Origin of the sequence: Enterococcus gilvus ATCC BAA-350 (genome assembly GCF_000407545.1) — a bacterium.
Lineage (GTDB): Bacteria > Bacillota > Bacilli > Lactobacillales > Enterococcaceae > Enterococcus_A > Enterococcus_A gilvus.
Window position 1 is genome coordinate 1 of the sequence record NZ_ASWH01000003.1, and the last position, 57,671, is coordinate 57,671.

Annotated in this window: 60 protein-coding genes and 3 pseudogenes (1 of these 63 running past the window's edge); 7 read left to right on the plus strand and 56 right to left on the minus strand. The window is 38.0% G+C overall.

What is annotated here, in order from left to right; all coding sequences use genetic code 11:
• The 6 genes from I592_RS21300 to I592_RS19590 all read right to left on the minus strand — a co-directional run.
• Nucleotides 1-5,732 (minus strand): InlB B-repeat-containing protein (locus tag I592_RS21300; RefSeq protein ID WP_016250204.1); only part of this gene is annotated, 5,732 nt, incomplete at its 3' end.
• A 216-nt stretch (nucleotides 5,733-5,948) separates the two neighbouring features.
• Complete coding sequence (locus tag I592_RS19575; RefSeq protein ID WP_010782424.1) at nucleotides 5,949-6,659, minus strand: helix-turn-helix domain-containing protein; 711 nt, start codon at nucleotides 6,657-6,659, stop codon at nucleotides 5,949-5,951.
• A gap of 208 nt (nucleotides 6,660-6,867) precedes the next feature.
• Complete coding sequence (locus I592_RS19580) at nucleotides 6,868-7,989, minus strand: tyrosine-type recombinase/integrase (protein WP_010782423.1); 1,122 nt, start codon at nucleotides 7,987-7,989, stop codon at nucleotides 6,868-6,870.
• 652 nt (nucleotides 7,990-8,641) lie between these two features.
• The gene (locus tag I592_RS21155; RefSeq protein ID WP_244265228.1) at nucleotides 8,642-9,139 is read right to left on the minus strand and encodes an IS3 family transposase; all 498 of its coding nucleotides are present in this window, start codon (nucleotides 9,137-9,139) and stop codon (nucleotides 8,642-8,644) included.
• Between the two features lie 11 nt (nucleotides 9,140-9,150).
• Nucleotides 9,151-9,465: a hypothetical protein gene (locus I592_RS21800; RefSeq protein ID WP_155857522.1), complete on the minus strand. Its 315-nt coding sequence runs from the start codon at nucleotides 9,463-9,465 to the stop codon at nucleotides 9,151-9,153.
• Between the two features lie 114 nt (nucleotides 9,466-9,579).
• Nucleotides 9,580-9,789, minus strand: a complete 210-nt coding sequence (locus I592_RS19590) for a transposase (protein WP_010782420.1) — start codon at nucleotides 9,787-9,789, stop codon at nucleotides 9,580-9,582.
• A 290-nt stretch (nucleotides 9,790-10,079) separates the two neighbouring features.
• Here I592_RS19590 and I592_RS19595 point away from each other — a divergent pair.
• Nucleotides 10,080-10,704, plus strand: a pseudogene (locus tag I592_RS19595) (IS6 family transposase).
• A 227-nt stretch (nucleotides 10,705-10,931) separates the two neighbouring features.
• Here I592_RS19595 and I592_RS21165 read toward each other — a convergent pair.
• The 4 genes from I592_RS21165 to I592_RS19610 form a co-directional block, all read right to left on the minus strand.
• Nucleotides 10,932-11,291 (minus strand): transposase family protein, encoded by a 360-nt coding sequence (locus I592_RS21165; RefSeq protein ID WP_010782419.1) that lies wholly within the window; start codon nucleotides 11,289-11,291, stop codon nucleotides 10,932-10,934.
• Nucleotides 11,292-11,450: 159 nt separating this feature from the next.
• The gene (gene pbp4 / locus I592_RS19600) at nucleotides 11,451-13,463 is read right to left on the minus strand and encodes a penicillin-binding protein PBP4(5) (protein WP_010782418.1); all 2,013 of its coding nucleotides are present in this window, start codon (nucleotides 13,461-13,463) and stop codon (nucleotides 11,451-11,453) included.
• A 60-nt stretch (nucleotides 13,464-13,523) separates the two neighbouring features.
• On the minus strand, nucleotides 13,524-15,281 hold the full coding sequence (locus I592_RS19605; RefSeq protein WP_010782417.1) for a BlaR1 family beta-lactam sensor/signal transducer: 1,758 nt from the start codon (nucleotides 15,279-15,281) through the stop codon (nucleotides 13,524-13,526).
• Nucleotides 15,282-15,656 (minus strand): BlaI/MecI/CopY family transcriptional regulator, encoded by a 375-nt coding sequence (locus I592_RS19610; protein WP_010782416.1) that lies wholly within the window; start codon nucleotides 15,654-15,656, stop codon nucleotides 15,282-15,284.
• 187 nt (nucleotides 15,657-15,843) lie between these two features.
• Here I592_RS19610 and I592_RS21870 point away from each other — a divergent pair, with 187 nt between their 5' ends.
• Nucleotides 15,844-16,185: a hypothetical protein gene (locus tag I592_RS21870; protein ID WP_010782415.1), complete on the plus strand. Its 342-nt coding sequence runs from the start codon at nucleotides 15,844-15,846 to the stop codon at nucleotides 16,183-16,185.
• A 23-nt stretch (nucleotides 16,186-16,208) separates the two neighbouring features.
• On the opposite strand, the gene I592_RS19620 is transcribed toward I592_RS21870, so the two are convergent.
• The 6 genes and pseudogenes from I592_RS19620 to I592_RS21180 all read right to left on the minus strand — a co-directional run.
• Entirely contained in the window at nucleotides 16,209-16,673 is a 465-nt protein-coding gene (locus I592_RS19620) for a PTS sugar transporter subunit IIA (protein WP_010782414.1), read from the minus strand.
• A 2-nt stretch (nucleotides 16,674-16,675) separates the two neighbouring features.
• Entirely contained in the window at nucleotides 16,676-17,461 is a 786-nt protein-coding gene (locus tag I592_RS19625) for a ChbG/HpnK family deacetylase (protein ID WP_010782413.1), read from the minus strand.
• A complete protein-coding gene (locus I592_RS19630; protein WP_010782412.1) occupies nucleotides 17,430-18,851 on the minus strand; it encodes a PTS transporter subunit EIIC in 1,422 nt (473 codons plus the stop codon). The genes I592_RS19625 and I592_RS19630 overlap by 32 nt, the downstream gene beginning before the upstream one ends.
• The gene (locus I592_RS19635) at nucleotides 18,844-19,689 is read right to left on the minus strand and encodes a PRD domain-containing protein (RefSeq protein WP_010782411.1); all 846 of its coding nucleotides are present in this window, start codon (nucleotides 19,687-19,689) and stop codon (nucleotides 18,844-18,846) included. Before I592_RS19635 ends, I592_RS19630 begins: the two co-directional genes overlap by 8 nt.
• A gap of 323 nt (nucleotides 19,690-20,012) precedes the next feature.
• Nucleotides 20,013-20,150, minus strand: coding sequence for an aminoglycoside 6-adenylyltransferase (locus I592_RS22345; RefSeq protein ID WP_244265229.1), 138 nt, complete (start codon nucleotides 20,148-20,150; stop codon nucleotides 20,013-20,015).
• Between the two features lie 196 nt (nucleotides 20,151-20,346).
• Nucleotides 20,347-20,484, minus strand: a pseudogene (locus tag I592_RS21180) (IS6 family transposase); the annotation flags it as partial.
• Between the two features lie 295 nt (nucleotides 20,485-20,779).
• Between I592_RS21180 and I592_RS21185 the strand changes: the two are divergent.
• Nucleotides 20,780-20,953: pseudogene (locus I592_RS21185) on the plus strand (ISL3 family transposase); the annotation flags it as partial.
• A 180-nt stretch (nucleotides 20,954-21,133) separates the two neighbouring features.
• Nucleotides 21,134-21,649, plus strand: coding sequence for a VanZ family protein (locus tag I592_RS19640; RefSeq protein WP_010782432.1), 516 nt, complete (start codon nucleotides 21,134-21,136; stop codon nucleotides 21,647-21,649).
• Nucleotides 21,650-21,928: 279 nt separating this feature from the next.
• On the opposite strand, the gene I592_RS19645 is transcribed toward I592_RS19640, so the two are convergent.
• The 6 genes from I592_RS19645 to I592_RS19665 all read right to left on the minus strand — a co-directional run bounded on the left by I592_RS19645 (nucleotide 21,929) and on the right by I592_RS19665 (nucleotide 24,142).
• Nucleotides 21,929-22,237: a hypothetical protein gene (locus tag I592_RS19645; protein WP_010782433.1), complete on the minus strand. Its 309-nt coding sequence runs from the start codon at nucleotides 22,235-22,237 to the stop codon at nucleotides 21,929-21,931.
• A gap of 73 nt (nucleotides 22,238-22,310) precedes the next feature.
• Complete coding sequence (locus I592_RS19650) at nucleotides 22,311-22,751, minus strand: hypothetical protein (RefSeq protein WP_010782434.1); 441 nt, start codon at nucleotides 22,749-22,751, stop codon at nucleotides 22,311-22,313.
• A 134-nt stretch (nucleotides 22,752-22,885) separates the two neighbouring features.
• Nucleotides 22,886-23,149, minus strand: coding sequence for a hypothetical protein (locus tag I592_RS19655; RefSeq protein ID WP_010782435.1), 264 nt, complete (start codon nucleotides 23,147-23,149; stop codon nucleotides 22,886-22,888).
• 56 nt (nucleotides 23,150-23,205) lie between these two features.
• Nucleotides 23,206-23,379, minus strand: a complete 174-nt coding sequence (locus I592_RS21515; RefSeq protein ID WP_010782436.1) for a hypothetical protein — start codon at nucleotides 23,377-23,379, stop codon at nucleotides 23,206-23,208.
• An 18-nt stretch (nucleotides 23,380-23,397) separates the two neighbouring features.
• Nucleotides 23,398-23,868, minus strand: a complete 471-nt coding sequence (locus I592_RS21190) for a DUF2786 domain-containing protein (RefSeq protein WP_044927002.1) — start codon at nucleotides 23,866-23,868, stop codon at nucleotides 23,398-23,400.
• Nucleotides 23,869-23,884: 16 nt separating this feature from the next.
• Complete coding sequence (locus I592_RS19665; protein WP_010782438.1) at nucleotides 23,885-24,142, minus strand: hypothetical protein; 258 nt, start codon at nucleotides 24,140-24,142, stop codon at nucleotides 23,885-23,887.
• A 155-nt stretch (nucleotides 24,143-24,297) separates the two neighbouring features.
• Between I592_RS19665 and I592_RS19670 the strand changes: the two genes are divergently transcribed.
• Together I592_RS19670 and I592_RS19675 are read left to right on the plus strand one after the other, a co-directional pair.
• Nucleotides 24,298-24,747: a GyrI-like domain-containing protein gene (locus I592_RS19670; RefSeq protein WP_010782439.1), complete on the plus strand. Its 450-nt coding sequence runs from the start codon at nucleotides 24,298-24,300 to the stop codon at nucleotides 24,745-24,747.
• Between the two features lie 419 nt (nucleotides 24,748-25,166).
• Complete coding sequence (locus I592_RS19675) at nucleotides 25,167-25,655, plus strand: HXXEE domain-containing protein (protein WP_010782440.1); 489 nt, start codon at nucleotides 25,167-25,169, stop codon at nucleotides 25,653-25,655.
• A gap of 148 nt (nucleotides 25,656-25,803) precedes the next feature.
• On the opposite strand, the gene I592_RS19680 is transcribed toward I592_RS19675, so the two are convergent.
• The 3 genes from I592_RS19680 to I592_RS19690 are packed head-to-tail and all read right to left on the minus strand — an operon-like array spanning nucleotide 25,804 to nucleotide 27,265.
• On the minus strand, nucleotides 25,804-25,995 hold the full coding sequence (locus I592_RS19680; RefSeq protein ID WP_010782441.1) for a hypothetical protein: 192 nt from the start codon (nucleotides 25,993-25,995) through the stop codon (nucleotides 25,804-25,806).
• A 13-nt stretch (nucleotides 25,996-26,008) separates the two neighbouring features.
• On the minus strand, nucleotides 26,009-26,503 hold the full coding sequence (locus I592_RS19685) for a hypothetical protein (protein WP_010782442.1): 495 nt from the start codon (nucleotides 26,501-26,503) through the stop codon (nucleotides 26,009-26,011).
• Nucleotides 26,504-26,518: 15 nt separating this feature from the next.
• Entirely contained in the window at nucleotides 26,519-27,265 is a 747-nt protein-coding gene (locus I592_RS19690) for a DNA/RNA non-specific endonuclease (protein ID WP_010782443.1), read from the minus strand.
• A 477-nt stretch (nucleotides 27,266-27,742) separates the two neighbouring features.
• Between I592_RS19690 and I592_RS21805 the strand changes: the two genes are divergently transcribed.
• Entirely contained in the window at nucleotides 27,743-27,904 is a 162-nt protein-coding gene (locus tag I592_RS21805; RefSeq protein ID WP_155857538.1) for a hypothetical protein, read from the plus strand.
• Between the two features lie 330 nt (nucleotides 27,905-28,234).
• Here the strand turns inward: I592_RS21805 and I592_RS19705 are convergent, their stop codons facing one another.
• The 31 genes from I592_RS19705 to I592_RS22110 form a co-directional block, all read right to left on the minus strand.
• Nucleotides 28,235-28,495, minus strand: a complete 261-nt coding sequence (locus I592_RS19705) for a hypothetical protein (protein ID WP_010782429.1) — start codon at nucleotides 28,493-28,495, stop codon at nucleotides 28,235-28,237.
• A gap of 183 nt (nucleotides 28,496-28,678) precedes the next feature.
• Complete coding sequence (ssb, locus tag I592_RS19710; protein ID WP_010782428.1) at nucleotides 28,679-29,134, minus strand: single-stranded DNA-binding protein; 456 nt, start codon at nucleotides 29,132-29,134, stop codon at nucleotides 28,679-28,681.
• Nucleotides 29,135-30,166: 1,032 nt separating this feature from the next.
• Nucleotides 30,167-31,114, minus strand: coding sequence for an SPFH domain-containing protein (locus tag I592_RS19715; RefSeq protein ID WP_010782323.1), 948 nt, complete (start codon nucleotides 31,112-31,114; stop codon nucleotides 30,167-30,169).
• Between the two features lie 91 nt (nucleotides 31,115-31,205).
• A complete protein-coding gene (locus tag I592_RS19720; RefSeq protein ID WP_208856174.1) occupies nucleotides 31,206-31,835 on the minus strand; it encodes a SprT-like domain-containing protein in 630 nt (209 codons plus the stop codon).
• Nucleotides 31,836-31,840: 5 nt separating this feature from the next.
• Nucleotides 31,841-32,608 carry a replication-relaxation family protein gene (locus I592_RS19725; RefSeq protein ID WP_010782325.1) on the minus strand — a complete coding sequence of 256 codons (768 nt, stop codon included), beginning with the start codon at nucleotides 32,606-32,608 and terminating at the stop codon, nucleotides 31,841-31,843.
• A 540-nt stretch (nucleotides 32,609-33,148) separates the two neighbouring features.
• Entirely contained in the window at nucleotides 33,149-33,556 is a 408-nt protein-coding gene (locus I592_RS20850) for a DUF6568 family protein (RefSeq protein WP_049944396.1), read from the minus strand.
• A complete protein-coding gene (locus I592_RS19735; RefSeq protein ID WP_010782327.1) occupies nucleotides 33,549-35,759 on the minus strand; it encodes a helicase HerA-like domain-containing protein in 2,211 nt (736 codons plus the stop codon). Before I592_RS19735 ends, I592_RS20850 begins: the two co-directional genes overlap by 8 nt.
• Before the next feature lie 18 nt (nucleotides 35,760-35,777).
• The gene (locus tag I592_RS19740) at nucleotides 35,778-38,210 is read right to left on the minus strand and encodes a hypothetical protein (RefSeq protein WP_010782328.1); all 2,433 of its coding nucleotides are present in this window, start codon (nucleotides 38,208-38,210) and stop codon (nucleotides 35,778-35,780) included.
• A 15-nt stretch (nucleotides 38,211-38,225) separates the two neighbouring features.
• Complete coding sequence (locus I592_RS19745) at nucleotides 38,226-40,718, minus strand: ATP-binding protein (RefSeq protein WP_010782329.1); 2,493 nt, start codon at nucleotides 40,716-40,718, stop codon at nucleotides 38,226-38,228.
• Nucleotides 40,719-40,820: 102 nt separating this feature from the next.
• The gene (locus tag I592_RS19750; RefSeq protein ID WP_010782330.1) at nucleotides 40,821-41,228 is read right to left on the minus strand and encodes a TcpE family conjugal transfer membrane protein; all 408 of its coding nucleotides are present in this window, start codon (nucleotides 41,226-41,228) and stop codon (nucleotides 40,821-40,823) included.
• Nucleotides 41,200-41,487 carry a hypothetical protein gene (locus I592_RS19755; protein WP_010782331.1) on the minus strand — a complete coding sequence of 96 codons (288 nt, stop codon included), beginning with the start codon at nucleotides 41,485-41,487 and terminating at the stop codon, nucleotides 41,200-41,202. The genes I592_RS19750 and I592_RS19755 overlap by 29 nt, the downstream gene beginning before the upstream one ends.
• 10 nt (nucleotides 41,488-41,497) lie before the next feature.
• Nucleotides 41,498-42,466, minus strand: a complete 969-nt coding sequence (locus I592_RS19760) for a conjugal transfer protein (RefSeq protein ID WP_167540797.1) — start codon at nucleotides 42,464-42,466, stop codon at nucleotides 41,498-41,500.
• Nucleotides 42,467-42,522: 56 nt separating this feature from the next.
• On the minus strand, nucleotides 42,523-42,834 hold the full coding sequence (locus I592_RS19765) for a hypothetical protein (protein WP_010782333.1): 312 nt from the start codon (nucleotides 42,832-42,834) through the stop codon (nucleotides 42,523-42,525).
• 12 nt (nucleotides 42,835-42,846) lie between these two features.
• Nucleotides 42,847-43,473 (minus strand): hypothetical protein, encoded by a 627-nt coding sequence (locus I592_RS19770; protein WP_010782334.1) that lies wholly within the window; start codon nucleotides 43,471-43,473, stop codon nucleotides 42,847-42,849.
• A gap of 14 nt (nucleotides 43,474-43,487) precedes the next feature.
• Complete coding sequence (locus tag I592_RS19775) at nucleotides 43,488-44,642, minus strand: phage tail tip lysozyme (protein ID WP_010782335.1); 1,155 nt, start codon at nucleotides 44,640-44,642, stop codon at nucleotides 43,488-43,490.
• Nucleotides 44,643-44,654: 12 nt separating this feature from the next.
• The gene (locus I592_RS19780) at nucleotides 44,655-46,229 is read right to left on the minus strand and encodes a hypothetical protein (protein ID WP_010782336.1); all 1,575 of its coding nucleotides are present in this window, start codon (nucleotides 46,227-46,229) and stop codon (nucleotides 44,655-44,657) included.
• 11 nt (nucleotides 46,230-46,240) lie between these two features.
• On the minus strand, nucleotides 46,241-47,404 hold the full coding sequence (locus I592_RS19785; RefSeq protein ID WP_010782337.1) for a hypothetical protein: 1,164 nt from the start codon (nucleotides 47,402-47,404) through the stop codon (nucleotides 46,241-46,243).
• A gap of 3 nt (nucleotides 47,405-47,407) precedes the next feature.
• A complete protein-coding gene (locus I592_RS19790) occupies nucleotides 47,408-47,677 on the minus strand; it encodes a hypothetical protein (protein ID WP_010782338.1) in 270 nt (89 codons plus the stop codon).
• 91 nt (nucleotides 47,678-47,768) lie between these two features.
• Nucleotides 47,769-48,035 carry a hypothetical protein gene (locus I592_RS19795; RefSeq protein WP_010782339.1) on the minus strand — a complete coding sequence of 89 codons (267 nt, stop codon included), beginning with the start codon at nucleotides 48,033-48,035 and terminating at the stop codon, nucleotides 47,769-47,771.
• A gap of 151 nt (nucleotides 48,036-48,186) precedes the next feature.
• Complete coding sequence (locus I592_RS19800; protein ID WP_010782340.1) at nucleotides 48,187-49,596, minus strand: peptidoglycan DD-metalloendopeptidase family protein; 1,410 nt, start codon at nucleotides 49,594-49,596, stop codon at nucleotides 48,187-48,189.
• 13 nt (nucleotides 49,597-49,609) lie between these two features.
• Nucleotides 49,610-49,750, minus strand: coding sequence for a hypothetical protein (locus tag I592_RS21810; RefSeq protein ID WP_155857553.1), 141 nt, complete (start codon nucleotides 49,748-49,750; stop codon nucleotides 49,610-49,612).
• Nucleotides 49,743-50,102 carry an ArsC/Spx/MgsR family protein gene (locus I592_RS19805; protein ID WP_010782342.1) on the minus strand — a complete coding sequence of 120 codons (360 nt, stop codon included), beginning with the start codon at nucleotides 50,100-50,102 and terminating at the stop codon, nucleotides 49,743-49,745. Before I592_RS19805 ends, I592_RS21810 begins: the two co-directional genes overlap by 8 nt.
• A 9-nt stretch (nucleotides 50,103-50,111) precedes the next feature.
• Complete coding sequence (locus I592_RS19810) at nucleotides 50,112-50,318, minus strand: helix-turn-helix domain-containing protein (protein WP_010782343.1); 207 nt, start codon at nucleotides 50,316-50,318, stop codon at nucleotides 50,112-50,114.
• A 15-nt stretch (nucleotides 50,319-50,333) separates the two neighbouring features.
• Complete coding sequence (locus I592_RS19815) at nucleotides 50,334-50,540, minus strand: helix-turn-helix domain-containing protein (RefSeq protein ID WP_010782344.1); 207 nt, start codon at nucleotides 50,538-50,540, stop codon at nucleotides 50,334-50,336.
• A 27-nt stretch (nucleotides 50,541-50,567) separates the two neighbouring features.
• The gene (locus I592_RS19820) at nucleotides 50,568-51,521 is read right to left on the minus strand and encodes a class A sortase (protein ID WP_016250205.1); all 954 of its coding nucleotides are present in this window, start codon (nucleotides 51,519-51,521) and stop codon (nucleotides 50,568-50,570) included.
• Nucleotides 51,522-51,589: 68 nt separating this feature from the next.
• On the minus strand, nucleotides 51,590-54,856 hold the full coding sequence (locus I592_RS19825) for a VaFE repeat-containing surface-anchored protein (RefSeq protein ID WP_016250206.1): 3,267 nt from the start codon (nucleotides 54,854-54,856) through the stop codon (nucleotides 51,590-51,592).
• A 172-nt stretch (nucleotides 54,857-55,028) separates the two neighbouring features.
• Nucleotides 55,029-55,751 (minus strand): hypothetical protein, encoded by a 723-nt coding sequence (locus tag I592_RS19830; protein ID WP_016250207.1) that lies wholly within the window; start codon nucleotides 55,749-55,751, stop codon nucleotides 55,029-55,031.
• Nucleotides 55,752-55,779: 28 nt separating this feature from the next.
• Nucleotides 55,780-56,196 (minus strand): hypothetical protein, encoded by a 417-nt coding sequence (locus I592_RS19835; protein WP_010782317.1) that lies wholly within the window; start codon nucleotides 56,194-56,196, stop codon nucleotides 55,780-55,782.
• A gap of 40 nt (nucleotides 56,197-56,236) precedes the next feature.
• Nucleotides 56,237-56,431: a type II toxin-antitoxin system HicA family toxin gene (locus I592_RS19840; RefSeq protein WP_010782316.1), complete on the minus strand. Its 195-nt coding sequence runs from the start codon at nucleotides 56,429-56,431 to the stop codon at nucleotides 56,237-56,239.
• 131 nt (nucleotides 56,432-56,562) lie between these two features.
• Nucleotides 56,563-57,141 (minus strand): C39 family peptidase, encoded by a 579-nt coding sequence (locus I592_RS22105; RefSeq protein ID WP_244265230.1) that lies wholly within the window; start codon nucleotides 57,139-57,141, stop codon nucleotides 56,563-56,565.
• Nucleotides 57,050-57,671, minus strand: partial view of a hypothetical protein gene (locus tag I592_RS22110; RefSeq protein ID WP_010782314.1) — the 3' portion only. It continues 185 nt past the right edge of the window; the window shows 622 of its 807 coding nt (coding positions 186-807); the start codon falls outside the window, past its right edge; the stop codon is at nucleotides 57,050-57,052. The genes I592_RS22105 and I592_RS22110 overlap by 92 nt, the downstream gene beginning before the upstream one ends.

Genomic DNA, 57,671 nt, shown 5'->3' on the forward strand with positions numbered 1-57,671 from the left:
TACAAGGTGACGGTGTCTCCGGATTTTGTAGTCAAGTTTTTAACGCTTTGTTTATTGTTATAGGTCGTTCCTGTACCATCTGCTTTGGTGTTCCAACCACTAAAGGTGTACCCCGGACGAGCATAGGCATTGGCTGTCAATCCTTGTTCTTTGTCGTAGACAAAGGCTTGGTTACTCATCGTGCCTGTTGCTTCTGTTGCATTCTTATCAAACGCTACTTCATAATCATTCGCTTTCCATTGTGCATAATACGTAGTATTTCCATTTGGCACAACTAACGAATTCGGCATTTTATCTGTTCCTGTTTCAGAAGTGAACCAACCGGTAAAGGCATAGCCTTTACGTGTCGCATCTTTAATTCCTTTAGATAAGTCATACGTTGAGCCCGTCGCCAGATTGGTAATGGTTGTTTGATCTGTTGCTGCAGAGGTATCCCCACCTGCATTTAAATCAAACAGAATATTGTTACTTTCATTCCCTAACCACTGTGCATACAAGGTGACGGTGTCTCCGGATTTTGTAGTCAAGTTTTTAACGCTTTGTTTATCGTTATAGGTCGTTCCTGTACCATCTGCTTTGGTGTTCCAACCACTAAAGGTGTACCCCGGACGAGCATAGGCATTGGCTGTCAATCCTTGTTCTTTGTCATAGACAAAGGCTTGGTTACTCATCGTGCCTGTCGCTTCTGTTGCATTCTTATCAAACGCTACTTCATAATCATTCGCTTTCCATTGTGCATAATAAGTAGTATTTCCATTTGGCACAACTAACGAATTCGGCATTTTATCTGTTCCTGTTGCAGAAGTGAACCAACCGGTAAAGGCATAGCCTTTACGTGTCGCATCTTTAATTCCTTTAGATAAGTCATACGTTGAGCCCGTCGCCAGATTGGTAATGGTTGTTTGATCTGTTGCTGCAGAGGTATCCCCACCTGCATTTAAATCAAACAGAATATTGTTACTTTCATTCCCTAACCACTGTGCATACAAGGTGACGGTGTCTCCGGATTTTGTAGTCAAGTTTTTAACGCTTTGTTTATCGTTATAGGTCGTTCCTGTACCATCTGCTTTGGTGTTCCAACCACTAAAGGTGTACCCCGGACGAGCATAGGCATTGGCTGTCAATCCTTGTTCTTTGTCGTAGACAAAGGCTTGGTTACTCATCGAGCCTGTCGCTTCTGTTGCATTCTTATCAAACGCTACTTCATAACCATTCGCTTTCCATTGCGCATACAAGGTGACAATGTCTCCGGATTTTGTAGTCAAGTTTTTAACGCTTTGTTTATTGTTATAGGTCGTTCCTGTACCATCTGCTTTGGTGTTCCAACCACTAAAGGTGTACCCAGGACGAGCATAGGCATTGGCTGTCAATTCTTGTTCTTTGTCGTAGACAAAAGTTTGGTTGCTCATTGTGCCTGTTGCTTCTGTTGCATTCTTATCAAACGCTACTTCATAATCATTTACTTTCCATTGCGCGTATAGTTTTTGACTCCCACCAGTTTCTACTAGATTCAATATACTTTGTCCGTCTGTATAAGGTGTTCCAGAACCATCTGCTTTGGTGTTCCAGCCACTAAAGGTGTACCCAGGACGAATGTACTTATTTAAAGTTAAACTTGTTTCAGAATCATAAGTAACGATTTGATTGTTCATTGACTCCGTAGCATCTGAAGCATTCTTATCATAGATAATTTGATAAGTGCCTGGTGTCCATACGGCATATAAATTTAGATCAGTTGTATTCAAATTAATTACTTGTTGTGCAGAATACATTGGTTCTGTCGCCTTGGGATCTGTAGACCAACCAGCAAACGCATAATTAGATCTACTTGAAAGCCCCGTCGTGGTATAAGAAGCTACGGAGTAATCTTCACCAAGATAAGCTCCTCCATTTTTTTCTTTAGCTACAACTTTATGTCCATGGAGGACTGAAGAACCATCAACAGCAGCTGTACTATCTACATACCCTTTAACGTCATAGGTTCCTGCCGAACCAACATAATTTGGATGATAGGTTATACTAGATGGCGTTGCTATATAATTTCCATCTTCTGCCCAAATAGCATATAAAATAGTATTTTCATTAAAAGGATACGTTTGACCAGCTACGTACTGAGTACCCGTTCCTAATACATTTTTAGCCCATCCTGCAAACATATATCCTGTTTTTTTAAGTCCTAGTGTAGAGACATCAGAAGAACTTGCTAAAGTTACATTAGATCCTTTAGGACCATTAAAAGATTTTGGAAGAGAACCCGAAGTGTTCCCATTCCCATTATATATAACGTTTATTCCATCTTCTGACTTAATCCATTGGGCATATAAAACTAGACTATCATGATCAACTGTATTGATACTGTCTCCAGCATTATAAGTATTCCCTTTTCCGTCAGCTTGAGTATTCCATCCGTTGAATATATATCCGTTTTTAGCCATATTCCCATTATCTTTTATAGTATAAGATGTTGCATCCGTATCATCATACCGAATATAATCTCCCGAAGTATTCCCGTTTCCTAAATAAATTATTCTGGATTTTAAAGTAGATTCTGTTGGTATCCATTTTGCATATAATTTTAAATTTTGACTAAAATTAAAAATAGATCCAGAAAAGTAATCTTTACCTTTTCCATCAGCCTGAGTATTCCAACCAGCAAATACATAAGTAACTAACTGACCAGATTCAACAATGGCTTTAGTCAAGTCGGCTCCTTGATTGGAACCATCAATTGTTTTTTCTGTATAACGTTGTTCTATCATGTCAGAAGGTGGCGTTCCCCCTGTATTTCCATTACCATCATAAGCTAAAGTGATATCTTTTGCCTCTAAATCCCATATTGCGTAATATACTTCATCAGTAGTAGGTGTGATAGACGCTCCTTTTGATAATACATCCGAATCACCTGCATGAGCATTTTTATTTTTGCTCCACCCGACAAAAATATAATCATTCGTATTGATTGTTCCAGTAGAAGCGTTATTATCTTTATATTGCTTGTTAACCAAAGTGTTTTCATTTGGTAAAGTAGTACTTTTACCTTTTCCAACGTAAAGATCATTTGGAACTAATCCAGAGGTATTTCCATTTCCGTTGAATGAAACGACATATGAATTTTCTGGTATAACGGCTTGTTTTTTCCATTTTGCATAGAAGATTAAATTATCATTTCCTACAATAAATGTTGATCCGGGTGAATAATCTACTTCCTTTCCTTTAGAATCTAACAAATACCATCCGACAAAACTATATCCGGGATACGAGAAGTTTGCTTCAGGTTCTGAAACGGTATAACTAGTTGTATAGTTTCCTTTGATAGATACTGAATCAGGCAAATCTCCTGTGACACCACTTTCTAAAGCAACATACATGATATTTACAGTTCCAGTAGTTCCACTACCACCGCCACTCGGATTTTTTTTCCATGCAGGTTTAAAAACGACATCCTTATCAGGAGACATATTTTGACCTGGTGTATAGATACTGGAACCATCTGTCCAGCCAATAAAAGTATATCCATCTTTAGATAAATTTCCTTTATTTTCTAACAGAGTATAAGATTTGTTATAGGCAACTGTAGTCGTACCTGTATCAGGTACACTCCCACTCGTTGCATCTCCCTTATCATAAGATATTTTGTAATTTATTGCTTCCCATTGTGCAGTTAAAGTCCCTGGATTTTTTGTTGTAGCTAGATTCCCTAGTAAAATTTTATCATTTGGTTGATAGGTTTTGTCGTCTTTACTATAAGTCCATCCAACTAGTTTGTATCCTGTTCGAGTTACTTCGGGCACTACGAAAAGATATTGTTCAGAGGCACTAGTTAATGGATATACATTATTTGATGTTATTCCTGAAGGAAGTTCACCATCGGCACCATTTTTGTTAACTTTTATTTGCGTCCAATATTCTGATAAAGTAGGAGTCCACACCCCATATAGCGTATTAACTCCAGACGATAATGTATACTTATTTCCTGCATAGTAATCTGGAACAGAGGCATTTTTATTTGATGACCATCCCCAAAAAACGTATCCTTCTGAAGGTGCTGTGTTATCTAATGGTATATCAGGCAAAGTGATAGTTGTACCTGATGAATCTGTTACAGCAGCGGGATTACTACCTGATTTGGCTTGTGTTAAAAACTTTAATGTTCCTTGAGTTCCGTTGATTGACCATTGAGCAACTAGTGTAGTGTCTTTTGTAGGCTTATAAGAATCACCTTCATAATAAATGTTGGTTCCGTCTGACCAACCTACAAATGTAGAATTATTTTTTGTTAAGGAACCTTTGCCAGGTATTAAAATTGAATCACCTTTACTTACATTAGTATATTTGTAAGGTGCAGATCCTCCAGTAGCCCCATTGCTATTCAGGGATACAGTCCATTGAGAAACGGGATCATAAGATGTCCAAATTGCAACAAAGTTCCATGATGAAGGGCTCTTGTTTGTTCGCCACCTACCTCCAGGGTAGACATCTACACTATTATCTAATCTCCAATGGCTAAATGTATACACCTTGCCATCTGTACTTGTTCTAGTAGGAATATTTGATGGGACAGTATACCAATTACCGTCTGCAGCAACTCTTGTGTTGCTGGGCATATTAGATACAGAATCTGTGGAGCCAATAGGCAGTCCTTGCTGATAATTAACACTTTGCATAGGTCCCCACTGCGCCACAGCAACAGTTGAATATTTAATTTGTACGGTTGATCCAGCAGCGTAATTAGATCCATTTATTTTCCATGTATTAAATTTATAGCCTCCTCTTACTGGTGTACTCGTTGGAAGAGTTAATGTATAACTTTTGTCTGCGTTAGTCTTGATTCCATTTGTTAGGTCACTATCTGTCGTACTACCACCATTAAGATTAAAAGTTAAAATTGGTTCAGCATCTGCAGGATTTGCAACAATTTTTAAATATAGCGTCATATTATCAGCAGTAAAAGCGTAATTGCTGCCCGGTGAATAGTCTGTCCCCGTTCCATCTGCTTTAGTATTCCATACCCCCGAAATAGTTGTATTAGCTGTTGAAGCTGTTAGCCCTGAAGGTATTTCCGGAATTTTTATGACTGTCCCTAATTTTTCAAATTGACTGTTAGGTGCCGAATTTCCTTTCGCTCCATTCAAATTGAAAGATAGTGTAGAGGCAGTAGCCCACTGAGCATATAGTATTGTATCCTCACTATATGGCCAAGAGGCAACTACTTGTCCAGCAGAGTAACTATCACCGCTCCCATTAGGATCTGTATTCCATCCATCAAAAATTTGTTTTTTTGGATCTGGTGCCGTAAAATTTAATTCTCCAGTACCTGTCCCAACAGCCCCTACAGTGTAAGTTCCATTAAGTGCGATTTGATCATTTTTAACAGTACCAGAGTTTGTTCCACCATTAGCATTGTAAGTGATTTTAGGATTACTTACGGTCTCAGATTGTGATTCTATTGATGAAGATTCGTCTCCGTTTTTAGCAGTATAAGAATCGCCTGTTTCATTAGACTTTTCTTGCTGATCCATATTGGAACTGCTCTCGTTGTGCTCTTTTTCGATATTTTCGGACGAATCTATTTGATTATCTGTCTTCTCTCTCAAATCAGTAGTAAATCTTGTTGTTTCCATTTGATTACTTTCACTATCAGGGGTTTCAGCAAATACAGCTATTGGCTGTAGAACAATACTCATAGTTAAAATAGCCAAAGTACTGAGCATACTGAATTTTGTTTTTTTCATTGTTGTACCATCCTTTCTTCTATATGATTAACCATTTTTATAGTAGAGATTATTAAAACTATTTCCTTTTCTATAAAAATATTTTTATTATAAAACTACGTTTATGTAGTGTCTTTTCTTAAAAATTGATTAATACCATTAAATTTAGAAATCAATATTGCTTCCTTATAGTTGTCTTCTTAAAAGTATTGAGTAACAATATTATTATTTGTTCTACTATTCAATTCGATTTGGACTGAAATACCTTCTGCAAAAAGATTTGCTGAGAAAATATCCAACCCCCCATTCCGTCATAATAGCCTTTTCAATTCCAAAATATTGTTGAATTTTACTATTTAGTTTTCTTATTTTAGAAGACATTTGACTTAGTGTAGAATTATCGCATTTCCTCCAAAGACGATTAGATAGATCATTTCTATTTATAGCTTTTCCCTTTTCCTCTAACAAAATTTGATAGATTCTTCTACAAGTCGGGTCTAACTGTTGGACAAAAAGGTCATTATAAGTAACAGAACTATCAGTATTCCCCTCTTCAATATAAGTAGTTGGCAAATAATGTCCTTCAACGTTTTCTAAAATATCAGCCTGTGTAGCTAAAATTGAATTTTCACATATCACATCAACTATTCCGATTTCATTCAAATACCCCTTTTCCTTAGCCGTAGGAATTTTTTCAACTTTTAGTAAACATGTAACATCACTTTGTCTCTTCAACGTTGAAATCATTCTAATTATCTTTTTTAGCGAAAAGGTATTACTAAATAGTACAATTGAAAAATCGTATGCCATTTCAGGGAATTTTTGTTTCTTTTCCCAATGATTCACAAGCGCAGTCGTCAAAAATGCCTCATACCCTAAACTTCGTAATTGTTTATAGGTTTCTTGTTCATTATCTACGTTGCTTGTTAAGAACAATATTGGCTCCATTCTTATTCCTCCAAATAATATAGATTTATAGAAACAGCTCTGTAAATCGTTCGAGTTAACCAAGAAGGAAAGCTGTTAATAATATGTTAAAATTTAGTCTTAGTAGTTACTTCTCGTTACTTGGTATTGCGTATACTAGGTAACCAGAAATATCCTTTGGCAGTAGGCGGTTTTTCTTATCTTTGACGGCTTTTGACGGGTTATACATTTAGGCAGATAGTTTATTCTCCACACGTTCTTTCTTCAAAATAGTTTCTCTCAAACTAATAATATCTGCATCTGTGTACGTATCCAGCGTCATTTTAGCGGAAGCATGCCCTAACAGGGCACTAATTGCGGTGATGTTCCCTTGTGCTTCCAGACACCTTGTCGCAAACGTATGCCTTAATTGGTGGAAATGAATACCTTCCAATCCACATTTCTTTAACAGTTGGTGGAAATGGTAGGTGAGTAGTCTCGGTTCTTTGGGCCATTGGGTCTCCGAACAAACGAAGGGACCTACTGCTTTTTTATACCCTCTTTTCAACCATTTATATAGATTGGGACTTATAGGAATTTCACGAGCAGAATTGTGCGTCTTGGCAGGAGCCAATAGTAACTCTGATTTTTCATTCCCATTTGGATAGGGAATTCTCTGGTAGGTACTTTTAATTTTAATCAGACGCTTGTTCAAATCTACGTCTTCCCATCTCAGCGCCGCAACCTCTCCAATACGTAAGCCTGATTTCAAAGCTAATAAAACAGGAAGTGCTTTTGTTAGTGACAGCTTCTTAGCTTGTTTCTCTATCTTGACTTCTTCCAGCCTGGAGATAGATTTGATTTTTTGGGGCTGTCTTTTAGGCAAGAGAACGTTCTTACAAGGAAATTTAGCGATCAATTCTTCTTGATACGCTTCATATAAAGGTTGTTTCATTATTTGATAGGTCACGTGAATCGTAGTCGCTTGTAAGGACTGGTCGATCCAAGTAGCAATCATTGTCTGAATGGTTTCTCTTGAAATTTGATTTAATGGTCGTTCTCCGATATAAGGAAAAACATATTTCTTTAATTTATATAGATACGTAGCATAAGTAGATTTTTTTAAGACTATTTTTCTTCTTTCTAACCATTTTAAGCAGTAAGATTGATAGGTCAGAGTACACTCCCCATTTGTTTCGATAATAGATAGATACTTAAATTTCTCTGTATACAAACGTTCTTTCACTTCAGAATAGGTCTTACCGTATACGTAACCATATTGAATGGTTCCATTTTCTTTTCTCCCTTTTTTATATCTTCCCTCCCAGCGGTTATCTTTCCTTTTGTAAATATTTTCTCCTTTTTTTGACATAGCTTTTTCCTCCAATTTTGACGATTTTACTGACGGCTAATAATAATTAGTCTCAAGAATATGTATATAAAGGCGTTTATAATCTTTTTTTGTTAAAATATTACTGAGTATTGATAAAAAAACCAGAACATTGTATACTTAAATCGCGATACAACAACTGGTTACGTGGTATACGCAATACCAAGATTCAGTTGTATTTTAAGCTAGACAATTTTTAAAAAATGCAAATAGTCTAGCTTATGTTTATATATATATATTTGTGAAATAATTAATTTTATTAAAAGTATTCTTGATAAAACAACTACTTCTACAAGTATAGAAGTAGTTATTCTTTTTTTTTTTTGAATATTGTCCTATAATTCGTCAAAAATATTCATCTTTCGACAAAGAGGGATAGATTTTAAACGAGATAGAAAAAACCGACTTCAAAAGTTAGACTGAAAATCTAATTTTTTGAAGTCGATTTTTATTTGTTTAAACTTATCATTGAGTTCATTTTTAAAATAGTATCCACATCTCAATTGACTATTTAACTCCGCAAGAGTTTGAAGAGCTGGAAAAAGAAAATAGCGTAATTGTCTCTATTCAAAATATGTCCAAGATATTGGATGTAGGATAGAAGTTGGATTAGAGTCAATAACTGAGACACTTTTTACGAGAGTTTTTTTATGTTAAGCAGCAAGTATTTTTTCTCAAATGCAACCGGAGACAAATACGTTAAAACACTGCGAATTCTACGGGTGTTATAAAATCCTTGAACGTAACTGAAAATTTGTCGCCTTGCTCCCTCAAAAGTTTGATACGTTGGCCGTTGATACACATGTTCTTTCTTCAATAATACATGGAATGATTCAATTCCTGCGTTATCGTAGGGACAGCCTTCACGGCTGTAGGAATGGGTGATAGTTAATTCTTTCAGTCTTTTTTCGTATTCATTACTTTTATACTGAGAACCTAAATTGGTATGTAAAATCTGCCCATTTACAACGTTTCTATTTGAAACAGCGTCTTCAAGGGCTTTTTCTACAATAGCGGTTGTCATGTGACAATCGAAGTGATAACCAATAATTTTTCTTGAATGAAGATCCATGATGGTTGAAAAATAGCACCATCCATCTTCTAATGTATGAATATCTGTGATATCAGCCACCCATTTTTGATTCAAACCAATAGTAGAAAAACTTGCTTCAATAAATTTTGATAGTTTTTTAAAAGTTTCTTGGCATGCTTATCAGCTTTAAATTTCTTAATGACAATCGATCGGTTTTTTTGGCATTTCATGGATATTTGAATACGTTCTATACTGATCTTCCGATAGTCTGAATAGTTTTGTGCAAGCAGATAACGAATTTTCCCAGCACCGTAGATACGACCACTTTCGTGGTAGATACGGAGAACTCTCCGACCTAATAAAGCTTGTTCTTCTGGAGTGTGTCTGATTGTTTTTCCGATAGTACACAGCTCCAGATATGCCAAGCAAACGACACATTTTTGATACACTATGATGGCCTGATTCGCTTTCGTGACGGATGAATTCAATAAGTTCCATTTCTTTTCCAGCAGGCCGAGTGCTTTTTTTAAGATGAGGAGTTACTCGTCTTTTTCATTTAATTGCTTTCTTAAGGCTTTTGCTTCAGCTGGAGTAAGTCCGCCAGGACTTGTTATAATGGCTCCTTGGACCCATTTCAGTATAGTAGAATATCCAACTTCATATTCTAAAGATAATTGGCGTGCTGATTTACCTTGGTTGTGCAACTCTAAAATTGTTTCTTTAAATTCTTTCGTGTAGCGTTTTGGCATGACGAGACACCTTCCTTTGAGATTAGTTTACCCTCTCTCAAAATCTGTCTCAACTTCCATGCTACATCCACTACACATTGCCTCAACTATCGGAATTTACTAATAAACCTGTAGATTATACGAATTTGTTAAAAAAAATCAATCAGTAGTTATCACAGCATTTGATGATGATATTGCCCCTTACACATATTCTCAGTCATTGGCTCGTCACTTAAACTGTAAACTGATATTAATGCCTGAAGGAAAGCATTTTATTGATAGAGACGGAGTTTTAGAACTTCCGATTGTCTATGATGAGTTGCTATATTTGTTACAACCTCAGTTATAGTGATGTCCAAGAAATCTTGTATGATCGTGGCATTTAGGTTTGTCACACCACGATTTACCGATAGGTTCAAGAGTATGGGAAAATTATTTATCAAATTTGGAAGAAGAAAAGTAGACAATCTTTCTACTAATGGAAGATGGATGAAACCTATATCAAAATTAAAGGAAAGTGGCACTATTTGTACCGTGCGATTGATGCTGACGGACTAACTTTGGATATTTGGTTGCGTAAAAAAAGTGATACACCAGCGCCATATGCCTTTTTAACACGACTAAAGAAGCAATTTTGAGAACCGTCGGTTCTGGTTACCGATAAAGCTCCTTCCATCAATAGCGCTTTTGAAAAGTTACAAAGATCTGATCTATATACGAAGACAGAGCATCGAACAGTAAAATATTTGAACAACTTGACTGAACAAGAACATCGTCCAATTAAATGTCGGAATAAGTTTTATCAAAATCTTCGAACGGCTTCAGCTACGATCAAGGGAATGGAAACGATTCGAGGAATATACAAGAAAAGCCGAAAAGAGGGAACGCTTTTCAGTCTGTACTGAAATTAAAGTGTTACTAGCAATCCCAGCATAAAAGATCGATTAACTAACAAGAGGGTTTTCTATTTCGGTCTTTGCAACAGAACCCTTATCATAAATAGACGTTGCGTATATCTGTCCTTTTCTAATAGCGACATCATCGATTCCAATCGCTTCAATCTCCGGGGATCCCTGAATTCAAGGCGGTCGTATAACCGCTGAATAGTATCATTACTCACTGAAACACCTAGAAGTTCAAGAATCTTACTCACGCATTCGTTTCTAAAAAATGGCAACACCTAAAATGAATGTATTAAGCGCCTCGGTTCGAACTTGAGAGGGACGAAAAAACGATAGCAGTTCCGTAAATACTTGGTAGAAAAACGCCAGATTTAGGCAATAATACTTATATACATCGGCATGAAGAAGCGTCTGCTTTCCATGAATCGGTGTGTCTTGGATCGTTCGTATATACGTTGAATACAGTTTGTGACAAGTAACACCGCAAGCCGGACAAGAACAACTATGACATCTTGACTTGACAAATAGATGAATGATTTCCGCAGTTTCTTCTACATCATAAGTAAAAGGATCGTCATCTAATAAAAAAGAACAGCTTGTAAATTCTTTGTACTTGATCATCCTAAAGACTGCCTTTCTTCCCTAGATTACAGAATAGTCAGCCACAAATACATAACAAATAGCATGAAAAAGCGAGTAATAAACTACTCGCTTTTTCGTGCTATGCCCACACTTGAGAAAGAGCCCAAGAGTCGGACAGATCGTTTTTATACGTACTGTTTAGCTGTAATTCTCCTTTAGATATTTTAACAATTCTAGAACCATTCCCACAGCCGACTTGCTGTCTGGACGGTCTTCTAAAAATTGCAGGACGGAAAATTTTTGGTTCTGACTGTCAAAGGCGTAAAGGAAGCTGTTTTGCAGCCCGCGTTCATCTTGCTTTTCTTTGATTTCTGCGGTTCCTGTTTTTGCCATGAGTGGAATCCCTAAGGACTGCAGACTATTGGCAGTGCCGTTAGGATCTTCAACAACCGCCTGCATGTCTTGATTAATGCGAGCGACCGTTTCAGCAGAGACTACATTATTTTTTGTTTTATTTTCTTGCGACAGCAAAAGTTTTGGATAAACGATCGTTCCATTATTAGGAAAAACTGAGTACGTCGCGATTTGCTGAATCGGATTCAATAGCAGTTGCCCTTGTCCGTAACCGGTATCGGCCAATAAAATATCTGAGCTGAAATTCTTTTCGGTGGATATTTGCGCGGGATTCATTTCAATCGGCAAATCTAACTCTTCTCCGAAAATGAATTTGTTTAATCCTGCACGAAATGTTTTCTCCCCCATTTTTAAAGTTTCTTGAGCCATGTAGATGTTATCGGAATAAATCATCGCCGTCCTTAAATCGACTGGCGAAACATCGGAAACACGAGTTACTTTGTATCCTCCCCAAGAAGCATCCTGCTGCCATTTTAGTCCATTGATCGCTAAAGCCTGGTTCGGATTAATCGTTCCAGCATCCAATCCAATCGCGGCCGTGATCAGCTTGAAGGTTGACCCTGGCGCATAACCGTTTGAATATCTTGCTAAAAATGGCAAAGCTTTGTCTTTCGAAAGTTTGTCGTAATCCGTTTGACTGATTCCATGAACGAAGTTATTGGGATCAAAGCTCGGCGAACTGGCGACAGCCAGCAAATCTCCCGTTTTCGGTTCCGTCACTACACTTGACCCTCGCTCATTACCTAATGATTTATAGGCCAAGTATTGCGCTTGGACATCAATCGTTAATTGGATCTTTTTCCCTTCAACGACATTGATTTTTTGCAGAATTTCCTTTTCTTTCCCTTCGCTGTTCGTTATAGCAATATACCCGCCATCGCGACCTCGCAGTTCTTTATCAAATACTCTTTCCAGTCCAGTCCGACCAATAATACTACCTTCGGATAAATCTTTATTTTTTTTCATATCCTCTGCTGTTACCGCTCCGACATATCCAATAAGATGCGCGGCCGCCTCACCGATTGGATACGTTCTCCCAATATCCGTTTGTACTTCTAATCCATCTGGAGCCTCGAAGTTTTCAGGTACTTTCGTTTCAGTCTTTAATGGAACAAAATACTCTTCCTTGACCCAGCTTTGCTCTAATGACGTATTGATGGATTTTTCAGTCAAACCTAGAGCTTCACTGATTTTTTTGATTTTTTCCTGTTTTTGCTCCCCTTCGCCCAGCGCTTTAGGCACGACCCCCAAGTTAACGATCTCACTATTATTGGCTAGGCCATGTCCATTTCGATCCACAATCTCTCCTCTTGTGGCAGAAAGGTAATGATAAGCCACCTTATCCGTCTGTTTCATTCCAGAAAAAATCAAATTCGGTGCCCATTCGATTAAACTATTGCCTTTTGTTAATGTTCCTTGATAATTTTGCTTAAACGACTTTCCTAAACCTGTATAAAGAATCGCCGTATACGCAAATTGATTCTCCTTTATTGTAAGATTCTTAATTTTTATATCATGAACACGTATACTGCCATAAATATTTTGGTACTTTTCATTTACTTGCTGCTTTGAAAAATCCAGCGATTTTAACGAGTCTTCGGAAAGATATTTTAAAGAATCCTGATATTTTCCTTTCGAAAGGCGATCAACAAAGGCCTTGATCGTTTCCTTCCCTTTTGCCTCCATCCGTTGTTCATTTATCGTGCGGTAGCCGAAAAAGAAAAGACAACCGATAATCAAAATTCCCACAACGATAACGATTCCCTTTCCTCGCTTGTGTTTCTCACTTCGTTTCATTTTTTCTACACCTTCCTATATACTACATCTGTAGTTTTTTTAGTAATAAGAAACTAGAAATCAATAAATTTCTAGCTCTTTTAATATTGCTAATGTTTTTTCAGCCGCTGCCGATCCAGTTGCCTTTACTCCTTGTAAATGACAGGCAAAATAATAGTTCCCCTTATTCGTTTCCATCGACCCAAGGAACCAGCCTGTACTCGTTGTTACACTGTTGCCGGTCCCAGTTTTTCCGTAAAGCGTATATTCTGGCTGTGTTTGTAAATGAATGGCCTGCTTTACAAATGCCACATTATCGGTCGAAAATGATAGCTTTCCTTCCAGCAGCCTTTTAAACAGATTCACTTGTTCAAATGGTGATATTTTCAAGGATGATTCCAGCCAATAATTATCAATTCCTCCTAAAAGATTCATATTTCCATAGTTGATTGAACGAAAGTTTTCTTTTAATTTCGTTTTTCCCAATTCCGAATCAAGCTGCTGGAAATACCAATTAGTGGAATTCGTTAAGGCTGTTTGAAGATTCTGATCATGATTCCAGCTGTCAATTGGATAGTCCGTTCCATCCCAAGCCCGTACATTATTTGTCTGATTAATTTTATGTGCATCAAGTGCGAACAGCGCACTCCAAATTTTATAGGTACTGTCAGGCGAATAGCGTTTGTGCCCTGCCGCTTGATTATAGGTCAGATAGCGATCCTTGCTATCATCATAAATGACCAGCGAATTATTTTCGTTTTGATCAAAAAGTGGATCGTATTTCTGTTCAACCAGCGGTTCTTGTCGCGAAAATTGATCCGTTTCGTCGGTCCTCGCTTGTGGGATTATCAAAAAAATACTGAAAACTAAAGCGATCACCACCATAAATTTAGCAGCCAATTTTTTTGTCGACGAGGGCTGAAAGCTGCTGATGCATTCGATTCTTCTCGTCAGCTCTTTCCGCTTACCGGAAAAACCAAGCAAATATAAATTCTGATTTTTTTGCACATAATCCAGCAATGTCTTTCCATAAAAGAAAACATCCTCTTCATTCAATAAACGCATCACAGACTGATCACAAGAAATTTCTCGGTCGCTTCTTGCTTGTTTGACGAGCAAATAGCTTACTGGATTGAACCAGTTTAGAATCGACAGCCAAAATAAAAAATTATTTTGAACCGTGTCCCTATCTCTCTGATGAACAAGTTCATGTAATAAAATGAAAAATAGCTGTTCATTTGAAGCTTTAGTAATAAAGTTGTTCGGCAATATAATCGTGGGGCGAAAAAAACCAAATGTCGCTGGGCTATCGACTCCATCACTCTGTAGGAGAACCAATCCTTTTCTGCTGTATCCCAAACATTTCTCTGCTTTTGTTAATTGTTTTTGAACTCTTTGATTATCCACTTTTACAGCCGCTCGAACCATTTTACGAAATTTGCTATAAGAATAGATTGCTCGAGCCAGAAAAATCACAACACCGATCGCCCATACAGCTTCCACCGACCATAAAAAAATAGAGCCGAAATCATTTGCTGGAAGTGCATTATCATTCATCCAGCTAGAGGACGTTCCTCCCATGAAATTTTGAGCATTATCCAAATGAAGCGAAGTCGGAAGTGATCGACCTGGCATTACACTTTGCATTCGGTAATAAATAAAATCCCTGAATTCCGTAAGAAGCTGATTGGGGATAAAGAATAAGACGGTCAATCCCGTTAGATTCCAATATTTGCCTTGATAAATTGGTGAAATCTGTTTTCCGAGCAGCCTTCTAAGTATGAATAAAAGAATCAGATACAGGTTGGAAGAAACGATATTCAAAAGAAAATGAGTCATCTATTTTCTCCTTTTATTTAATAATTCCCGCAACTGGTCGATTTCCTTTTCGTCAATCGATTCATCCTCAACAAAATTAGAAACGAAATCACTGACCTTGCCATCAAAAAATTTGTGAATAAATTTTTGGCTTTCCTGCTTCACGAAATATTCTCTTGGTATTAGTGCGTGATAGACGTACACTCTGCCTGATTTTGAATGTTCAACAGCCCCTTTTTGTTCCAAACGAACCAATAGCGTTCGGATCGTATTCGGGCTCCACTCTTCCTCTTTTTCAAATGCTCGGATAATCTCCTTTGAATCAACAGAGGCTCTTTTCCAAACGTATTCCATAATTTTTAGTTCCGCATCGGTAATTTTTATCTCTTTTTTCATCACTGACTCCCTTCAAACTACATTTGTAGTTTAATCGATTCAAAATGATTTGTCTATAAAAGTTTTCTTGATTCCTCTTTCCTCAGTCTGTCTCGGAAAAAATGAAGAAAACTTAAGACTTCTCAACTTCTTTCGGCTCTATGCGTTTACTACTCTTACAAAGAGACAATAAAGTGAGATAACGTAAATGAGCAGAAAAATAAGTATCCTAGCGTTCGTTCCAATAAGTATAGTTCCTTTTATCGGAGTGTATTTTCTTTTTAATCGAACCGATTTCCACCATACTATTTTTGACGGTTTTTATAGTACCTTAGTTCGTTCAAATTCTGTTCCTACTTCTGATGGCACAGAGTACACTCAAACCTATATCGACTGGCCGAACGTCAAAAAAAAACGGGCCGGCCATCCATCATCGACGAAGACAAAAGACATTTTTTCTAACGCTTCTACTGAGGATCTAAAGAAACCAGTGGGTCTCACGATTGCCAATGAAATAGACGGAAAAACGAACAAACCCGCAATCAGATGACCGCGGGTTTGTTTTCTGCTTGTCTACTTCCAAGTAGCAATTTCTTCTCCTTTGATCACTTCAACTCCTGTTAAAAAATCAAACTGAAAATCTTTGGAGTCAGTAATAATCAGCATTACTACATCGTCCAACCCCGCAGAAGAAATAATATTTCGGTCAAAACGTAATAAAGGATCGCCCGTTTTCACCTTTTGCCCTTCAGATACTAGTAGCTCAAGTCCCTCATTTTTGAGATTCACTGTATCCACTCCTACATGAATAAGCATTTCAATGTTTTCCTGAGTCTTCAATCCGATTGCATGTTGCATTTGCGGGTTAGCCACCTCTATTCTTCCATCTATTGGAGAAATGATCAGCCCTTCTTTAGGAATGATTGATATGCCATCGCCCATCATACCAGTTGAAAAGACTTCATCTTTCACCTCAGACAGAGGAACAGCCTTTCCAGTGACAAAGGCTTTTAAACTTTTTTTCTTTTTGAAAAACATGCCTACACTTCCTTATAATTAATCAGTTCAATACCTAATAACTCCAATTCATTTTTGACAGCAGAATCAGTAAGAAATGCCACTTCAGCAGTACGAGGAATCAACAACGAAGAATTTCTTAAAATATAATCGTCTAAATAACCTGGATGGAAAATCATCATGTCAACCCCATCCTCATGAAGATTCGCAAGCAGCTTTTCAAAAGTACGATAAGGATCATAATTCGCCTGCATTGACTCCATTGATAAATAGACTTTCGTACCATTCACATCAATAAATGCGTCCTTTGTCAGAGAATTAGGCTCTTGACCTTGTGGCAATCCAGAATATTTCAACTCATTCTCTAGTGAAAATTGCTCCATCGCCTTGAAATAATTATCACTCGCTACTGCATGTCCCTCAAAATAATCTGGCCTTTTTCCAAATAGTTCTAAAAAGTGTTGATATTGTGCCTCAATCTCCAACATTACTTCTGAAAAGACAACGAAATCTACTGCCGCTTCTCGATACGTTTTGGACGATTTAAAATTACCCTCTTCATCTACTAAAGAGGGTATTTTCTCTGGATCACACAATGGTCTTCCAATACAAATATTCGTGTGCTGACCAACAGCGATTGGTTCGTTCTTTAATAATTCTACACCATGAGCGGTCGCAGACATATTTACCATAACTCCAACACTTTGAATCAAGCCTTCCTTCACAGTTTTTTCTATCCCATAATTAACAGCCTCTGAATAACCAAGGTCATCCGCTCTAAGCAATACCTTCTTCAAGTAATTTGTCATTTTCTTTTGTTTCCTCCTTTGCGCTTAAGACATACGTAACAGTTGCTGAAACGACAAATCCTATTCCGCAAGCAATAAATCCATTAATCATATTTCCATTAGTTCCACCAACAAAAGAGATTAAACAAGCAAAATTTGCTACTGGAATCAACGTATAGGCGGTGACACCTGTTAAGCCTGCATACAACCCACCAGCAAGTCCACCAACCATTAAACCAATAAATGGTTTTCTGTATCGAACACCCAAACCATAGACGCCGGGTTCAGTAACACCTCCGACTAGACACGCAGCTAGAAAACTAAAAGCAAGTGCTTTTTCATTTTTATTTCTCAAACGTAAAAACGAACCCAAACACATTCCTGCAACACACATACTTGAAACAATAGCTGCAGGCGATACTAATGAATCCTGCCCATTTTGCGCAAAAAGTGTAATCATTGTGGAGATCATCAATAGATGCATACCCGTCATTACCAAAAATTGCCACAATGCTGCAATGATTGCCACGGCTAGAAAACCACCAATTGCATCTAAAGATAATAGAAATTTACTGATATATTCTCCAGCCACAAACCCTGCGGGACCTAATACAATTAACGTGATTGGCAGCATAACCACCATGGTCAAAGTTGGTGTAAAAATTGTTCCTAACGTTGACGGAATAATTTTCTTAAAGAATTTTTCCACATATGACATTATCCAGATTGAGAGAATCATTGGTATCACAGTACTTGCATAATTCTGTGTGGCAACCGGAATACCAAGAATATCAAAAGGTGTGCCATCTGCAGCAATCTGAGTAAAAGTCGGATGAAGCAAAACGCCTCCTAAAAACATTCCTAAAACAGGAGTGACTCCAAATTTTTTTCCAGCAGTGTATCCTAAAAAAACAGGAAAGAAATAGAAACCCGCGTCTCCAACAAAAGTCAGTAATGTTGCTAAAGAACTGCCCTCATGAATCCAGTTCAACATTGATGGTCCAAAAACTGCCATGACCATCTTAAACATCGAGGCAGAAATTAGTACTGGAATCAAAGGCGTTAGGCTTCCAGCCAAGTAGTCTAAAATCTTATTTCCTAGACCTTTTAGTGTAAACGGCTCTTTCTCTTTGCTTTCTTCAGTTTCTTCTTGTTCCTTTGCTCTACCTGTTAATTCCAATAAAACACTATATACCTTATTTACAGTCTGTCCGATAATGATTTGATATTGTCCACCTGATTGAACAACTCCTAATACACCAGTTGTTGCTTTTAAGTTATCCTCGTTGATTTTACTTTGATCTTTCAAGTTAAAACGTAGACGAGTCATACAATGAGTCATGTTTGAAATATTTTCTTTGCCGCCAATATTCTCTAAAATGGATTGTGCCAATTCATTAAATTTAGTCATGTTTTTTACTCCTCATATTTTTTTCGTATAAACGGTTCATATGAATCATTAAATAAACCAATTCATCTTCATTCGATTCAATTCCATAAAGTTGTGCAATCAATTTACCAACCTTTTGTGCTAGCTGATAAATTTCCGAATGTTGTTCTTTGATTGAATCCAACATTTCCATTCCCGGACCAATCAATTCTTCTCCACTGCGCATTCGCTTTAAATAATAAAACATATGCATGCAAAAACGATTGTAGTTAAACTCATCGCGATCAATCACAATGTGCAGATCCTGTTCAATCAAGATCGTTGTTTGCTGAATAATTTCTTCGATCAATACTTCTTCTTGCGATATTTTGTACTCTGACTGACTATTAACAAAATGCATCGTAATACTTGTCAGCTCTCCTTTAGGTAATACGATATGGATCTGTTGCTGAATCATTTTGACTGTTTCTTCGGCTAATAGACTTTCTTTTGGGTACATTTGAGCTATCTCATACGAGTATGTCATTCGAACATCTTTATAAGTTGTCAAACGCTGGATCGAAAACTGGATGTGGTCGGCCAAACTAAAAACCAAAGAGGGATTCAATTGTCCATTTAATTCCTTCTGAGCCATGTTGACAATCTCTGCACTCAAATTCAAAATTTCCTCAGGTATTTCTTTCAATAGTCCTTCAAAATATTCACTTAATTTGTAGAACGTCATTGTGATTTTATTCAGATCCGTTAATTCATAAGGAGTTTTAGGGAAGCCTAACCCTTTGCCAAAAGCAATCAAATGGTTTCCATTCCCATCAATCGCTTCCGCAACATTATTATTAATCTTCTTAATAATTTTCATTTACTCCTCCGCCTTTCCAATAAAAAAACTCTTTGAGTACACACTACACCCTCCTTTTTTAAAGAGAATGGTAATGCCTCAAAGAGTAACAATCCATTTTTATTTAAATTTCACTTAAAGAATAGCCGATAAGGAAAACGTTGTCAACTGCTTTTGAATTCTTTTACTATTTATCCAAAATAACAGCATGTTCTTCAACCCATAACTTCATCTCAACCACCAATTCTTCAGGCTAGGCATAGTGATATTGCTCCGCCAGTTTATGCGACATCATTTCATACAGATTAATTGTCTCCTGCAACGCACGCCAACTATCCGCCGCATCAAATTTTCCAAAGACACCATTCGATCGTTTGGAGCAGAACCTGTTTGCATTCAGCCTCTCGCAGTTTGACCGTCCACAACTCCTCGTACACGATTTGCTTGGTAAGATAAATTGCCAAAAACCAAAAAGTATTCACTGTAAAATCAAAATTCTCAACAGTAATGGGCTATGCAACAGTCCTTTCAAAGCGTTCAGGAATCAGCTGCTGAGTAGTTCTAGTTTTATCTAGCAACACTTTCGCCCCGCGGTTCTGTTGCAAAGGTAAAAAATAAATCAACATTTATCAAATTAGTTTTTTTATTAAGCGGGAATCCCTAATAATCCCTTAATCAAAGTAATTTTTCGTATTCCTGAACCCAACGGTAAATGGTTGTATGACAGACCTCAATGCCACGATCATAGAAAATTTCTTGAACTTCACGATAACTGAGGTTATATCGAAGATAATAACCAACAGCCACAATAATCACGTCTTCTTGGTATTATTTTCTTTTAAAATGGTTCATATCTTCGTTCCTCCCGGGTCATTTTAGCTAGATTTTACACTAAAAGGACTTAATTGAAAAACTTTGCAACAAAACCCGCCCGAGATAATTTATACGCTTACTGTTAGTTGTTTATTATTTTTTTTTAATTGATTAAGTACTACAATAAGAATGAGAATAAGTTAAGTTATGTATCTTTTTCAATAATTTAGGAGGTGTTTTTTTTGATTTAAAATTTGCAAGCTGTTTAATTGAAAGAGGATTATTTAAAACTCTATGAAAATTGATCGCAAAGAAGTACTTTGTTTCCGATAATACTGTTGCTCGAATTTTAAGAGAGGCGACAAAGAACTATCAGTCGAATTAAAACTACCTGCCGACCGTTTTATGTATGGATGAATTTAAATCAATGAAATCCATTTCTGGAGCTATGAGCTTTATTTGTGTTGACGGGACACCAATCGCTTGTTCACCCTTTATCGTGTTTCCAAATGCCGAGATCGTCACCGATCGCTTTCATATCGTGCAGCACATAGCCTATATTTTATTCAGATTGGTCTCCACCAACACGACTTGACGAAGAACCTGAAAATAAACTATATTAAAACTAACATCTATTATTAGGAGTGATAAAGTGAAAAACAGTACCGGAATGGGGAAAGTTTTATTTGTTGGATATTTAATTGTCTTAATTTGGATATTATTATTCAAATTTTCACTTTCTTTTAGTGAAGTAGTTGCTCAATTTAATAATCAATCAAGAAGTATCAATTTAATACCTTTTAAAGGTTCTGTAGTATTAAATCAAGGGATTGATTTTTCAGAAATGATAAATAATCTTCTTATTTTTATACCTTTTGGTGGGTTGTTGGGAATCATTGATAAAAATTCTTCTTTCGCAAAAAAAATAATGTACATTTTTTTATTCTCTTTAAGTATTGAAGCTCTTCAGTTTGTTTTTGGATTAGGAGCTACAGATATTACAGATATAATAACTAATACATTAGGAGGGACTGTAGGCCTTTTAATATACAGCTTTTTAAAATTGTTATTTAAAGAAAATAAATTGGATAGAATATTGACTGTGGTAGGTATGATTATATTCACCTGTTGCTTAGTTTTTCTGATTTTTTTAGTAATTGTGAATTAGAAACAGTTATTTATTTGGCTGTTTGCCATAATCGCTAATTTAACTAAGTTAATTGATTTCACCTAAAATCGCGTTTTCAACACTCTTTTTGCTGATCTACCGATACTCAGAAACTCACCAGGATATCCGACGTCGATCACAAAAACGAGTATCAATTTAAATGATTGATAGTACTTTCATAGCTTGCACATTAATATCTAAAGACGCCTTATCGTGCGAGCTGTTGTCTTAGCAAAACAGCGAGAGCAAACCTTCCGTTTGCGGAGATTCATTGCTAGATCATTCTTCATATTCAACTAATGCTGAGACAAATTCAATTTCACTCATAGGAGTAATAGACCAAAGTTGAGTATCCTCATTAAATGTTCTGATCCCCGTATCCTCAAACGATGAACATAGATCCTGTATAATTTCTTCTGCATCTTGTACAGTAACCAATTTCATTTTATCTCTTTTTTGAGTAAAACTATACCTTGTTTCGGTTGTTTCTGTAGAAAGAAATGCCCGCAACTGATTGTCCGCTTTATCAAGAACAGCAATGGTTGTATTTTTGGGTAACTTTGAATTGAAATCAATAACTTTATCCATGAGTAGACCTCCCGCTAATGGTTAGTAGTAGGGCAATGCCCACTTATTTCAAATGCGATATTTTTAGTTCGTATTATCTACGAAATTTCATTTGGGCGGCTAGAAGTTTTTCATGTTCCTTTTCTATGGTTGAAGAAAATATCTTGGCCGGCACATACCCGTTTCGTTCAATTAGGATTGTTTCTATCTTATGCAGCGTCTTAGTAACCTCACGAAGATTATCCTGATCTAGCTTGTCAGATTTCCTATTAGCACTGTGCACTTTGTTGTTTAAATCTCGACGAGCCTTTCTCGCTAACGAAAGATAGTTATAAAGCTCGATCGTTAGACAATTCAACAACTCCTTTGTAGTAACGTACTGGAAGAACCACGGATCTTCTGTCAGTTCTGGTTTGCGTAATAATTCCTTCCTCGATTTGATTAGTTCAGCTTCAGTAAAGAATAAATCGCACTCTGTGCAATAGTACCCCTTATCTGTGCTGGTTAAATTTAAGTTGCAATACTTGCACTTCATAGTCATTCATCCTTTCCTGAATTTGATACTCGCTCTTTCCTCCTGCAGCCGGCGGCCAGGGCAATTTTTGAGTATCACTTTTTTGATACTCGCTTTTGCGATCGACGTCGGAGATCCTGGAGAGTGTTCGATTATCACTTTTCTCCTGATAATCTATCAAGTATAGATTTAACTTCGTTAACTCTGACTTTATTCATTTCTAATTCAAGCGCTTTAGCTACAGGCAGAAATTCTGAATCCGAATTCTCTAGAACCTCATTGCGAGTCTCTTCAGCTAGTATCTCACCTTTAAGCTCTAACTCTATAAGTTCGGCCAATAGGCACTTGATCAATTGCCTGCGTGATTCTGAATTTGAATGAATAATGAAACTTATACTAATTTGTTGATCTCTTTCCAAGAACAAGCTTCCTCTCAAAGTGATATCACTTTTCTTGTATTTATGAAAAAGTGATATCACTTTTTCTTTTGCAATTGCGGTATAGGGAATTTTGCTCTTTCTTTATCGTCAAGCATCCGAACCGCTATCCTGACTACCTCTGCCTCGCTTATATTGTACTCTTCTGACATTCGCTTAACAGCGGCTGACTCTCTATCATAGAATTTGTAAGGATTTCTTGTAACGCCCATTGTGTACCTCCTATTCTACTACGTAATCATTTCTCTTTGTTTATATTTTAGACCATCTTTAAATCCTGCTACTAAGGCTTCATTGTCTTGGACTTTGTGTGAAACATCTTTCCCTTCTACAAACTTCTTTTTCTCTATTGCCTGAATTACTGCTTCTGGAAGTTGCAATGCTAATTCATACCCCTTTGTAGTTACCTGTTCGTTTAAAGCGCTAGATAACCCCCTTAGATAGCCTTCAATGTAATCTTGTTTAAGCTGGCATTTGCGTTTCCACTTTCGTTTAACTTCTGGCCGCCCCTGGTATATTACTTTGTCAACCACTTCCCTTTTGGTTTGCTGTTGCTTGTAATAAAATAGGTCGTCTTCAGTAATTTTGTGCTCTAACATTAATTCCTGAGCCTTTGCCAACGCTGTCATAGACTCTTCGTCGTTGGCGTCATTAGCCAATGCTAGTAACTTTTGAATCTTCTGTTGTCTTTTGTTCTCCAATCCCCATTCCCCCATTTCATAAAGAAATCTCTATTAAGTGCTTTGCTAAATCGTATTCTAGTGCTATTTCATCTGATAAAGGTATTGTAGTTGTGTAAAATTCCTCAGATGTGCTGCACCCTCGGAAAACTCCTCCGACCTCTAAATCATAATCTTCGAAAACTTCAACCCTCATTAAATCAGTCGTTTTAGCTTCCTTTTGAATTTTATTTACAACCTCTTGAATACTCGCCCTCTTGAACGTTTTTACGATCTTTTCAGATTTATTATCCATTGAATACCTCCTCTGTTTCCTCCGCAAGTAGAAATTTTACAAACCTAATCGTATTACTTATTTAAAAATTTTGATGAAAAAAATTTTAAATGAATATAGAATGAATTTAGGGAATGATTGGCCAATCTTCCAATAAAACATTTGGAGGAACATATATGAATTATTTAATTGAATCATTATCATCTAAAACAGTTTTTTTTAAACGTCGAGTAGGTTCTTATGGACCCGAAAACCATGCTTTAATGGACTCTGTAAAGGCTCACTTAAAAAAAGAAAAGCTCTTCTCTGAAAATACAGTTATCTACGGTATTGCATTAGATGATCCTACTAAAATATCGGCAGAACATTGTCGTTATGATGTTGCTGTGGAATCAGATGTTGCCATACCAAATATGAGCTCAAAAGACTTGGATTCAGGTGATTATGCAATTTTCGAAATCGACCATACTAGCAATGCTGTTTCAGCTTTTTGGAATACTTTTGCATCTTTATTAACTCAAGATTCTTATGCGATAGATTTTTCTAGACCTATTTTAGAGAGGTATAGAATTAGTTTAATCAATGCGGGGCGCTGCGAAATGCTAGTACCGATAAAAATGCAATAAGATTTTCTAGAGAACCTTTCGTAGGTTCTCTTTCTACTTGATTGCCCCATCTAGTGGAACTATCCTGTTTTTCATTGACTACTTATTTGGTTAAAAGATAATAAACGAGAGTGGCCACAAAACAAGTCGATAATGCTAAACAGCAGATTAACAAGAATGCCCTTAACCAAATTGGTGATTTCTTCCATGAATATCCAGAAATTGTAAGCATTATCCAAAATGTAAATGCTGAAAATAAAAATTGTTTCATTGATTTCCTCCGTTTACGTAGGATATTATTCTGAGTTAAAAAATAAATAGTTCGTATATTAACTATGTGATTTCTTAAATAAATACTTTCATGTTTAGCTATTTACAAATTGAATATTTGGAGTAGAATTAATTTAATTCATAATTCACATCATTTTGGAGGTTTTTTAATGGCAACTATAATGAAAGTGCTTGTCTTGATATTACCTTTCTCCTTTTTATTGCATTGTTTCGAGGAATTTTATTTTCCAGGAGGATTTATTGATTGGTATCATACATTCAGACCTTCACTATCTAAACAAAAACCGCGATATTATATAAAGGTAAATATAATTGCGTTTCTTATTGTTTCAATAATTTCCATCAGTGTATTTTTCTTAGGAACATCCTACAACTCATTCCTAATTGCCTCTACGTTCCTAGCTGCGAATGCCTTTTTCACACATATTTTAGGTGCTATTCACACTAAGAGATATTCTCCTGGAATGATTACTGGGGCTCTACTTTATATTCCTATCTGTGTTTTGGCATACATTTTTTCATTTTTAAGTGGGACACTACTCATAAGCGATATAATCCCAGACTTAATTCTAGGCTCTCTATATGAACTATGGAATATTTACAAGTACAAAAAAAGAAGTAAGATCATACACAAATGAAAGGCACTTTGTTTCACCGTTAGTCAATTTATTTGACTGACTTTTTTCTGTTATAGCCCCAACTATAGGAGCTATTATTTCAATAATTACCAAGATATATTGTCTGAGAAGCTTCAGCGGCCGCTGGAAGCTTCTCAAACCAATTAGGTTAATACTCAGCAAGCTTTTTTTCGAGTTCTTTATAATCCAATATCGCAATTTGTAAATCATAGTTCGCTAGATCAAATCCTGCTTGCAGTGCTTCTAATTCAGTAGGAACACTTTTTACATGATGATCATGTCCCTTCGAATTAACTCGATATAGATCATAAGATCCGTTGCTTCCCTCTACTCTATACATAAATTTGTCCTCCTTATTTTTCGCCTTTTCCTTGGACCCATTCGATAAATAATTGGATCACCAGTAGTGTTGCGGTTTCATCCATTGACAGGTACAAGGAAATAACATCTTCATCAAACATGCTAGTATTTCTATCAACCAGGTAGTAGATCAAATCTAACGCGTGGCTATGCTGCCATGAGTAAACATGTTTTAAATGCCTTAATAATTCTCCCTGCTCTTCGTCCAACTCTGGTTCATCTACCTTGTATGCCTCAATAAATCGTTTAAGTTTGCCTACTTCAGATCTCCATCGTTTTCTCTCTTCCTCTTCTTCGTGTCGCATTTTCTCTCTTGTATGTCCACCTTCGTAGTAGCAGCTCAACCAATATTCGCACTCTTCTACCATTTCTTTGACAGATTTCAGCTGAGGTTCCTCACTAAAACCGGTTCCGATCGTCATGTGTTCGCAACAAATCGTCATCATGATTCCGTTAAATCGCTTCTTAGCCTTTTCAAATTGTCCCATCTATTCCATTCCCTTCTAATTTGACTCAATTATCGCTCTGCCTGTCGCGTAGTCGATATTTACATTGTCCGCACGATTAAACACGAACACATTAAAACTAATTTGATCATCCTCAATGCTCTGAGCTTCCATTTGTACCCCGCGGCATACTAGCTCTTCTCCAACGAAGTACGGTGTTACTCTATAGCGGACGTAGTTCCCAGTGCTTCTGAGATATTCAGCGACTATATTCTCATACTCCAGCATGGAGCTTTTCTTAGGTCTGTTCATTTGAGCGGTTCCGGTGAGTAAGTTTTTCCAATTTGCGTCTTCCCCTGTTAATTGGAACCCGATTAAATGGCAGCGATCGTAAAGCCACTGATTTTCACTCAATTTCTTTTGATGCCATCCTGAAGGGTAAACGTTGCTGATGTCTCCCCGCTCATAGTTTGGCATCATATTTCTATGCAGCAGTGCATTAGCCGGACCGACTCGATTCAATCCGTCAAGATCACTGAAATCCTGCCAACCATTGGGTGTGATCGCGAGATCATCTTCAGAAAACAACGGTTGATTGTCATTGATTGAAACCACCATATTTTCGCCATCGAACGTGGGTATATCTTCCAGACTTCCTACGTTCTCGAGCTTGGAATTCAGGAACGGTATCTCTATTCCATCAAATAGTCCGGCAAACTGCTGTGAGCAGCCGCCGAAACATCCTAATAACATGATCAAGATTCCTAGAAAGGAAATCCTCTTGCGATAAAATTTTCGTCTCATATTGACCTCCTAGTTTATAAAAAAGAATAGTGAATTTGCTGATAGTGACATCCAAAAATAAAGGATAATAGCTCCAGCAACCAGTAGTACAAACAACACTTTCGCTAAGATTGTCAACCTTTCGATCAGGAAGACAACTAAAACAGTTAACACATACATTGGCACTCTTACCGAATAAGGCAACCGACAAACAACACTTTTCATAAAAATCGCTCCTTTGGTTTTGACCTTTCATCTATTTTTTTGTTTGGTGCTACGAAGTGTTTAGACGAAAGGCTGAATTTTTTGCGTTTTGTTGCGAAGCTTTTACCATCTGTCAGAAATTTTGCAAGGGCGGCGTAGCCGTTCAATTTACCCTTGTTAAATTTCGAAGCGGCTTGTGAGAAACAGGGTGAACAGCGTTTGCGCTGAAGCTTCGACCTGCTTTCGCAACTAGTAAGCGTACAGAATGGTAAAAATGTAGCGCAAAACCAAAAAATGATGATTCGAGGCAATCGTGTAACGATTGCTTCCGCTTTATCTTTTAGGTCACGAGAAGTCGGAGCTATGCTTCGAGTGACTGTCCTTTTGATCGCTTTGGTCTTTTTGTGGCTCCCACAAAAATGGCAAGTTGTCCAAGTGCCGACTTTGCGGACGTAGGAAGCAAACAAAGGACAATTCGACTGCCGAAGGAACGTAGGCACAAAGAATTGAATGGACTAGTTGCCACCAACCAAAGTCAATGAGTTGCGGTTTGAGTCAAGGGCTGCTGCACCGCAGACGAAGCAACTCATTTATTCCTTTGAGGTTTTGATACTCGCTTTTGCAATCGATCGAAAAGATCTTAGCGTGCTTTTGAGTATCACGAAAAAAAGCGAAGAAAAAACAATCCGTATTTTGATTGTCTTTTCTTCGCTTCTTTTTTAATGATTGTATATTTGATACTCATTTTATTCAACTTCAGCCGGCGGCCAGGTCGTTTATTGAGTATCATTTGTTTTCGCCTTTTTCAATACCATCCGCGATCATTAATAGATCGTTCACTCCCCATTCTACCCTTTTCAATTTTCCGATTAAATTTCTGTACTCTTCGATCTCCTGTTGTAGCGATTCACGTGTTTCCTCTAGCTGATCAATTTCTTTCTGAATTGCGGATCTTTCGAATAGCGCGAAATGAACTAAGTTTTCTAATTTTTCATTTCTTCCTTCACCTTTGAATTTTTGAATCGTATCCCATACTTGTGGTTTCATTCTAAAGGTATAGGTTTCCACTCTTTTTGATATTTTCCCAAGCCATGATGTTCTCCTTTCAAGTCTCTAATTAATTGCAGAAACTTACTGTTTAATTTAAATAGATTGATACTCGAAACCTTCCCATATCTCCTGGAACATTTGACGATTTCGAGTATCAAAAAAGCACTTGTGTTTTAAATACTATTCACCGTAATAAGGAATATCCGTATTACTAACATCTTGTCCATTCAAATCTGGATCTTCAGGTAAATTTTCTTGATGCTGAGTTGAATTGTGGCTAGTTTCTTTATGCTTTGTGTCTCTTGACTCGGAAACACTTCTTGACTCCAACATTTGAAAGTCTTCTGCCACTACTTCTGTGATATAAACACGCTGTCCTTGTTGGTTATCATAATTTCTTGTTTGAATGCGACCAGTAGTGCCAATCAGTGCGCCTTTTCTACAATAATTCGCTAACGCTTCAGCTCGTTTTCCCCATATTACACAATTGATAAAATCAGCTTCTTTGTTCCCCGCTTGATTGGTGAATTTGCGGTTTACTGCAAGTGTGTAAGTAGCAACAGCTTTGCCCTGTTGAGTATATCGTAAATCAGGGTCTTTCGTTAATCTTCCTACTAATACAACATTATTAATCATATTTTTTCCTCTTTTCTATTTTAATCGCAATTGTGCCACATGTTCCATGAAATTTTATATTTTGTTTCATCCAAAAATATGATGCTGTTCAATCCGCCTTCTTTTTAATATTTTCATATCTTCATCCTTTCTGGTTTTGACCTTTCATCTATTTTTTTGTTTGGTGCTACGAAGTGTTTAGACGAAAGGCTGAATTTTTTGCGTTTTGTTGCGAAGCTTTTACCATCTGTCAGAAATTTGGCAAGGGCGGCGCAGCCGTTTACTTCACCCTTGTTAAATTTCGAAGCGGCTTGTGAGAAACAGGGTGAACAGCGCTTGCGCTGAAGCTTCGACCTGTTTCGCAACTAGCAAGCGTACATAATGGTAAAAATGTAGCGCAAAACCAAAAAATAATGATTCGAGGCAATCGTGTAACGATTGCTTCCGCTCCGTCTTTTAGGTCATGAGAAGTCGGAGCTATGCTTCGAGTGACCATCGGGTTTGACCTACGTGTTTTAATCTTTTTTCTTCCGAGCGGCGGTGGCGGTTGGAGCAAGGAAGAAACTCGGATATTTTGGCGACAAAAAACCAGCCAAAAGCCTTTCGCAAAAGGTTTCTAACTGGTTTTTATGGTATAATTATAGGGTAGTGAAGTTTGTGACGGTGGCTAATCCTATTAAAAAGGGGTGACGCCTATGTTATTGTTCTTAGGTTTTATCCCTAGAAAGGAATAACCTTGACTGTTTATCAAGCATTAATGTTTGCGGTAGCATTCGCAACATTAATCGTGACGATCAGTAATAAAGACAATAAAAAATAACCGTCTACTTTAGCCAGGGACGATTATTTTTTCGAAAATAATTCAGTTAAATGGTCACCGTCTTAAACGGTGCTACTAAGGGAGGTTGTTGAAGCAACCTCTCTTTTCTCTTGTATTATACCATATTTGAAAAAGAAAACCAATTTCGGGTTTAGTCTGTCGGGCTTTGCCCGCTTTTTTGTGCCGCCCTAAGTGGTGGCGGCGGTCGGAATGTGGGCGGCACAAAAAAGAGCTTACTTATCGGTTTTATTCCACAATTCTTTTGCGACGGGGATGTTTCCAAGCTCCGTCATGTTACTTGGCATAATGACTGTATTCGTATCACTTTCGACAACCTGTTTAAACGCTTCGATTCCAAGATAGGCAATCATCTGTTCGTTGAGTTTACTGTCGGATATTGCTTGGTTGATTTCCTTGATCCGTGCCGTTTCGGCTTCAGTAATTTTGCTGATGCGTGCTGCTTCTGCATCTGCATCGATCTTCGTACGCTCTGCACGTGCAGCAGCGTCGATCTTTGTTTGCTTGGCGCGTGCTTCCGCATCAATCTGCATTTCTGAGGCTTTCGCTTCTGATTCCAAAATAACTGATTGCTTTTTCCCTTCAGCAATCGTGATAGAGGATTGCTTGTCACGACTGGCCGTAATTAATTTGTTCATTGATGTAATAATTTCGTCGGAGACAGAAATTTCCCCGATATTGATACGATCGATGGAAAGTCCATACCCAGCGGTAATATCTTTCACACTTTCAAATAGACTCACGTTAATTTCTTCTGTGCCATTCAATACCTCATTCAGATCCATTTTACCAATAATGCCACGTAGGTTGGATTGACAGTCTTGGATCATCGATACCACGGAATTTTCGTTGTCATAAACAAAGGCTTTCACATCAGTCACGTGGTACTTTATGGCTTCGTCAATCTCGACCATTACGTTGTCTTTGGTAATGACGCTCTGAGGATCAATTTCTAATGGCGTTTGTTTTAACGAAACTTTCGTTCGAACGCTGTACAGAATTGGAATCAGGAAGTGTAAACCTGGGTCTAATGTCTTTACGTATTTCCCAAAGCTTTCAACGACTTTGACTTCTCCTTGATGCACAATAATAACCATGCTAAAAATAATTCTTGCTAAAATAGCAAATAGAACTAAATACAAAACTAAGTTGATAATAAACATACCTCTACTCCCTTTTCATTAATAAATATAGTTTACCATTTTTGAGTCTTCATACTTCAAGCTTTTTGGATTCTTTCCCGTTTTTATTCCATCAAACTTGAACCATGCGTTTGTCACAATCGCCACAAATCAAATTTACTTCCTTTGTTGCACGCACGCTCGTTTCACAACTCAGGCACTGGTACTTCCTAGTGCTTGATGAACTCGTAGTAACGTCTGAATCACCTCCCCTTGTCTGGCGGTGCCAAGAGATTTGTCCTAACCACTTCGTACTTTTCACGAAAGAAAGTAAGTCGTCAGACGGTTCGGTAATACTAAAACCTATCCGTTGGTCGTACGAGATAATCAATCCTCGTTTTTCTGCTTCCTTTTTAAATCTTTTATTGTGATAGGTCCCCCCTCTCGACGTATCCTGAATATTATTTTCCGCACAATATTGATGAACAATTTCATGAATCAACGTCGCTATGACATTTTCAATTGGTCGATGCAACGTTTCTGCTCCTAAATTAATTTCATAGCTCTCTTTACGGTTATCTTTCCAAATTTTTTTCGTCGTAAAGTGCCCATATGCTCGTGGCGTGCTTTGAACGGTAATAACGCTTTTTGAAAGTGCACTTTCAAAATAGTGTTTGTTCACTAAATCGAAAGCTTTCTCAAGCATTCTGATAGGTTCTGAAAGGGTCACATCTCCTGGGAACTCTCCAATTATTTTTTTCATCTGTTTCACCAATTGATGTACGGATCAGTCGTTAATAATTTCGTGAACTCAGGATTGAAATTATCTGCTGACATAATGTGCAGACGGTTGTATACTTGATCGTCAATTTCAAAACTTTGTCTATAGAGTTCTAATTCTTGTTTGATAATTGGGCTAGGTGTGACATATAAAAGATGTTCTTCTTCAAACTTTTTCAACTGCTTAATATATTTGGGGAAGATCCCTTTCATATATCTGTGACGAGATTTTAGTGTCAATTCAATTTCAAAACACCAGTCCACTTCGTATTCTTCCTTTGTCAGAAATCGACAGATAAAATCTGGAACAAAATATTTTTTCCCTTTCGAATTTTCGGTATAGTCCTTCGTCTCAAAAACGATTCTTCGTTCAGATTGAATGTATTTCAACGAAGGCATATCTTTTACTCGCTTAATCACGCTAATGAGGTAGTCGTTGATTTCTAAATGATGCGCTAAATTGTATTCAGGAACTTTCGGCAAGGAGTAGTAACCACCGACACTCTGATACCCCCTTTTAGTGAGAAAATAGTACACTCGATTGCTTTCTTTAAATTTCTCAATCATTTCATCTTTAAATAAACTATCACCTATCTTAGTAACACCATTTTCTTTAATATCTATACTGAAATTGAGTAATTCGATCATCTGATATTTTGAAACGATCCTTAGTTCATGCAAGATGCATAAAAACAAATATTTGCTTGAACTGTTCGTATATTTATTGACATGATAATTGTAGAGAATTGGATTCATTGGTATCATCTTCTTTCAATAAAGGGATAAACTCATGAAATGAGTTTATCTATCCTAGAAAAAGAGAGTTTTTTTCTCTTTTTCCGCTTTGAAGTCCCCCAAGTTTTGTTGGGGGATTTAGGGGGTTGTTGCTCTTTAGCGACAGTCCTCTCAAGATTTGGTGAGAGGGCGCAGGCGCAAGGGTGAGTTGTAAGTTTTCTCTTTCAAATGAGATTGAAAGAGAACGGAAAGAGTTAGTTTAGAGACCCCAAGATTGGGGTAGGGGTTGATCTCTTAATCTCTTAATCATTACCCAGTTTTTTCTTTTATATATTTATCCTTTTTTCTTATTTTTTATCTATTTTGGTTTTTGCTCGGCGCTTGGTGCATAGTTCAAAGATTTAAAATTCCTGACCATTTTCAGTCATAAGTGGGATTTATCCACGTTGACTGAAAATGGTCAGGAATTTTAAAAACGCCGAACGCCTTGTGCACCAAGCGCCGAGCATGCCTTACAAGAAATGCTACTTACCCCTTACTTGCCCCTTACTTACCCCCTACTTATCCCTTACTTACCCCTAAAACGTAGTCAGAATTTAGGTGTTTTATTTTCATTTTCTTGTCAAATTGGATGAAACTTGGCACAGTTTTGACCTCATGTTGCTTTAAAAAGCGTTGCAGTTTTACTTGCTCTTTTTCAGTATTTAGCTCGATGCGATATACATTTTCTTTTAGCTTTCCATCACCTTTAACAAGCCTTTTGTCTGTTTGTTGACACGACGGACAATCATTTCTAGCTAAATAAACGATGAATGTTTGGTGATTTTGAGTGAGTTGTTCGACCTCTTTCATTGACGAATGTGGATAGTAACTGCCACGATTGTTCGTCATAGAATGAGTAGTAAACCAGACGCCAAAGAGCAGACACAACACAGACACTGTAACGACGATTCTCTTTTTTCTAGTCATTGACTGCACCCTTTAGTCCCTCTGTTTTTGGCGGTTTTGTTACTTCTTTTTCGTCAGACGGGAGTGGTTTGCGAATGTAAACGGTACGTGGATATTCGTGTACTTCTGCTGCTGTTCGATAGACCACGAACTCCCCTTTGCGTAAATCACGAATGCGATTAGGATTAAATTTGAAGCGATCCACATTGCGTTTTGTTCCTCTGCCGCCTGTCCAATCGGTTTTTCCTGCGTCCGAATAGCCCGCCTCTTGTTCTGTCATTTCAGTAACATCAATGTCAGAATAGGTCCCGAATGTTTCCGCCCAGTAGCTAACTTCGTCTTTTTCGTTGGTCTTTCCTACAAAGAAAGTGTTGACGTTTCCGACTAATCGCTCTTTCAATTTTTCACCAAGTGCATCAATATCTGCCATCGTTTGTGGTGAGAAGATGGCATACAATCCTGCACCCCGACCTTTGTTTACCATGTCGATAAAGTTTTTGTTTAAGTAAGAAGCTGGTTCATCGAAGATCGCCAAGAATGGCTTGTGTTGATCTTTTTCATACAATTCAGATAAATAATAGTTGATGTCACCAACTAAAAATTGCGCCAACATTGTAATAAATTCACTGTAAATCAAGCCATTTAATGACACATACGTCAGCTCATGATTGGTCATCATGTCGTGCACATCGAGCTTTTCACTTTGTCCTTTGGTGTCAAATAACTTACCAAGTTCACTGTCTAAAAGCATGTTGATGTTGGTCTGTAACGCCTCTGACACTGAATACAAATAGAACGGATTATCTTTGTGTTCGTAGCGAACAAATAGACGCATAAACAACTTTTGTTCGTTTTCTGACATGTCTTCCATGTGCCTTCTTAACAAGAAATAATAATCCTCTAGTGCCATCGTTTTCGGGTCTAAAAGAACAATTTTGGTTTCTTTTTTTGCATTTTCTTCGTCCTTTTTGATCTTCTTTCCTAAGTCTTTTACGCCCTCTTCTAAATCCGTTTCTTTCGCTTTTGCTTTACTTTTTCCTGCACTTACTTCTACCTCTATTTCAAATAATCGTGGATTGTCTACCAGTAATCGTCCAGCAAACAAGTCTAAAACATTTCGCGGAAGGAGATACGTCTGCATAAAAGGTAAGCTTCGTTCGATACCGTGTTCACCTGAAAATTCATCTAATAATTGAACCGTTACTTGCAACAATGCTTTGGAAGCCATCGTGTAATAACTGCTTTCTGTCTCCGCAAGAGACACCAATTTATCACGTACGGAAATATCATTGCCCTTCTTTACAGGGTTGTAACGCATGTCTGCGGTATCAGTAAACGCATGAAACGTTTGGTTGTATTTGTCCGCAATTTCTTTCATTGTGTTGAGCGTGTCCTTTGCGCCTTTGCCGTCAATTAAGATGACGGGGATATTAAATTTGGCGGCGTGTTCAATGATGACTTGAATCAACGTGGTCTTCCCTGAACCCGTTGTTGCAGGTATCAACGCATGCTGATTGAACTCTTCAAAGTCCATCTCGTAAGGATAACCGTATTCATCTGTCCCTAGTAAAAAGACTTTTGCGAGTACTTCTAATTGTTCGTTTTTCAGCGCTATATCTGTCATTTGCGTGACCAATTCATACTTTTTTTCATAGTCATTTGTAAAATTTTGGGACTCTTTGAACTTGTTTTCTTTTCGTTTCTTATAGGCTTTAGAGTTCAAAATCTTTTGTTGCTCGGCTTCTTTTGAGACGACTTTTCTCTTCGCTAAGAATCCCGCATAAGCGATCTGAATACTCCCCATTCCTAGCCCTCCAACAAACAATGCAAGGATAGTTTGCCATGAGAACGTAAGAGCATTCGTAAACCAATTCAAAGGAAATAGGAGGTAACAAGAAAAATATCCTCGTGGGATCACGAGGATAAATAATGCAATATTGATGAGGATAAACACAGAAGATAGTCCGATAAACACCCCATTGTATCGTTTCAAAAAGGATTGATAGTCTATATCTTGTACGTGATCGGCGCGGTCTTTTTTGTCTATATAGCGTGCGATAAGTAAAGGGATCACACCTACAAAAAAGAACGGATAGAGAAAAACTCCGATCATAATTGCTAAGGTCAATAGTTGCTTATACCGACTTTCCTCTTGCTTGGCTTGCTGATTATTGGGAGACTCTTTCTTTTGGAAAAAGCCACCAAACAGTGGCTCATTTTGCATAGTTTCGCATCCTTTCCTTTACCGCTTCCGCCTAATTTTAGCTTTTTTTGTTACGGGTGTTCCTTTGATCGGTGCTTGTCTTTTCAGTGTTCGAGTAACATTTTTTTGAGGCGAAATGGTCTCTTTTGATCCATTTGACGCGTTTTTTTGATTATTCGCTTTAGTCGTTACTTGCCGTTGCGTTACCTCCTGCACTGTGCGCATTTTCTGCTGAACGTGTGGCGAACGACGCTTAATTGCTCCACCATTTGATGACACATTACGTGGTGTTTTACTCGTCATGGTTGCTCTGTTCACCGATTCAATCGGTTGCTTTTGTCCATTAACTGCACGTCTTTTCACGGATGCACCTGCTGCTTGTTGACCTCGAGTGGTGGAGCGTCTAGCATGATTTTTACTTGATTTTAATACGGTATTTACGCTCGGTGTCACTTGATGTTGACCATTATCTGGTGATTGTTTGCTCTTTATTGGTGTGCCCGACGAATTTCCTCGACCAGATAAAGCCGCTCTTCTCTTTGCTGTGTTCGATACGTCGTTCGCTGTTGATCGAGTAGCTGGTTGTGTCCGTTTCGTTGATCGTCCTGAATGGTTGTTACTGTTTTTCACCTCACTATGAGGGGCATTTGGTGCAGTTGTTTGCTGTTTCTCTTTCATCTGTTTATTGGCTTTAGCCATTGCTTCACCTGTTTTTTGTGCGTCGCGATCCAACGTTTTCCGCTCTCGTCTGTTTGCGATTTCCGTTGCTTCTTTCGCTTCATTGTTTTTACTTTGATGATGTAAAGACTCAAGATTCTTTTGTAATTGTTCTCGTTTATTCGGTGCAGTATGTGCAGGTTTTGGTTTCAAGTCTCGACGAATAGCACTTTCTTTTCGTTCTTTCATTTCTTTTGGTTGCTTCAATCGAATATCTCGATTGCCTGCATCTAAAGCTTTTTTACGTTCTGCTTCTTTTTGTTTCTTTCGTTTTTCTTTTTCATCTTTCGCTGTTTGTTTATTTTGTCGTTTGCGATCTTTCGCATTCTCACGCATCATTTTTTGTGTACTAAAAGGACGTGTCGCAAATCCCACCGCATTTTGTAACGTCATTTGACCAGTAAACATACTCCCTAAGAAAGTTCTAAAATAGTAGATTCCCAATGGGGCTAGTAAGTAAACTAATATAGTTAGTAATTTTGCCCATATGTTATCTACGTCACCTGCCAGTTGGAAACCTATGGATAAGAAAGAAGTCACTAAAATACATGCAAATCCCGCCATGGCCTTCATGAATATTGTCATACCAAAAGCTTTACCAAAATTCTTAAAAGGATTCATCGTTGTCATAAAAAGACCAACAATAAGAAGTATCGGTAAAATGGGGAGTAAGAATAGCTGCATAACGGCAAATATAATTCGGATGAAACAAAGTGCAAATAAGACAATGGTTTGTATCGTGTTTACAAGCGCATAAAAGAGGGCAAAGAACGCGTTGTCTAAGTTATGCGTATAACTGACCGTTCTATTTTTCAATTTATCTGCCTCATAATCAGTTACTTTGTCTTGTATCTTATCCCCTAATTCTGTTCCCGCATCATTATCCAGTAAAATATTGATACGGTCATAGTCTTTCCCGCTATACTGTGCTTTCTTGGCACTTATTTTATCCGGGTTCGTTTTTCCATAGTTTAGTAATAGATAGGGTTCATAAACATTGGTATAAAATATTTTTGACGCAAGCGTATCCCCTGCGCTTTTAAGATTTGTGTTTACGTTGTCACTCGCCGTATTCGGTCGATCTTTCAACACGGGATTCACATTTACAATCTGTGTTTCTACGGCTTTATCTATTGAAAATAACGTATTCACCATAGAATTACTTGATTGACCGTCTTTTAAAACCACTAGTCCGGTAAAAATGAGAATCGTCATGCAAAAAACGCCGATAGCGCGTTTAAACCGTTGTTCTCCAAAAAATTTAATCGCCATTACCATTGAAATAAACCCAATACCAATCGTTCCAGCGATACTCAACATATTTTTAGCGAGCATAGACGTAAAACGAATCATTTGAGCTTTGATAGGGGTAATAATATCCATATCAAACATGATTTTCACCATTGCGGTATTTAACTGTCCCTGTATTTTTGTCCAACTCCAAAAGAAGTTCTTTAACACCCCGGTGATTTTCCCTGCTGTTTTCTTGAAGGGGTTTAACCCTTTTTGTTCTTTAGTCATCAGTTCAAAGGAGTTATTCTTATAGCGATCATACAAGGTGGCTGGGTCAGTAGTTGGGCTGCTCTCTTTTACCGTATCTTTTGTTTTCGTGTCTGATTTCATGTCATCATCTGTCGTCGAACTATTATCAATCCGATTGATTTGCCCGTCTACATCTGCATGGACAGATAGCGTTCCTAAAAAGACACAAAAAAATAATAGCAATAGACTTGCTATTACGGACTTTCGTTTCAAAAAATCACCCCTATTCTATTTGTTCTTTTCCATTTCAAGCGCCAATTGTGTACTCTCGTCTTGGTCATCAGTTGAGCTGATCGCCATTAGCCAGCTATCAAACAGTACATCGATTGCAATAGGTTGATTCCGTCCTTTATGGTCTTGAAAGAGGCAAGTTCCTGAACGTAAGTTATCAATCATTTGTTTGTTGGCGCTGTTGGGTTCCATTCCGAAAAACTCTAATACTTTTTCTTGTGCTTTCTTTTGATTAGGTCGAAAAGCAAATTTGTAAGAGATCAATTCTTTCTTGTCTTCTCTGTCATAATCCATAAACGCCTGTGTCACTACGTAAATATCCGTATTATTCGCCCGTCCCTTACGTTGGCTATCTTCAATCAAGTAGCTTCCTTGTGCGGTATCTTCAAATCCTTTAGCTTCATCAAAGATAATGGCCGCATCTTCTTCTTTATTGGTAGAAAAGATGTTTGTTAACTTCATGATGACTTCCATGATAGACATTCCCGCAATTTGTTCACTGTTCATTCGTCCAGATTCGATGTCTTTTTGAGAAGGCAATTTTAGTCCTTGTGTGCCTAATACATTAATTTGATTTTCGAATTTGATCGCATTGCTGTAATCATTACCTATCAAAATCTTTCCCAATCCGACGTTGTATCCTGAAATGAGTTTCGCCAGTTGTGGGTCGGTCTTTCTAATTTCATCAATTACTTTTGTTAGATGGCGCTTCCCACCACTACGCATAACCGTTTCAACGGCATCAAGTATCGTCGTTTTTTTGCTACTGGCTGTCGTTGAATCTGAATCCACTTCTCCAAAGGCATTTAACACATTTCTAGCCGTCTGTATGGCTTCTTCACGAGGTAAAAATAGCAAGGGGTCTAACATACCGCGACAACTTTCTTTATCTGATAAAGAAATAAAATTAATACGTCCAATTAATTCTTTAAATTCAGGTATGTACCCAAACTGTTTCAATGCTTTTTGAAAGAAAAGCTCTGTCTCGTTTTTTGGATCAACATAGAGAATCTTTTGACCTAAGAAAGTGAGCCACAAGAAAATATATTTTACTAAAACGGATTTTCCTTGTCCCGGAGGTCCGATAATTAAAGTATTTCCGTTTTTATGTGTCGCACCTTCCACATTTTTCTTCGTTAAATTCGGGAAAAACCATACAAGTTTACTGGATAGCTGCAAGGCTTGCTTGACCGACTTGTATTTTTTGGCCGTAATGATTCTCCCTAACGGGAATCCATACAAGTTGCCAACTTCTTTTTCTAAATCCACCCCTAAATCAGCCAGGTAACCCGTTGTTACGATTTGTTCAAAGCTTCTGAATGTACTTTTACTACCGATTAAGCAATGGTTGAATAGCGTCAGTTGATCCACAATGGAGCGATAGATTTTATAGTCTGTTCCGTCAAGAACGAATTCTACATCTTTGACTCGTTCTTCCAGTTGCTCTTTTGAATTAGCAGAAACCACCAATGTGATCATAGCTTTGCATAATCGTTTGTCTTTACTTTTTAGATTATTAGCAAGTTCTTTCAGGCGTTCTTCCCCGAATAAAATTACTTCGTCATCGTCTAATACACCGTCTACATTGAGTTGCTCTTGATCTTGTTGGTAAATTCTACGGCGCATTTTATTGATTTTTCGAAGGTCGCTTTGTTCATGATCGAATCGCAGACGTTGATGCGATTCAACGGGAAAAGAAAGGCTATCGCGTAAATTCTGAATAAAAGCACTGCCAAACATGCTGGTTGGTAAGTCCACAATACTGAAAAAACAGGAATAATGCGTCTTGTCTAACTGTTCAACACTTAAATACCCGTTTTCATTGGTTACGATCCCTTCGGTGATTTCTTCAGTTGTTAGTTGTCGTGTAGGCATTTTTTGATTTGCTCGGTGGAACATGTAGTAATATAATCGGCCAATCTCTTTTGGAGAGACACGTTCGATCATTTTATAATTCAATAAGTCTTCATAAAGCTGCCGTTCCATTCGTCGATAAGTACCTAATAACACTTGTCTTGGAATGCGTTGTCCCGTCACTTTTTGAAGCCATTTCTTCCCTTCGTCCTTTATTAGTTCCACATACTCCAATGGATTAAAGACTTGTCCTACCGTAGTTAGTTTCACAAATAAATACGTCGTTGAATGATTCATTTGGACTTCATCTTGAATGATTTCTTCTGCTTGTTTGAAATAGATTTCGCCTAAATCTGCAAATTCTCCTTTCACCAGCGCGTGAATCGTTCGGTCAACGTGTTCCCCTAAATCAAAATAATCTGGAATATCTGCAATGTGATATTCGTATTGATCGTTTTCGAGTAATCCTTCTCCATCTTCTATATAGTGTTTGAAAAACTCTAAATTATTGATTGGAAACTCTTTGTGTTCTAACTTATAACCCACCCAGACATCATCTGAAGTGGTAAAAATAAAGTTCTCTGTTATAGCTTCAACAGGAAAATCTAATCGAGATTCCTTTTTTAAAGCAAACAATGGCTCTCCCTCCTTTCTGGTATTTTTAAGTTTTGTGCATTGCACAATTGAAACCCTCCATACATTACATATGGAAGGTCCAACATAAAAAACTATTTCTCGTTACCTCTTTTTTTGAAATGATTTCTTTTCATAACTAACGCATTCTTTATAAAAAGGTACGAGCAGCTCATGCTCGTACCTTTTATTTTTACTTTTATAATACTTTCCACGGTCCAAGACGTAGTTAATAAAACTTTTATTATCCCATTTCAATGAGAAGAGCGTCCATACTGCCACACCAGTAGCTGCAAGAATCAACATCCACCCATTTTTAAACATCGATTGAATAAAATTGATATCTGTTACCAAACTAATCACTCCAATTACACCAATTAAAACGATGAATACACCAAAAACTATAATGTGTTCAAGACGTAATCCATTCGTCACAAAAGGAATCGGTGTGCCATTTGGGAAGGAATAGATTTTATTCGGTTGCTTAAATTCGCGTGAATAATTGTATTCCATTCAAAATCAGCCCTTTCACTTCTTCAGGATTGACCATCCCAAGTTTAAAGACTTTGTCCTTGATCCAGCGTCCAACATCTTCGGCATTTTTCAAAATTAGAATTAACGCAATCAATATAAACACCCCAATTACAGTCACAATTGTGCGCGCAAATCCTTGTGTCACTACTCCTGCGATAATTAATCCTAAAGCCACGATAGACAATAAAATGATGGCTTGTGTTGACCAATTATCGAAAATTCCAGATAAATCAAACATAGTTTATTCCTCATTTCTCATTCATTTTCTCAACAAAGTAACTATCTTTTGTTGGTCGTATTTCTAAAGTAAAGCCTGAGGTAAATATACTTTCCTCTTCGTAATAAAAATTGTACGTCCCTTTGACAAAGTAATTTCCATTGGCTTCTTTGATGATTATTGATGGTTCTACAGACTTTAATTTTGCTTGATCTAATCCTTGCACTTTTGAAATTAAACCGAGTTTTTCATCATTTACGACATATAATTCAAAAAATCGTTTAGTAAATTCTTCGATTTCTGTTTGTTTAGCGCCATTGACTTCTTCGCCTTTCGGTAAAAAGGTCCGATCTGAATACGCCACATGATTGTCAGAATTACTTTTATCCACGTTGACAAATTGTGGTCGATCAATGATTTTCAAGTCTTTTTTTGCATAACTTATCGGCAAAATTAATTCTACCTTCTTCCAATGTTCCCCTTCTGTAAAGGCGACATTGTAGTACAATCGATACTGTTTTCTTTTTTCATTGACAGTTTGTAACTTAATGAATTGAACTTCTTTTGTTTTACGATCTTGTTTGGTCGTGGAAAAACCTAACTGATCTACGCTAAGACCCGATGCTAGATAGGGTGCCAATTGATTATTCCATGCCTGGTCGTCGTCCTTGTCTTTTTCATAAGTAAAAAGCTTCTCTACCAGTTGACTCCCTTCAAATTGCAATTGACTATTATCCGACAAGCTTGTCTGAATCTCTGATACGAGTTCCTCTTTGTTGATTGCCTTGCTGTCAGCGATACGAGCCAGCGTATCAACACGTGCAAAGACCAGGAGGATCGCGACACTCATAGCCACAAACAGACACATAAAAAGAATAGAATAAACATTTTGAGCCGTTCGAGGAGCAAATCGTATAGCTCTGGTATTGACTTCTTTCATTTCTTTTTTCGAAAGAGAAAAACCTTTTTTTCCCTTTATCCCTGTTTCTTTCTTCCCCATAGATATTGGCTGAGAAGACATGGCTTGTGGATTGAATTTTGATTTCTTCTCTGACACTATAAAATGCCGTATCGTTCAACTAAGGCTTGGGGAACCTTATCTGTAATGACCACTTCATTGACTACCATTCCCGCACCTTCTAAAAAGGCTAACGCTTCCTTATAAGCGGTCTTAGACAAAGATACATGTTGCCTAATTTCCTCATAAAAGAGTTGGGAACCCGCTTGAAACTTCTTATGATGAATGCGCCATAAAGCAAATATGGCACCTTGTACATAAGGTTTATGATTCTTAAACGTTGTGGCATACGTTACTTCTGCTACTTCTGTTTCTTCTTTCTTCTCTGATTGATAGCTTGATTCGTTCATGTCCATTCCCCTTTATTCATAAATATCTCCTGCATAGCTACCTCCGAGGTTTTGCAAGGCAGTAATTTTTTTTGTTGTTGGATCATAGGTTACTTGGTAAATATTTCGCCCTTTTGTCCATTCAGTATTTTCCATCCGACTTTGTGATTCGACTGCAACAAGCCCCTTCATAGTTGCTCCTTGAACGGTAGCCGTATAGAGCTTCAAATGAGTTAATTCGGATTCGACACCGTTGGAATCCCCATAAGTAGAGCCCGTATCAAAGTATTGCTTGAACAATTCGTCTGATAGATACGGACGGTTTGCGTCTTTACGCTCCTTCATTGAATCAGGTGTGAAATTGTACAAAGCATTGAATGCTTCTGTAACAGTTGTTTGAAAGGCTTTTGCTTCTCCTTTGCCTGCTGCATTATTATTTTTTTCAGCGGCCAATTGATTTTCTATTGTCACTTTTTCTTCAGATAAACGACTGACTTTTAGTTTTAAAGCACTAAGTTCTTTTTGCATCTGCTTCGTTTCTGCTTTGACCTCTTGCTTGTCGTCTTTCACTGACTCTTGCGGCCGATTCGTTGCAATATAAGCAATCAAACCTATTAACAAAAGGCTCAAAATAGCTTCGATGATAAAATGTTTTTTCAAGAGATGACTCCTTCCTATTTTTTTATTGGTCTAGCGATACAGATGTCTCCGCCGTTCAACAGGTACCCAAATGAAAGATCCACTTGTCCCTGGCCGACTTTGCCGTTTTGCATACCACCAGACTCAATTATTTTTGTCGTGTTTCCGTGCCAATTTTCTATCAAGACAGCAGTATGTCCATCATTTCCAGCTCCCGATCCTTGATTCACAATAATGATATCGCCTGCTTTGGCGTCACTTTTTGAGACTTCCTTCAAATATTGATGTGTTCCTCGTGCATCAGGTGTCATACTTCCTGTATACCAACCGACGTTTGCGGGCGTTTTGTACCCTGCCTTCGTTAAAATAAACCAAACAAAACTTGAACAGTCCGTATATCCTTCTTTATTTGGCGTTTCTATCGTTCCGAATTGTGTTCGCATAGGCTGTGAGTAGTTAAACCACCCGATAAATTGTTTAGCAGTTTTTACGATGTCTCCGTTGTCACTATCTGAAGTAGAACTAGTACAGTCACTATTGTATTTCTCTTGTTTTGCGTCAGCGCCCAACGATAAAGCGGCACTTGCGACGGGATCACTCGTGCCTAGTTTGGCAAACCATTTATCGGCATAAGTTAAGCGGTTCCCCATAGCAGGGATTCCAGCACGTTCAAACTTTGTTTGCCATTCCTCTGTTGCTTGAGCGACACTGCTCGCTTTTAGTGCGCTTACACCGTTTTTTTCTGCCCCTTTTAGTTCAGAAATTAGATATTCTAATTGCAGACCTAAATTTGACCACTCCTTGCCCTTGCTGCTGGCAAAGTTTTTTAAACTAGTCGTTCGTCCCGCTGTCCACTGAGCGATTCCATGACCAGACAGTGGATCATTTGGACGTTCGACCGCTGCTGGGTTCAACTGACTTTCTTGTTCGAAGTTTCCTATCATACCAACGAGTCCTTGCGGTGTGGATTCTGGTATTTGTGAACCTACATGATCATAGATAGCTTTTGCATTTTCTTCTTTACTCTTGCTATCTACATTACTGCTTGCTATCTGTGCGCTTGGAGTAGCACTACAATCACTTTCATCATCAATTTGATTAATAGATGAACTCATAAACACAATAAATACTGTAAAAATTAATAGCAGTGGGGCAAAAAGCCCCACTGCTATTTTTAACTTTTTCTTCATTCGCTTAGTCCTCTACTCTTTAGGAGTGGATGTACTGGACTGCGCACCTATATTTGACGCTGCTGTTTCATTATTTTCCGTACCTGTTTGTACATTTTCTACGGTTTTCTTTTCTCCTACAGGCTGATTCGCTAGTTGATCTGTTTGAACCGGCTGCTGCAGAGGCGTTGTTGAAGTATCCACAACAGACACTTTCACTGGTGCTTCGAGGGTTACTGGTACTTCGGGTTTGTTTTGTGAAACACCAGGTACTGGATACTTCGCAAAGTCTTCAACAGCGGCGTTAGCTGCTTCATTTTGAGTCGCAGCTTGGTTATTAACCACGTTCACCGCATCTTTCGCGTTATTAATGGCTTGTTGACTCTCTTCTTTATTTACACTATTTATCTGTGTGTTTACTACATTATTCGTCGTGTTTAATTTTTCGTTAGCATCAACTGCTTGATTCATTTCAGGTTGTACAGCTTCGGCTACTTCGTTGTGTTTCTTAGCAGTATTCACAGCTGTATTTGTTTCATTGTTAATCGCTGTTTTTTCTTGTTTTATATCTTGGTACTCAGTTTTCGTTTTTTCTAATGTATTTAATGTTGCTTGAACTTTTGATACATTTTCATTCATCTGCTTAGTTGAAGCATTCGCTTTTTCTTGCGCTTCTTGTAATTCTTTTACTTTATTACTCAATTTCGCATACGTCGTTTGATAAATTTCTTGATTTGCTTCCGTCACTGTTCCGTCGGTTTCCAACAATCCATGTAATTCATTTGCAATTTCTTGATACTCACTGACTAAGGATTCAACTGTATCCCATTGGTTGTCAGCTTCAACCACTTTATCACTTGTCGTTTCTTCAATTGAGGATAGTTGTGCTAATTCATCTTGAATAGCTTTTAGTCGATCGGTCAATCCCTCTGCTTTTTGTTTTGCCGTAGTTAGCTCTGCTCTTGACTTGTCTATCAACTCAGGAATATTAGCATCTGGCTTAGGCTCCGGATCGGGTGTTGGATCAGGCTTTGGATTAGGAGTTGGAGTTGGTATAGGAATTACATTTGACTGTTCACCATCTTTCGAACCTTTATTAGTGGAATCATCCAGTGAAGTATCTTTTGTCGGCTTTTTTACATTATCTGCGGAAAGCGAAAGTTGTTGGTTGCCTTTTTCTCTATTTGGTTGTGATAAAAGAACATCTTTTACTTCTGATTTTTTATGATTTCTTTGTTCGATTTCAGCGTCTATCTTTGCCATCTCTTTTTTTATCGCACTACGATCAAGTTTTTGAACTTTCGCGTTTGGTAAGTCACCAATCGCATTGGTGATCGTTCCTGGTGTAAGTATGTCCAAAACCTTATCTTTAGCTTCTTTTTTGATGTCATCAATCACCTTATTTGCTTTATTTTTGCCTTTGGATTTTTCAATAACAGAACTTTTTTTTGTTGAATCACCAGTTGCTGAGATCTTTTGATCACTTGTTTCAGGTGTGTTGTTCACGTAACTGGCATAGCCAATACCGCCGCCTATCAACGCTACTGCAAATAAACTTATGCCTATTTTTTTGAATCGATTCAACTTTTGATCTTTGTTTCCGTTCATCTATATTCCTCCTATAAATTGAGCAGTTCTTCCTTTGCATCAAACAACGCATTCATTGTCTTTTCAATCTCTTCTTTATTGTCAACTGGATTTTTCTTCAATTCGGTTAGTTTTTTTTCAAGACTTCTGATTTCGTCTTGTTTTTGTTCATACTTATAAACATATTTTTCAAGTTCGGGGCTTTTTGTTTCATCCACGATTCTTTTTGCTTCAGATAATTGATCCGTCTTTAAATAGCAGTAGCCTACTAAAACAAGACGATCTTGACTCCCCTTAAAGTCACTTTTTTCTCGTTCGTACTCTTTCAATGCTTTGGCATAATCTGTTTCTAAGATTGCTAAGTCAAATTTCCCAAAAGGGGTCGGATAGACTTTTTGAAATTGAAGCAATGCGTCTTTATTTTTTTTATCTTTTGAATCTACTATCTTGTCATACAACACTTGTTCAATGGCTGCTTGCTTATCAGGGTATTCTTTTCCCGCTTCTAAGTAGTAGCCCTTTTTCATCAACTCACTGTACTTTGGCTTTTCTTGTGCCGTAGTAGATGAAAAATAGTTGAAGCAAAGTCCACCAATAATTAACATTAATAAAAAGACACCTAAGATAAGAAAAACGTTTCTATTTTTAAAAATAGAAGGTTTTATCTTCTTAGGTGTCTTTTCTTGTGTCTTCTGTACGGTATTTTTAGGATTTTTGGCAACCTTTTTTTTACCCGGTACTACGCTTATCGGTTCGTCCATGGTTACTTCTTCTATTTCCTTAGCGTCTACTGGTTCATCAATGACCGGTGGAGATTCGAAGTTTTTTGTTTTCTTGTCCCTTTTTCGATTTTCTGATGGTTTCTTTTTTTTCCTTTTAGTTGTTCCTTCTAGTTCTTGACTCAGAGTGGATAAAAATATTTGAATATCCGGTGATAGAGACTCTCCATCTTCTGTCAGCTCTTCTTCAATTATTCGAATCAGATTTAAGTCTTCGACGGGTAAGTCTAATTCATCTGCATAAACTGGTAGTTCTTGCGTTTCATCATAATAGAGTTGGTAAGAGACAGACCCAAGTTCACCATCGGTAAGTAGATCATTGTTTTGTCTCGTCAACAGCATCATACCATCTGATAACACAAATCGTTTACTCTCAGGTAAATCAATCCCTTCTACCCCAGCGAATTGTATCTGCATAATCTATCCCACCGTTTCTAATGCCTCACAAAAGACTACTTTTATGGGCGAATTATCAGAGAACTTAATTCGGTACTCTTGATCCTTTGTTGCAAGGATATACGTTTGTTCAACTGTGTCTTCTAATACAACTGTGAACTCGTTTGCCTGTACATCAAACCGCTCTTGTATCGCACGATTTCTTTTCATTTCTTTTACTTTGGGAATAGAGGCGAGCTGATAGCCGCCAAACCCTCCTATAATTAACAACACAATACCGAAAATGACTAACATACTTTTCCTTCTTTCTCTATTATCTGTCCATGAAATAGCAAAACGTCCAATTACTTACTGTTCTTTTCGCAATGGTTGGGGTATTCATACTCTATTGCTGTCCAATCCTTCTGAGTTTATTTAGAATTTTTTCTGTTTCAGGATTATAAAGATTGTGCGCCTCATCTTGAATTGGGTAACGGCTTTTTGTATTACCTGCTTGAGTCACAAGTCCGCTGCTTGGCAGTTGGAGATCGTGCGATCGATCGTTTTCTCTTTTAATGTTTTCCTCCCAAAACAAGCCTATTTCCCCTTTTGGGTCCACAAAAACGACGTCTCTTCTTTCTCGGATAAAATAAAATGGAAGTATATCTCTCATTACTTTTCCCCTTTTCCTAAAATTTTCAACTTAATCGTACTAATTTTTGAACCAGGCTTATTTATGAAAAGCGTTTATATTTAAATTTAATTCTCAATGTAAAAAAAAACACTCGATTTTTTATCAAGTGAATCCATTGTTTCAAATTTTCTTAATTACTAAATAGGACACTTTGAGGATCAAGCAGCAGGCCTTGAGACAAGCTGCTGTCCTTGCAGACTTCCAAGTGTAAATGGTCGCCTGTACTGTTTCCAGTGCTTCCCACATAACCAATTGTTTGTCCTTGTTCTACTTTATCTCCTGCTTTGACCGTATATTGTTGCTGATGAGCATAGAGTGTTGTCATACCGTCTGCATGTTGGATCACCACGTAATTGCCCCACGAATAATGGTACTCCGCTTTTAGGACTGTTCCTGCTTTGCTTGCATGGATTGGTTCTCCTTGTGCAGCCGCAAAGTCTAACCCACGGTGGAATTCTGATCCTCGATTACCATAAGGGCTAGAAATGGTGTAATTATCAAGCGGCACTTTGTATCCTTCCGTACTAACGGCAGCTCCTTGAACTTCCTTATCATATTTTATAAGATCATAGGTTTCGATTAAGCCATTTAGTTTTTGATTATAGCTTGTGTCTGTCGCATAGCGCCCTGTAAGGAACTTCGTTGCTGCCTGATAGGTCTTTGCGTTCGTCTTCCAAACACCTGAATAATAGTTTGAATTGCCTGAAATACCTTCTTTAATTAGCTTCGCATAATCCGTCAAGCTATCTTCGTAGTTTTCATAGACACGAAATCCCGCTTGTGTTGCGTACAAATTTCCATTCCCGAAATCTTCTTCAGTTGCCATCGATACAGTCTTACCGTTGTGGGTCCCTTTGATTCCGAACAGGTTGTAATTTGGAGCTTTTGCTAAACTACTTTGACCTGAAGCAGATTCTAAAATTGCTTGAGCGATCATGACAGACCCATACAGATCATGTTCTTTCCCGATTTTACGAGCAGGCTCGCCAATCTTTCGAATAAAACTTTCCACGGATTCATCTTTTTCAAAATGGATTGCTCCATCTTGTGTGACGGTACTCGATGGAACAGTTTGTGACAAGTCCGCTGTTGCGCTATGATCGACTTGTGTTTGAGGTGTTGGTGATTCTTGTGGAGCTTGTTGAGGTTGCTGCGTGTTTATTGGTCGTGTCGGTGATACTTCGGTTGGTTTCTCTGGTTGTTTCGCTTCTTCTTTTTTTGGTTCTTCTTTTTTGGGCTGTTCTGATTGGCTTGGTTGCGTCGATTCCGACGGCTTCGTCGTGCTGCTTGAAGGCGAGATCTCACTACTTGGTACCGTACTAGTTTCCGTCGATGGGACCGTAGAAGATTCACTGCTTGATGTTGAACTGGTATCTGAGGATTCTACCTGCTCTTTCAATTCTTTATCTTCTGAAGCTTTTTGTACTTGTTCCGTATTTTCTTGTGTTTGAGAATCATCAGCAAGTACCTGTAACGGTGTCATTAAAAACGTCTGCAATGACAGCAACAAAGCCGAGACAATCGTTGAAAATTTCTTCATTCAAAAGTTCCTCCTATTCAATTCTATTATTTTGCATATCGTCGTACTTTCCTGCACTTAATAAAGCAATTAATACTACGCCAACAATCAGCCCGATTGAAAAGGCGAGTGCAATACTTACTACAAACAAAATCATTTTTTTACCTCTATCCAATTCTTGATAAAGCTCTTAATTCACGAGGAATAAAGCACCTTATCTCCTCTTCGTTAAATCCTACTCTTAGTTTTTTCCCATCAAATAGGATCGAACTTTTTAAAGGTCTAGGATCATCAATCAGCAACTCTAAGGCCATATTCAACGTCAGATCGTCAAATTTTATTTTTGTCGTTCGTTTTAAGAGATTACTTAAACCATTGTCTGTAAATGATAGTAAGACCTTCAATTCTTTCTTATCGAGTACGTTACTTCGTAATCGAGTTTCTATGAAATCGACGTCGTGATCATTTAACCATTTTGTAACTTTTCGAGAGGAAGAATTGCTTTCAGTATAAATTTTTAATTCCAATGAATCGCCTCATTTCTTAAAATCATCTGGTAGAATATCGTCGATCAAAACATCCAACACTCTTGCTAAGTTACTAATGAAAGAGAACGACGGGTTTTTCGTACTTCCTTTTTTAACTCGAGTAAGCGTTGCAGCGTCTCTTGCTGGTAACAATTTCCTTAGTTGTTCTTCTGATATGCCTTTATCTTCAAGTATTTTTTCAATTTTCTTCCACATTCTCTGAATCCTCTCTTACTCGACAACGTCGTCCAGCTTAAACACCTCTACTGGGACGTTCAACGCATTCGCTACTTGGCACATAAATTTGAGTCGCGGCCATTTGATCGCTCCTGTTTTGAGCTTCGTAATGCGGCACGATTGAATATTCATGCGCTGCGCGAGATCATATTGCGTCACTCGTTGTTCCATCATGACGGCTTCGATTTTATCCCACATCATACCTTCTCTTCTCCTCTTTTTTTATTTTTAGTCCAATGTTAGATAGGCTTTTAAAAAAGCGCCTAATACCACTAGATAGCCGCCACCTATTAAGATCGGTGACGAACTTAACGTGACGAACAAGTTGATACAAAACTTTTGTAAAACGGAATAAATCGGTTTTTTATCACTCGTTTTAGCTGTCAGATGATCGACCGTCTCTTGGGATGCTTCCGTTCTCTTCTTAGGCTCCGAAGAGCTTTGCGCCGTTCCAGATCCTCTTTCTTCAATCAATCCTAAACCGAGTTTAACTTCGGTTCGTGCGTCCTCTGCTGGATACCTCTTTACGAACGTTCCTTGTACAACGGCACGATTCGGGGTATTGATGCCACCTTCACAACGAATGAGCGTCATCAATGCTTCGTCGCCATTTTCAGGCCCTTCTAGCAGTTCCCCTGCAGACTGATCGACGACAGCGTTCTTCCTTGCCACATATTCATAAACATTTGTAAAATCGGTGGCATAAAACACCTGATTCAACGCGGTTTTTGGTAACTTTCCTAATGCGCCGCCACCTTGAACAATATTGTGTGCGAGGACAACATAATTATCTTTTCCCAACTGTTGGGTTGGAGAATACGTTCCAACTCCAACCATTAAATTCTGGTTGTCCATACCTGCTAATATCTTTGTTCGTATATCTGCACTCGGGATATATATTGCGCCGATTCCCCACTGCTTAGTGATTTTTTTTAAACTTAGCTGCGCTTGTGCAAAAGCTTCAGGTGTCACGGGTTTGATTTGACTTTCGTCATAGTTAGCATGTTCTGTTTGTTGCTTGATTCTTTCTTGGCTTGTTTTTTTTGGTTCAATTCGGTGTGTCATTTGCTCGGCATTGCGATCTGCATTCTGCAATAAATAGTAGCCATAATAGCTGCCGCACGCGAAGACAATTCCCGAAACAAGCCATAAAATAGGTAGAGCTCTCAATGCTTTTCTCACTATGCCCTCCTTAAACATCAGACACATAATAGAGCCCGAGCACTCTCTGAGTGCTCAGACAAAAAATATTATTGTTGGTCTTGACGTTTTTTCTTCACAAATACAAAAATGGCAACCGCCGCAATTGCTAGAACAAATGCAACCCATAAAAATGGATTCCCAAGTTCTCCGCTTGTTTGAGGAAGTGTGCCAACTGGTTTATATGAAGTTGGTGTAGCTGGTGTTAATGGTTTGTTGATCGTAATTGTTTGACCTTTATCATTGATATCCTTGTGTTCAGCGACCTTTTCGCCTTTAGATGTGGTTTCTTCAAAGGCAACCAATGAAAATTTGCTGTCTTTTCCAAACAATTGTTGAACAGCAACGTCATCGATTGTTACAGTAACTGTCCCTGTTGATTCTTTTGGTGTGAACTTGATAGTAGATGTGAGTTCTTTCCCATCAATTAGAACTGGTTTTTTCGTGCGTTGATCGATCCAAATTACTTTTTGTTCGTATTCAACACCGGGTGTTAAATCTTCGAAAGCCACTTCATCCGTCAGTGTTACTTTTCCGTCTGTGGTTACTTCTGTTTTGCCGTTAACCAATGCTTTAGTACCGATTTTAGGATTGCGAACTTTTCCTGTTTGTTTCTCGTTCTTGATATCCTTCTCGTGAGCGATCGGTGTGTCATTGTGAGACAATTTTTCGTAGGCAACCATGATTTTTCCTTTGGCTGCTGACAAGTTTGTTACAAAAGGAACGTCTACATAACCCGTTAAGAGTTCCACTTCAACCAACGGTGTGTATTCAGTTGGATCTTCCGTAGGGTCTGCTGGGTTTTCTGTATCCGTATCTTCTTTAACAGGTTCACTTGCTTTTACTTTTGGTGTTTCAGTTGTTGCCTCTTTGTCCGTTGCTTCACTGTCCTTATCTTTGTCAGCTTCCGCATTTTTGTCTTTTTCCGCTTCTTCTTTTGCTAGGTTTTCATAGTATTCTTTCGCATTGATCTTAGAAGTTACTTTTCCGTCTTTTCCTGCCACAACAGTAAGCGTACCTGTCACGGGTTTTCCGCTTGGGTCAGTAAATTCTTTCCCTGTTTCACGGTTCATCATAGCTAAATCAAAGACGTATGTTTGACCTGCAATCAAGTTTTTAAAGAAGACACGGTCATAGCCTTTCACTTGCTTCAATGGATCAGTCAATTTTGTTTCTTTGTTGTTTTGATCGTAGAAGAATAATTCTGTGTGGATTTCTGGTTTCACAATTTGAATCGCTTCTGCTTCATTTTTCAAATCATCATGACGAGCGACTTCTTCCCATTCCTTCGTAGAAGGATTGTAGTATTCTAGTACGTTCGTGAAGACACCTTTTTTGCCGTGTAAGTTTGTTGCATCAAAATCTAGGTTGATAGCTTTCACGAATTTTGATTGTTTCGCTTCAAATTCAGTGACTTGTTTTAGCGATTTTTCGCCTAATTGTTTCCCTGTACCAAATTCTACAAAATCAGTCGTTAAACGTAATTTTGCATTTGCAGGTGCTTGGTGTGCTTCGACCATCACTTGATCGACCAATTTTTGACCTTTTGATGGGTTAATGAATTGTTGACCAGCAGTGTTGCTTGCTTGAGAATCCATGCCAAAGTTCAACGTTGGATTGTTCACGTTGATCGTGTTTTCACCAGACTTCACAACGATTGAGCCTTTAGATTTCTCAGGATCAATGTAGTGTCCTTTGATTGTAGCGATTTCTTCCCAATCTACTTTCGTTCCAGCTTTCAAGCCTTTAACAGCTAGTGTTCCATCTTTAGCAGAAACGGCTTCATGCGTTTTTCCGTCATAAATAAGGTTGAATTTAGCCCCTTCGATTTTGTTCCCTTTATCATCTGTCTTAACTAACGTTAGGTTCGCAAAACGAGGGTTGGTAACTTTGATTGTATTTGTGCCCTCTTTAAGAGTCACTGATCCTTTAGATGTAGCAGGGTCAATGTAGTGACCAGCAGGCGCTTTTGTTTCTTCATATTGTACGACTGTTCCCACGTTGTAATCAGGGGTTGATAATTCACCACTGGCATTCATGGTTGCTTTTGTCGTCTTGCCATTGGCGGTGAGGTTGAATTCCGCACCAGCGATCGCTTTTCCTGTATCATCCACTTTTTTCAGAAGCAGTTTTCCTTCTTTAATAGCCTTAATGTTGATTTTTACGCTTGTCGGATCTCCCGTTCCTGCACTCATTAACTCTTGCGAGTATGGATGACGATAAACCACTGTTGCACCTTCATAGCTTGGAGAAATATTATAAATCATTTTTACTGATCCATCTTTGATATTTCCAGTCGCTTTTACAACTAAAGTATTTCCATCAATTGAAACATTCATGTTTGTATCATTTGAAGCTACTTTATATGCCCATAGAGAGCTATTCGTATCATCAAGTCGTAATGTTTCACCTTTTTTAAGCGAAATTGATTTATTATCAAAACTAGGCTTTGTTAAATACGAATTGATCTTTCTGTTTGTTTCTTTGATCCATGCTTCAAAACCAGCTTGACTCACGCGCCCTGACGAGTCTTTAATATTGCTCGTAGAGACACCTGTCCCCATATTTTGGATATGATGTTCTGTATAGAAAGCATTCTCTACAGAAGGTTGCGTCTCGTAACCCCAATAAGCAATTAAGCTGGCAATAACTAAATTTTGTTGATTTAATTGCTCGGTAGTATAGCCACCATTTTCACCAAAGTTTAACGGATTCCCGGGAGCTACACACCAAAGCATGCCGCCTGATGCGTCACGTTTAGCATAGAAGCCTTGTTCATGAATACCATTTGAATAATCCCAGGAAACAGTTGGAATGGAGTAGTTTTGATCGACAAAGATACTCACCCCTGCATAAGGAACGATTGATAAAGCTCGTTTTGCACGTGTTGATCGTGACTGCAATTCTTGTACTTTATCCAAAAATTCCGACCAGTTCTCACGCACACTTTCATTAGTAGCTGACAAGAATTGTCCATCCGTCGTCATATAGTAGCCGTAATCTTTTAACACTTTGGCTAACTGTTCGTTAACATCTGTCTCTTTTTCAACTTTTGGACTGTCATTCGAATTTTGACTTTCGCCGATTTCTGGCTTGTCAACATCTTGTTCTTCACTACCAGTGGTACTTTCAGTCGGTTCTTTGGATTGTGAAGACTTTGTTTCTTTTGACTCTTTTTCTTCCTTATTCTCTGTGACAGTGCTTGAAAGTTCAGTCTTGGTTGCCTCTTCCGCAAAAACTTGAACACTGGGTGCTAGTTGTCCACTTAAAGTAAAAATTAGCATAAGTGAAGCGGCAATTTTTTTAAGTTTATTCATACTCACTTCTCCTTTTTTGTTTAATAAAAAAAAAGACAAGCAATTGGCTTGTCTTTTCAAAATCATCTGTTTAGGAATTCATTACGGTGACCGACTACGATATTTAATCATTAAAAAACCTCCTAAAAAAAAAGAGAAAATCTGATTGATTTTCCCTTTTCTGCATATTATTTTAGTCATTATAAAACGAAACTGAATACTTCTTACTTCCATCTGAATAGACTATATGAATTGTTACAAATCGGTTATACTGGTCACGATTTATGATTTCATCATATCCAAAATCATAAGCTTCCTTATAAGTGTTAAATACTTTGCCAGAATTCCCTACAGAACCACTAACAATCGTAGGTTCTTTAGGCTTTGTCGGTTCAGTTGGTTTCGGTGGTGTTGGTGCTTGATCTTTTCCTGAATAGAACGCGACACCCTCATAACGCCAACCGACTTTTCTCAAATGATCTCTTTCACTTACAAGAGTTGTGAAATGATGCGTGCCTGATTTTGCATTGGGATTATACAAACGATAAACCGGTGTCGATCCGCCCGATTTCCAAGACTCCCCTTCGTAACGCCAGCCTTTACCTTTTAACATATTTACTTCATTCATGTTCAACGTATAATGATGATCCCCTCCGTTGTTCGGGTTGAACATCCGATAAACAGGTGCGCCTTGACTTGGTGCTTCCCATGCCGTGCCTTCGTTGCGCCACCCTGCGCGAACCACGAATGGAATTTCGTTCCCATTTTGGGTATACAAGTGTTCTCCCGTGTTTGGATTATACGCACGATACAGCGTTGATGCTTCAACGTCTGTTGTATTTGCCAAAGCGACGCCTGTAAAGCCCAATGTTACTACTAAACCAACAACAATTTTACCTAACATTGATTTTTTCATTATTAACGCTCCTATTCATCCATTTTAGTTACTTCTCAATTTCATCATTCAACTTGTCTTGAACAAACTGCGACAAATTCAATCGCGTCTTTTTCAACCAAAATTCTTGGTATTGAGGAATCGTGATCGACTTGACGATTTTCTTTTCTCCGAATGTTTCAACAATTGCCCTCATACTTGTACCAATCAAAGTGATATGCTGATTGGCTTCTTTGCTTTTTTCAAGTTCAGATACTCTACTTTCATCAAAAACAGGAAACGCCTCATTCGATTCATACATATCAAACAGGGTAAATTCTAACGAGCTTTTCGCAATACGAATGGCTTCTTCTAATGATTCTGCACTTCCGTGGATACTCATTTCATCAAAAGGATAATCCACATAGAAATCATTGTCGGCCAATTTAGTGACACGCATAGCATAAATTAAATTTTGATTTTCCACTAAGTAGTTCCTCCTAACTCTCACTTCTGAAACAGTGAGGTCATTTTTTCAGACCTAACTGTTTCAAAAGCTTCTGTTCAGTACCTATTGGCAAGTCTCGGTTTGCATGAACAGCAATGGTTTCTTTCTTTCCGGTTACAGTATGCTGCAATCGATGATGAGAGCCATTGCTACGGATCACAACCCAACCGTTCTTTTTTGCCAATCGCAAAAGGTCTTTGCCAGTAAGTGGCATTAAGTAACCCCCTTTACACTACTTAGTGTACCATCATTATATATATATTTCAATATTTTATTTATATTTAAATATTATTGAATCGTGATTGCTCGTCCGTCTCGTTCGGCATTGAATTGCCCCATCGTAACTCAAGCTCTTGCGCCTCGATCGTATAACATATTTTTACCGCCACTGCCTGCGCCTGCATTTGCTGAATAATACAATGGATCATAGACTAAGAATTTCCCGTTATTGTACCCAGCGATCACTTTTGCATGGTTTCTGTTTTTATCTGAATTCTTCTGGTAAGAAGAAAAGCCATAATATAGAACGGGTTGACCATTCAGTACACGATTAATGATTTGAACCGTATTTGATCCTGAAATATCTATTGTATTTCCGCCATAGGTTTTACCGTATGCAGCTAACGCATTGGGTTTAATCACCCAACCGAAGCCAGCGCCAGTGTACACATTTCCTTTTTGACCATTCGGATTACTTGGATACATTGGCAAGCGGTCTTGCATCGTTCTTAGGTTTGGTCGGATATTCTTTGATCCGAGGATCATTGCTAACGAAGCAGACGCACATCCCCAAGGCGCTTTAACAGGTGTGTATTGGCTGATATATGGAACACTATTGATAATGTTCGTTGTTAGCAGGAACCGCACCACCAGTGACAGACCAAGAAACGCCTTCGTACCGCCACCCACGTCTGACCAAATCATTTTTTTCAGATTCTAACAACGTATAATGATGGCTGCCAGCGTCTCGTGCATTTGGATTGAACACGCGATAAACTTTTTGGCCGCCGTTTGGTACTTTCCAAGCGACGCCTTCATAACGCCAACCCGCACGCTTGATCTTGTCGATTTCCTTTGAATCTTTGGTGTAGAAATGTTCGCCTGAGTTCGGATTATAAGCACGGTATAAATTACTGCCGCTGCCATCGATCTGCATACTAATGCCTTCATAGACCCATCCTAATGACATTAGATTGTCTTTCTCGCCACCGTTCAAGGTGTGCAAATGTTCCCCTGAATTCGGATTGTACACGCGGTAAACAGGTTTTAGACTCGCTGCTGCATACGCTTCGACAGGCAGCGACGCACTGCGTGCATCTTCTTCGGCAATCTCACTCGTTTCAGGATCAGGAGCTACCGTTTCCTGTTCAGGCACCGCTTTTACAGCAGGATTCAGACTGGTCACATCAGGAGTTTCAGGTTGCGCAGCTTTCGGCTGATCGTTTTCTGACTGG

Excerpts from the sequence above, each read along its gene's own strand:
- I592_RS19725 (WP_010782325.1), bottom strand. The coding sequence starts at position 32,608 with ATGAATCCAATTCTCTACAATTATCATGTCAATAAATATACGAACAGT.
- I592_RS19635 (WP_010782411.1), bottom strand. The coding sequence starts at position 19,689 with ATGAAAATTATTAAGAAGATTAATAATAATGTTGCGGAAGCGATTGAT.
- I592_RS19785 (WP_010782337.1), bottom strand. The coding sequence starts at position 47,404 with ATGCAGATACAATTCGCTGGGGTAGAAGGGATTGATTTACCTGAGAGT.
- I592_RS19630 (WP_010782412.1), bottom strand. The coding sequence starts at position 18,851 with ATGACTAAATTTAATGAATTGGCACAATCCATTTTAGAGAATATTGGC.
- I592_RS19815 (WP_010782344.1), bottom strand. The coding sequence starts at position 50,540 with ATGATGTGGGATAAAATCGAAGCCGTCATGATGGAACAACGAGTGACG.
- I592_RS21805 (WP_155857538.1), top strand. The coding sequence starts at position 27,743 with ATGATGATTCGAGGCAATCGTGTAACGATTGCTTCCGCTTTATCTTTT.
- I592_RS19825 (WP_016250206.1), bottom strand. The coding sequence starts at position 54,856 with ATGAATAAACTTAAAAAAATTGCCGCTTCACTTATGCTAATTTTTACT.
- I592_RS19720 (WP_208856174.1), bottom strand. The coding sequence starts at position 31,835 with ATGAAAAAAATAATTGGAGAGTTCCCAGGAGATGTGACCCTTTCAGAA.
- pbp4 (WP_010782418.1), bottom strand. The coding sequence starts at position 13,463 with ATGAAACGAAGTGAGAAACACAAGCGAGGAAAGGGAATCGTTATCGTT.
- I592_RS19715 (WP_010782323.1), bottom strand. The coding sequence starts at position 31,114 with ATGTTTATTATCAACTTAGTTTTGTATTTAGTTCTATTTGCTATTTTA.
- I592_RS19605 (WP_010782417.1), bottom strand. The coding sequence starts at position 15,281 with ATGACTCATTTTCTTTTGAATATCGTTTCTTCCAACCTGTATCTGATT.
- I592_RS19575 (WP_010782424.1), bottom strand. The coding sequence starts at position 6,659 with ATGGAGCCAATATTGTTCTTAACAAGCAACGTAGATAATGAACAAGAA.
- I592_RS21165 (WP_010782419.1), bottom strand. The coding sequence starts at position 11,291 with ATGATCAAGTACAAAGAATTTACAAGCTGTTCTTTTTTATTAGATGAC.
- I592_RS21870 (WP_010782415.1), top strand. The coding sequence starts at position 15,844 with ATGAGCAGAAAAATAAGTATCCTAGCGTTCGTTCCAATAAGTATAGTT.
- I592_RS19610 (WP_010782416.1), bottom strand. The coding sequence starts at position 15,656 with ATGAAAAAAGAGATAAAAATTACCGATGCGGAACTAAAAATTATGGAA.
- I592_RS19830 (WP_016250207.1), bottom strand. The coding sequence starts at position 55,751 with ATGAAAAAATCAATGTTAGGTAAAATTGTTGTTGGTTTAGTAGTAACA.
- I592_RS19690 (WP_010782443.1), bottom strand. The coding sequence starts at position 27,265 with ATGAGACGAAAATTTTATCGCAAGAGGATTTCCTTTCTAGGAATCTTG.
- I592_RS19590 (WP_010782420.1), bottom strand. The coding sequence starts at position 9,789 with ATGCCAAAACGCTACACGAAAGAATTTAAAGAAACAATTTTAGAGTTG.
- I592_RS19790 (WP_010782338.1), bottom strand. The coding sequence starts at position 47,677 with ATGTTAGTCATTTTCGGTATTGTGTTGTTAATTATAGGAGGGTTTGGC.
- I592_RS19735 (WP_010782327.1), bottom strand. The coding sequence starts at position 35,759 with ATGCAAAATGAGCCACTGTTTGGTGGCTTTTTCCAAAAGAAAGAGTCT.
- ssb (WP_010782428.1), bottom strand. The coding sequence starts at position 29,134 with ATGATTAATAATGTTGTATTAGTAGGAAGATTAACGAAAGACCCTGAT.
- I592_RS19780 (WP_010782336.1), bottom strand. The coding sequence starts at position 46,229 with ATGAACGGAAACAAAGATCAAAAGTTGAATCGATTCAAAAAAATAGGC.
- I592_RS19810 (WP_010782343.1), bottom strand. The coding sequence starts at position 50,318 with ATGTGGAAGAAAATTGAAAAAATACTTGAAGATAAAGGCATATCAGAA.
- I592_RS19625 (WP_010782413.1), bottom strand. The coding sequence starts at position 17,461 with ATGACAAATTACTTGAAGAAGGTATTGCTTAGAGCGGATGACCTTGGT.
- I592_RS20850 (WP_049944396.1), bottom strand. The coding sequence starts at position 33,556 with ATGACTAGAAAAAAGAGAATCGTCGTTACAGTGTCTGTGTTGTGTCTG.
- I592_RS19765 (WP_010782333.1), bottom strand. The coding sequence starts at position 42,834 with ATGAACGAATCAAGCTATCAATCAGAGAAGAAAGAAGAAACAGAAGTA.
- I592_RS19800 (WP_010782340.1), bottom strand. The coding sequence starts at position 49,596 with ATGAAGAAATTTTCAACGATTGTCTCGGCTTTGTTGCTGTCATTGCAG.
- I592_RS19680 (WP_010782441.1), bottom strand. The coding sequence starts at position 25,995 with ATGTATAGAGTAGAGGGAAGCAACGGATCTTATGATCTATATCGAGTT.
- I592_RS19795 (WP_010782339.1), bottom strand. The coding sequence starts at position 48,035 with ATGAGAGATATACTTCCATTTTATTTTATCCGAGAAAGAAGAGACGTC.
- I592_RS19650 (WP_010782434.1), bottom strand. The coding sequence starts at position 22,751 with ATGAAGTGCAAGTATTGCAACTTAAATTTAACCAGCACAGATAAGGGG.
- I592_RS19775 (WP_010782335.1), bottom strand. The coding sequence starts at position 44,642 with ATGAAGAAAAAGTTAAAAATAGCAGTGGGGCTTTTTGCCCCACTGCTA.
- I592_RS19750 (WP_010782330.1), bottom strand. The coding sequence starts at position 41,228 with ATGGAATACAATTATTCACGCGAATTTAAGCAACCGAATAAAATCTAT.
- I592_RS22105 (WP_244265230.1), bottom strand. The coding sequence starts at position 57,141 with ATGATTTGGTCAGACGTGGGTGGCGGTACGAAGGCGTTTCTTGGTCTG.
- I592_RS19670 (WP_010782439.1), top strand. The coding sequence starts at position 24,298 with ATGAATTATTTAATTGAATCATTATCATCTAAAACAGTTTTTTTTAAA.
- I592_RS21515 (WP_010782436.1), bottom strand. The coding sequence starts at position 23,379 with ATGGGCGTTACAAGAAATCCTTACAAATTCTATGATAGAGAGTCAGCC.
- I592_RS19620 (WP_010782414.1), bottom strand. The coding sequence starts at position 16,673 with ATGTTTTTCAAAAAGAAAAAAAGTTTAAAAGCCTTTGTCACTGGAAAG.
- I592_RS19760 (WP_167540797.1), bottom strand. The coding sequence starts at position 42,466 with ATGGGGAAGAAAGAAACAGGGATAAAGGGAAAAAAAGGTTTTTCTCTT.
- I592_RS19755 (WP_010782331.1), bottom strand. The coding sequence starts at position 41,487 with ATGTTTGATTTATCTGGAATTTTCGATAATTGGTCAACACAAGCCATC.
- I592_RS19645 (WP_010782433.1), bottom strand. The coding sequence starts at position 22,237 with ATGGATAAAGTTATTGATTTCAATTCAAAGTTACCCAAAAATACAACC.
- I592_RS19685 (WP_010782442.1), bottom strand. The coding sequence starts at position 26,503 with ATGGGACAATTTGAAAAGGCTAAGAAGCGATTTAACGGAATCATGATG.
- I592_RS19840 (WP_010782316.1), bottom strand. The coding sequence starts at position 56,431 with ATGCCACTTACTGGCAAAGACCTTTTGCGATTGGCAAAAAAGAACGGT.
- I592_RS19665 (WP_010782438.1), bottom strand. The coding sequence starts at position 24,142 with ATGGATAATAAATCTGAAAAGATCGTAAAAACGTTCAAGAGGGCGAGT.
- I592_RS19675 (WP_010782440.1), top strand. The coding sequence starts at position 25,167 with ATGGCAACTATAATGAAAGTGCTTGTCTTGATATTACCTTTCTCCTTT.
- I592_RS19705 (WP_010782429.1), bottom strand. The coding sequence starts at position 28,495 with ATGAAACCACAAGTATGGGATACGATTCAAAAATTCAAAGGTGAAGGA.
- I592_RS19580 (WP_010782423.1), bottom strand. The coding sequence starts at position 7,989 with ATGTCAAAAAAAGGAGAAAATATTTACAAAAGGAAAGATAACCGCTGG.